Source organism: Geodermatophilus sp. URMC 60, assembly GCF_053502585.1.
Window position 1 is genome coordinate 3,936,009 of the sequence record NZ_CP199958.1, and the last position, 56,775, is coordinate 3,992,783.

Annotated in this window: 50 protein-coding genes and 1 pseudogene (1 of these 51 cut by a window edge); 27 read left to right on the forward strand and 24 right to left on the reverse strand. The window is 74.7% G+C overall.

Features of this window, described 5'->3' with window-relative positions; genetic code table 11:
- Positions 1-22 precede the first annotated feature (22 nt).
- A complete protein-coding gene (locus tag ACWIX3_RS18580) occupies positions 23-1,219 on the reverse strand; it encodes a PucR family transcriptional regulator (protein ID WP_448608823.1) in 1,197 nt (398 codons plus the stop codon).
- Between the two features lie 106 nt (positions 1,220-1,325).
- On the opposite strand from ACWIX3_RS18580, the gene ACWIX3_RS18585 reads away from it, so the two are divergent.
- From ACWIX3_RS18585 to ACWIX3_RS18595, 3 genes are read left to right on the forward strand one after another with little or no spacing between them, the layout of a single operon-like run.
- Positions 1,326-2,822 carry a flavin-containing monooxygenase gene (locus ACWIX3_RS18585; protein WP_448608824.1) on the forward strand — a complete coding sequence of 499 codons (1,497 nt, stop codon included), beginning with the start codon at positions 1,326-1,328 and terminating at the stop codon, positions 2,820-2,822.
- A complete protein-coding gene (locus ACWIX3_RS18590) occupies positions 2,819-3,814 on the forward strand; it encodes an alpha/beta fold hydrolase (RefSeq protein WP_448608825.1) in 996 nt (331 codons plus the stop codon). The genes ACWIX3_RS18585 and ACWIX3_RS18590 overlap by 4 nt, the downstream gene beginning before the upstream one ends.
- Positions 3,811-4,659 (forward strand): SDR family NAD(P)-dependent oxidoreductase, encoded by an 849-nt coding sequence (locus tag ACWIX3_RS18595; RefSeq protein ID WP_448608826.1) that lies wholly within the window; start codon positions 3,811-3,813, stop codon positions 4,657-4,659. The genes ACWIX3_RS18590 and ACWIX3_RS18595 overlap by 4 nt, the downstream gene beginning before the upstream one ends.
- 94 nt (positions 4,660-4,753) lie before the next feature.
- On the opposite strand, the gene ACWIX3_RS18600 is transcribed toward ACWIX3_RS18595, so the two are convergent.
- The 5 genes and pseudogenes from ACWIX3_RS18600 to ACWIX3_RS18620 form a co-directional block, all read right to left on the reverse strand.
- Positions 4,754-5,425: a GntR family transcriptional regulator gene (locus tag ACWIX3_RS18600; protein ID WP_448608827.1), complete on the reverse strand. Its 672-nt coding sequence runs from the start codon at positions 5,423-5,425 to the stop codon at positions 4,754-4,756.
- A 76-nt stretch (positions 5,426-5,501) separates the two neighbouring features.
- Positions 5,502-6,341, reverse strand: coding sequence for a bifunctional allantoicase/(S)-ureidoglycine aminohydrolase (locus ACWIX3_RS18605; protein ID WP_448608828.1), 840 nt, complete (start codon positions 6,339-6,341; stop codon positions 5,502-5,504).
- A gap of 294 nt (positions 6,342-6,635) precedes the next feature.
- The gene (gcl, locus tag ACWIX3_RS18610; RefSeq protein ID WP_448608829.1) at positions 6,636-8,435 is read right to left on the reverse strand and encodes a glyoxylate carboligase; all 1,800 of its coding nucleotides are present in this window, start codon (positions 8,433-8,435) and stop codon (positions 6,636-6,638) included.
- A 69-nt stretch (positions 8,436-8,504) separates the two neighbouring features.
- Positions 8,505-9,410 (reverse strand): annotated as a pseudogene (locus tag ACWIX3_RS18615) (2-hydroxy-3-oxopropionate reductase); the annotation flags it as partial.
- Positions 9,411-9,432: 22 nt separating this feature from the next.
- On the reverse strand, positions 9,433-10,251 hold the full coding sequence (locus ACWIX3_RS18620; protein WP_448608830.1) for a hydroxypyruvate isomerase family protein: 819 nt from the start codon (positions 10,249-10,251) through the stop codon (positions 9,433-9,435).
- A 381-nt stretch (positions 10,252-10,632) separates the two neighbouring features.
- Between ACWIX3_RS18620 and ACWIX3_RS18625 the strand changes: the two genes are divergently transcribed.
- From ACWIX3_RS18625 to allB, 3 genes are all read left to right on the forward strand, one after another.
- The gene (locus tag ACWIX3_RS18625; protein ID WP_448608831.1) at positions 10,633-12,171 is read left to right on the forward strand and encodes an NCS1 family nucleobase:cation symporter-1; all 1,539 of its coding nucleotides are present in this window, start codon (positions 10,633-10,635) and stop codon (positions 12,169-12,171) included.
- 32 nt (positions 12,172-12,203) lie between these two features.
- Positions 12,204-12,932, forward strand: coding sequence for an aspartate/glutamate racemase family protein (locus ACWIX3_RS18630; RefSeq protein ID WP_448608832.1), 729 nt, complete (start codon positions 12,204-12,206; stop codon positions 12,930-12,932).
- Positions 12,933-13,133: 201 nt separating this feature from the next.
- Positions 13,134-14,606, forward strand: coding sequence for an allantoinase AllB (allB, locus tag ACWIX3_RS18635; protein ID WP_448608833.1), 1,473 nt, complete (start codon positions 13,134-13,136; stop codon positions 14,604-14,606).
- A 115-nt stretch (positions 14,607-14,721) separates the two neighbouring features.
- Here the strand turns inward: allB and ACWIX3_RS18640 are convergent, their stop codons facing one another.
- Positions 14,722-15,978, reverse strand: coding sequence for a DUF6986 family protein (locus ACWIX3_RS18640; protein ID WP_448608834.1), 1,257 nt, complete (start codon positions 15,976-15,978; stop codon positions 14,722-14,724).
- 350 nt (positions 15,979-16,328) lie between these two features.
- On the opposite strand from ACWIX3_RS18640, the gene ACWIX3_RS18645 reads away from it, so the two are divergent.
- The gene (locus ACWIX3_RS18645; protein WP_448608835.1) at positions 16,329-17,069 is read left to right on the forward strand and encodes an IclR family transcriptional regulator; all 741 of its coding nucleotides are present in this window, start codon (positions 16,329-16,331) and stop codon (positions 17,067-17,069) included.
- A gap of 35 nt (positions 17,070-17,104) precedes the next feature.
- Here ACWIX3_RS18645 and ACWIX3_RS18650 read toward each other — a convergent pair whose 3' ends face one another.
- Entirely contained in the window at positions 17,105-18,295 is a 1,191-nt protein-coding gene (locus ACWIX3_RS18650; RefSeq protein WP_448608836.1) for a site-2 protease family protein, read from the reverse strand.
- Positions 18,296-18,436: 141 nt separating this feature from the next.
- Here ACWIX3_RS18650 and ACWIX3_RS18655 point away from each other — a divergent pair, with 141 nt between their 5' ends.
- The 5 genes from ACWIX3_RS18655 (at position 18,437) to dhaM (ending at position 22,480) form a co-directional block, all read left to right on the forward strand.
- Complete coding sequence (locus ACWIX3_RS18655) at positions 18,437-19,216, forward strand: sporulation protein (RefSeq protein ID WP_448608837.1); 780 nt, start codon at positions 18,437-18,439, stop codon at positions 19,214-19,216.
- Between the two features lie 194 nt (positions 19,217-19,410).
- Positions 19,411-20,022 carry a hypothetical protein gene (locus ACWIX3_RS18660; RefSeq protein ID WP_448608838.1) on the forward strand — a complete coding sequence of 204 codons (612 nt, stop codon included), beginning with the start codon at positions 19,411-19,413 and terminating at the stop codon, positions 20,020-20,022.
- A 398-nt stretch (positions 20,023-20,420) separates the two neighbouring features.
- Positions 20,421-21,422, forward strand: a complete 1,002-nt coding sequence (gene dhaK, locus ACWIX3_RS18665; protein WP_448608839.1) for a dihydroxyacetone kinase subunit DhaK — start codon at positions 20,421-20,423, stop codon at positions 21,420-21,422.
- A complete protein-coding gene (gene dhaL / locus ACWIX3_RS18670) occupies positions 21,419-22,066 on the forward strand; it encodes a dihydroxyacetone kinase subunit DhaL (protein ID WP_448608840.1) in 648 nt (215 codons plus the stop codon). The genes dhaK and dhaL overlap by 4 nt, the downstream gene beginning before the upstream one ends.
- Positions 22,067-22,069: 3 nt before the next feature.
- The gene (gene dhaM / locus ACWIX3_RS18675; protein ID WP_448608841.1) at positions 22,070-22,480 is read left to right on the forward strand and encodes a dihydroxyacetone kinase phosphoryl donor subunit DhaM; all 411 of its coding nucleotides are present in this window, start codon (positions 22,070-22,072) and stop codon (positions 22,478-22,480) included.
- Between the two features lie 68 nt (positions 22,481-22,548).
- On the opposite strand, the gene betT is transcribed toward dhaM, so the two are convergent.
- Positions 22,549-24,627 carry a choline BCCT transporter BetT gene (gene betT / locus ACWIX3_RS18680; RefSeq protein ID WP_448608842.1) on the reverse strand — a complete coding sequence of 693 codons (2,079 nt, stop codon included), beginning with the start codon at positions 24,625-24,627 and terminating at the stop codon, positions 22,549-22,551.
- Between the two features lie 251 nt (positions 24,628-24,878).
- Between betT and ACWIX3_RS18685 the strand changes: the two genes are divergently transcribed.
- On the forward strand, positions 24,879-26,408 hold the full coding sequence (locus ACWIX3_RS18685; RefSeq protein ID WP_448608843.1) for an ATP-dependent DNA ligase: 1,530 nt from the start codon (positions 24,879-24,881) through the stop codon (positions 26,406-26,408).
- A 25-nt stretch (positions 26,409-26,433) separates the two neighbouring features.
- Here ACWIX3_RS18685 and ACWIX3_RS18690 read toward each other — a convergent pair whose 3' ends face one another.
- The 3 genes from ACWIX3_RS18690 to ACWIX3_RS18700 all read right to left on the reverse strand — a co-directional run bounded on the left by ACWIX3_RS18690 (position 26,434) and on the right by ACWIX3_RS18700 (position 29,725).
- On the reverse strand, positions 26,434-27,612 hold the full coding sequence (locus ACWIX3_RS18690) for an FAD-dependent oxidoreductase (protein ID WP_448608844.1): 1,179 nt from the start codon (positions 27,610-27,612) through the stop codon (positions 26,434-26,436).
- Positions 27,613-27,699: 87 nt separating this feature from the next.
- Positions 27,700-28,923, reverse strand: coding sequence for an MFS transporter (locus tag ACWIX3_RS18695; RefSeq protein ID WP_448608845.1), 1,224 nt, complete (start codon positions 28,921-28,923; stop codon positions 27,700-27,702).
- A 109-nt stretch (positions 28,924-29,032) separates the two neighbouring features.
- Positions 29,033-29,725, reverse strand: coding sequence for a hypothetical protein (locus tag ACWIX3_RS18700; protein WP_448608846.1), 693 nt, complete (start codon positions 29,723-29,725; stop codon positions 29,033-29,035).
- A 146-nt stretch (positions 29,726-29,871) separates the two neighbouring features.
- On the opposite strand from ACWIX3_RS18700, the gene ACWIX3_RS18705 reads away from it, so the two are divergent.
- A complete protein-coding gene (locus ACWIX3_RS18705) occupies positions 29,872-30,498 on the forward strand; it encodes a CG0192-related protein (protein ID WP_448608847.1) in 627 nt (208 codons plus the stop codon).
- A 105-nt stretch (positions 30,499-30,603) separates the two neighbouring features.
- Here ACWIX3_RS18705 and ACWIX3_RS18710 read toward each other — a convergent pair whose 3' ends face one another.
- The gene (locus ACWIX3_RS18710) at positions 30,604-31,632 is read right to left on the reverse strand and encodes an Atu2307/SP_0267 family LLM class monooxygenase (protein WP_448608848.1); all 1,029 of its coding nucleotides are present in this window, start codon (positions 31,630-31,632) and stop codon (positions 30,604-30,606) included.
- Between the two features lie 47 nt (positions 31,633-31,679).
- Positions 31,680-31,886 (reverse strand): hypothetical protein, encoded by a 207-nt coding sequence (locus ACWIX3_RS18715; RefSeq protein ID WP_448608849.1) that lies wholly within the window; start codon positions 31,884-31,886, stop codon positions 31,680-31,682.
- 172 nt (positions 31,887-32,058) lie between these two features.
- Between ACWIX3_RS18715 and ACWIX3_RS18720 the strand changes: the two genes are divergently transcribed.
- Complete coding sequence (locus ACWIX3_RS18720) at positions 32,059-32,991, forward strand: alpha/beta hydrolase (RefSeq protein ID WP_448608850.1); 933 nt, start codon at positions 32,059-32,061, stop codon at positions 32,989-32,991.
- A 54-nt stretch (positions 32,992-33,045) separates the two neighbouring features.
- On the opposite strand, the gene ACWIX3_RS18725 is transcribed toward ACWIX3_RS18720, so the two are convergent.
- The 3 genes from ACWIX3_RS18725 to ACWIX3_RS18735 all read right to left on the reverse strand — a co-directional run bounded on the left by ACWIX3_RS18725 (position 33,046) and on the right by ACWIX3_RS18735 (position 34,904).
- Positions 33,046-33,606 carry a dihydrofolate reductase family protein gene (locus tag ACWIX3_RS18725; RefSeq protein WP_448608851.1) on the reverse strand — a complete coding sequence of 187 codons (561 nt, stop codon included), beginning with the start codon at positions 33,604-33,606 and terminating at the stop codon, positions 33,046-33,048.
- A 65-nt stretch (positions 33,607-33,671) separates the two neighbouring features.
- Positions 33,672-34,067: a DUF6221 family protein gene (locus ACWIX3_RS18730; RefSeq protein WP_448608852.1), complete on the reverse strand. Its 396-nt coding sequence runs from the start codon at positions 34,065-34,067 to the stop codon at positions 33,672-33,674.
- 39 nt (positions 34,068-34,106) lie between these two features.
- Positions 34,107-34,904, reverse strand: a complete 798-nt coding sequence (locus tag ACWIX3_RS18735) for an alpha/beta fold hydrolase (protein ID WP_448608853.1) — start codon at positions 34,902-34,904, stop codon at positions 34,107-34,109.
- 114 nt (positions 34,905-35,018) lie between these two features.
- Here ACWIX3_RS18735 and ACWIX3_RS18740 point away from each other — a divergent pair, with 114 nt between their 5' ends.
- Together ACWIX3_RS18740 and ACWIX3_RS18745 are read left to right on the forward strand one after the other, a co-directional pair.
- Positions 35,019-35,717, forward strand: a complete 699-nt coding sequence (locus tag ACWIX3_RS18740; RefSeq protein WP_448608854.1) for an ABC transporter ATP-binding protein — start codon at positions 35,019-35,021, stop codon at positions 35,715-35,717.
- Positions 35,718-35,720: 3 nt separating this feature from the next.
- On the forward strand, positions 35,721-37,277 hold the full coding sequence (locus ACWIX3_RS18745) for a DUF6297 family protein (protein WP_448608855.1): 1,557 nt from the start codon (positions 35,721-35,723) through the stop codon (positions 37,275-37,277).
- 8 nt (positions 37,278-37,285) lie between these two features.
- Here ACWIX3_RS18745 and ggt read toward each other — a convergent pair whose 3' ends face one another.
- Complete coding sequence (ggt, locus tag ACWIX3_RS18750; protein ID WP_448608856.1) at positions 37,286-39,097, reverse strand: gamma-glutamyltransferase; 1,812 nt, start codon at positions 39,095-39,097, stop codon at positions 37,286-37,288.
- Between the two features lie 117 nt (positions 39,098-39,214).
- Here ggt and ACWIX3_RS18755 point away from each other — a divergent pair, with 117 nt between their 5' ends.
- Genes ACWIX3_RS18755 through nthA form a run of 3 tightly spaced genes read left to right on the forward strand, consistent with a single transcriptional unit; the run spans position 39,215 to position 40,390 of the window.
- Complete coding sequence (locus tag ACWIX3_RS18755; RefSeq protein WP_448608857.1) at positions 39,215-39,517, forward strand: hypothetical protein; 303 nt, start codon at positions 39,215-39,217, stop codon at positions 39,515-39,517.
- Positions 39,510-39,800, forward strand: a complete 291-nt coding sequence (locus tag ACWIX3_RS18760; protein ID WP_448608858.1) for an SH3-like domain-containing protein — start codon at positions 39,510-39,512, stop codon at positions 39,798-39,800. The genes ACWIX3_RS18755 and ACWIX3_RS18760 overlap by 8 nt, the downstream gene beginning before the upstream one ends.
- On the forward strand, positions 39,797-40,390 hold the full coding sequence (gene nthA / locus ACWIX3_RS18765) for a nitrile hydratase subunit alpha (RefSeq protein ID WP_448608859.1): 594 nt from the start codon (positions 39,797-39,799) through the stop codon (positions 40,388-40,390). Before ACWIX3_RS18760 ends, nthA begins: the two co-directional genes overlap by 4 nt.
- 16 nt (positions 40,391-40,406) lie before the next feature.
- Here nthA and ACWIX3_RS18770 read toward each other — a convergent pair whose 3' ends face one another.
- Entirely contained in the window at positions 40,407-41,972 is a 1,566-nt protein-coding gene (locus tag ACWIX3_RS18770) for an acyl--CoA ligase family protein (protein ID WP_448608860.1), read from the reverse strand.
- 190 nt (positions 41,973-42,162) lie between these two features.
- Positions 42,163-43,560, reverse strand: coding sequence for a ferredoxin reductase family protein (locus tag ACWIX3_RS18775; RefSeq protein WP_448608861.1), 1,398 nt, complete (start codon positions 43,558-43,560; stop codon positions 42,163-42,165).
- Positions 43,561-43,967: 407 nt separating this feature from the next.
- Here ACWIX3_RS18775 and ACWIX3_RS18780 point away from each other — a divergent pair, with 407 nt between their 5' ends.
- From ACWIX3_RS18780 to ACWIX3_RS18790, 3 genes are read left to right on the forward strand one after another with little or no spacing between them, the layout of a single operon-like run.
- Complete coding sequence (locus ACWIX3_RS18780; RefSeq protein ID WP_448608862.1) at positions 43,968-44,930, forward strand: asparaginase; 963 nt, start codon at positions 43,968-43,970, stop codon at positions 44,928-44,930.
- A 28-nt stretch (positions 44,931-44,958) separates the two neighbouring features.
- Positions 44,959-45,855, forward strand: a complete 897-nt coding sequence (locus ACWIX3_RS18785) for a polysaccharide deacetylase family protein (RefSeq protein ID WP_448608863.1) — start codon at positions 44,959-44,961, stop codon at positions 45,853-45,855.
- 4 nt (positions 45,856-45,859) lie between these two features.
- On the forward strand, positions 45,860-46,405 hold the full coding sequence (locus tag ACWIX3_RS18790) for a hypothetical protein (RefSeq protein ID WP_448608864.1): 546 nt from the start codon (positions 45,860-45,862) through the stop codon (positions 46,403-46,405).
- A 652-nt stretch (positions 46,406-47,057) separates the two neighbouring features.
- Here the strand turns inward: ACWIX3_RS18790 and ACWIX3_RS18795 are convergent.
- A complete protein-coding gene (locus tag ACWIX3_RS18795; protein ID WP_448608865.1) occupies positions 47,058-47,759 on the reverse strand; it encodes an ANTAR domain-containing protein in 702 nt (233 codons plus the stop codon).
- A gap of 341 nt (positions 47,760-48,100) precedes the next feature.
- Here ACWIX3_RS18795 and ACWIX3_RS18800 point away from each other — a divergent pair, with 341 nt between their 5' ends.
- Positions 48,101-49,114, forward strand: a complete 1,014-nt coding sequence (locus ACWIX3_RS18800) for an LLM class flavin-dependent oxidoreductase (protein WP_448608866.1) — start codon at positions 48,101-48,103, stop codon at positions 49,112-49,114.
- Between the two features lie 99 nt (positions 49,115-49,213).
- On the opposite strand, the gene ACWIX3_RS18805 is transcribed toward ACWIX3_RS18800, so the two are convergent.
- Positions 49,214-49,837, reverse strand: a complete 624-nt coding sequence (locus ACWIX3_RS18805) for an antibiotic biosynthesis monooxygenase (RefSeq protein ID WP_448608867.1) — start codon at positions 49,835-49,837, stop codon at positions 49,214-49,216.
- Positions 49,838-50,025: 188 nt separating this feature from the next.
- A complete protein-coding gene (locus ACWIX3_RS18810; RefSeq protein WP_448608868.1) occupies positions 50,026-50,526 on the reverse strand; it encodes a copper chaperone PCu(A)C in 501 nt (166 codons plus the stop codon).
- A 168-nt stretch (positions 50,527-50,694) separates the two neighbouring features.
- Between ACWIX3_RS18810 and lysS the strand changes: the two genes are divergently transcribed.
- The 3 genes from lysS (at position 50,695) to ACWIX3_RS18825 (ending at position 56,186) form a co-directional block, all read left to right on the forward strand.
- Complete coding sequence (gene lysS, locus ACWIX3_RS18815; protein ID WP_448608869.1) at positions 50,695-54,096, forward strand: lysine--tRNA ligase; 3,402 nt, start codon at positions 50,695-50,697, stop codon at positions 54,094-54,096.
- A gap of 16 nt (positions 54,097-54,112) precedes the next feature.
- Entirely contained in the window at positions 54,113-55,534 is a 1,422-nt protein-coding gene (locus ACWIX3_RS18820; RefSeq protein ID WP_448608870.1) for an APC family permease, read from the forward strand.
- A 142-nt stretch (positions 55,535-55,676) separates the two neighbouring features.
- The gene (locus ACWIX3_RS18825) at positions 55,677-56,186 is read left to right on the forward strand and encodes an inorganic diphosphatase (protein ID WP_448608871.1); all 510 of its coding nucleotides are present in this window, start codon (positions 55,677-55,679) and stop codon (positions 56,184-56,186) included.
- Between the two features lie 10 nt (positions 56,187-56,196).
- On the opposite strand, the gene ACWIX3_RS18830 is transcribed toward ACWIX3_RS18825, so the two are convergent.
- On the reverse strand, positions 56,197-56,775 hold the 3' portion of the coding sequence (locus tag ACWIX3_RS18830) for a LysR family transcriptional regulator ArgP (protein WP_448608872.1). It continues 321 nt past the right edge of the window; only the last 579 of its 900 coding nucleotides appear in the window; its start codon lies off the right edge, out of view — the gene reads right to left on this strand; its stop codon occupies positions 56,197-56,199.

Consider the following 56,775-nt stretch of genomic DNA (forward strand, 5'->3'; position numbering starts at 1 on the left):
GGAGGGTGACCGGACCGCCGGTTCAGGTTGCCGTGCCCCGCCAGCGCAGCACCTCCAGCGCCGCGGCGACGCTGACGACGTTCTCCGCGAGCGGGCGCGGCAGCAGCTCGTCGGCGCGGGTGAGCCGGCGCAGCACCGTGTTGCGGTGCGTGTACAGCCGCTCGGCGGTGCGCGAGGTGCTGCCCAGCTCGCGGACGTAGGTCAGCACCGCCTGCCGCGTGTCGGGGTCGGCGTGCAGCAGGTCGCCCAGGGTGTCGGCGAGGAACTCGTCGGCCTGCGTCGGCTCGGCGGTGAGCACCGCGACCAGCTGTACGTCCTCGTAGCGGGCGACCTGCTGCGGGGACGTCAGCCGGGCGACCATGCGCTGGGTGGTGGCGGCGTCGAGGTGGCTGCGGCGGAAGCCGTCGACGTCCCGGCCCGGACGGCCCACGGCCACGCGGACGTCGGGGTGCACGGCCAGCGCGGTGGCCAGCTGCCCGGCGTGCGGCGCCCTCGCCACCGGCAGCCAGACCCAGAGCGCGGCGGCGCTGGCGACGACGGTCAGCCGGTGCGCGGCCCCGCTGGCCCGGACGACCGCCTCCGCCGCGGCCTCCAGCTGCTCGGAGGCCACCCCCGACCCGCTCCAGACGACGGCGGCGGTGTGCGGGCCGGCCAGGCCGTAGCCGAGCTGGGCCTCGGCGCGGGCCCGGCCGATCGGCGCCCCCTCGAGCAGCAGGGTGACCGCGGCCCGGCGCTCGGCGTGTGCGCCGCGGGTGAGCTCGTCGCGCTCCGCCCGCATCCGCTCGGAGGTGGCCGCGACGGTGTCCTCGATGAAGGTGGCGATCGACAGCGCCGAGACGTCGAGCAGCTCGCGCAGCTCCGCGGGATCGGAGGTCAGCCGGAAACAGATGTCCATCCACCGGCGCCAGGCCACGCCCTGGGCGGCGCGGTAGGCGTCCAGGGCCGACTCGTCCAGGCCGCGCCGCACCATGTCACGCGCGGCCTCCAGCGACTCCGGCCCGGTGTTGGCCGGGACCCGCCGTCCCGGGTGCTGCACGTTGGCCGCCGCCCAGTGCAGCAGGTTGGCCAGGTTGGCCCGTCGGGTCGCCGCGGCGAGCACCGGGTCCTCGGCGACCGGCCGCATCCGCGGCCCGCCCAGAGAGGCGGCGTGCAGCTCCTCGACCCACGCGTCGTCGGGGTCGAGCGCGACCTCCGCGCCGCGCCGGAAGAGTTCCCGCACCCGCGGGGAGACATCCGGCCACCGCGCAGCACCGTGCACCACGCGACGAGCATCATGGTGCACGGTGCAGTGGCGCAAGCGGCGGACACCACGGAGAGTCGGAGGGGTGACCACTCCGCAGACGCCGGTCGAGCACCTCGACGTCCTCGTCGTCGGGGCCGGGATCTCCGGCATCGGGGCCGGGCGTTACCTGAGGACCGAGCTGCCGGCCAGGAGCTTCGCGATCCTGGAGGCCCGCGCGGCCTCCGGCGGCACCTGGGACCTGTTCCACTACCCCGGCATCCGCTCGGACTCCGACCTGCACACCTTCGGCTACGAGTTCAAGCCGTGGCGGGACGAGCAGTCGATCGCCGACGCGCCGCGGATCCTCGCCTACCTCCGCGAGACCGTGACCGAGAACGGCCTGGACGCCTCCATCCGCTACCACCACCGGGTGCTGGCGGCGGCGTGGTCCACCGCCGACGCGCGCTGGCTGGTCGACGTGGAGCGCACCGACACCGGCGAGCGCCTGCAGATCTCGGCGGGCTGGCTGTTCTGCGCCGGCGGCTACTACCGCTACGACGAGGGCTACACGCCGGTCTTCCCCGGCCGGGAGCGCTTCGGCGGCCCGATCGTGCACCCCCAGGCCTGGCCCGAGGACCTCGACTACGCCGGCAAGCGCGTGCTGGTCATCGGCAGCGGCGCCACCGCGGTCACCCTGGTCCCCGCGATGGCGGAGACCGCCGGGCACGTGACGATGCTGCAGCGCACGCCGTCCTACGTCATGCCCGTCCCGCGCAACGACGCGCTGGCCGACCGGCTGCGCGCACTGCTCGGCGAGGAGCGCGCCTTCGCGCTGACCCGGCGCAAGAACATCGCCCGCGGCATCGGCATCTGGAAGTTCTGCCAGAAGCACCCGAAGGCGGCGCGCCGGCTGATCCGCTGGGTCAACACGAAGCAGCTGCCCGAGGGCTTCGACGTCGACACCCACTTCAACCCGCCGTACGACCCGTGGGACCAGCGGCTGTGCGCCGTCCCCGACGGCGACCTGTTCCGCGCGATCCGCAACGGGACGGCGGACGTCGTCACCGACCGGATCGAGACCTTCACCGGGAACGGCGTGCTGCTGGCATCCGGCCGGGAGCTCGAGGCCGACGTCATCGTCACCGCGACCGGGCTGAACGTGCAGGCCATCGGGGGCATCTCGCTGATCGTCGACGGGGAGCCGGTGCACCTGCCCGACACGGTCACCTACAAGGGGATGATGCTCTCCGGCGTCCCCAACTTCGTGCTCGCCATCGGCTACACGAACTCGTCCTGGACGCTGAAGATCGGCCTGCTCTGCGAGCACTTCTGCCGGCTGCTGGCGCACATGGACGCGCACGGCCTCGACGTCGCCCGTCCCGAGCCGAGCGACCCGGACATGCCGACCCGCCCCTTCCTCGACTTCGCCGCCGGCTACATCCAGCGCGCGGTCGACCAGCTCCCCCGCCAGGGCGACCGGATGCCGTGGCTGACGTCGATGAGCTACTCCAGCGACGTGAAGCTGCTGCGCGCCGACAGCGTGACCGACCCCGAGCTGCACCTGTCCCGCTCCGCCGACCGCGCGGCGGTGACCGCGTGACCGAGCTCGCGAGGTCACGCAGGGAGCACAGCACGGCGACGGCGCAGGACACCGACCGCTTCGTCGAGCTCCCGGCCGGCCCGCGCCTGTGCCACCGGGTCGACGGGCCGGACGACGGGACGCCGCTGCTGCTCGTCGCGGGCCTGGGCCTGGACCTCACCTCGTGGCCGCAGCGGATGGTCGACGGCTTCGTCGCGCGCGGGTTCCGCGTGGTCCGCCTGGACAACCGTGACGCCGGCCGCTCCTCGCGGAGCGAGCACCCGCCGCCCGGCCGGGCGCGGCAGCTGCTGGCCCGGCCGCGGCCGGAGGCCTACGACCTCGCCGACATGGCCGCCGACACGGTCGGTCTGCTCGACGCCCTGGGCATCGAGCGGGTGCACCTGGTCGGCATGTCGATGGGCGGGATGATCGCCCAGACCGTCGCGGCGAGGCACCCGGCGCGCGTGCTCAGCCTGACGTCGATCTTCTCCACCACCGGGCGCCGCCGGGTCGGCCAGCCGGCCCGCTCGACGCTGCTGCGGCTGGCGAAGGCCCCGGCCCGCACCGTCGAGGAGTCCGTCGAGCGGCACCTGGCGATGCTCGGGCACATCGGCTCGACGACCTTCCCGCCGGACGAGGAGCTCGAGCGGGCCTGGGCGGCCGCGGTGTGGGACCGCTGCGGCGGCCCCCGCGCCGGTGCACCGGTGGCGCGGCAGATCGGCGCCATCCAGGCCTCCGGCGACCGGACGGCGGAGCTGGCCCGCATCACCGCGCCGACGCTGGTCGTCCACGGCGACCGCGACCTGATGGTGCACCCGACCGGCGGGCGGGCCACCGCCGACGCGATCCCCGGAGCGCGCCACGTCGAGGTCGCCGGCATGGGCCACCACCTGGCTCCCGGCGTCGTCGACCGGCTCGTCGAGCTCACCACCGACCTCGCCCGCGCGGCGGGCACGACCGACCTGGTCCGCTCCGCCGGTGCGCCGGCCCCCACGACAGGAGACCCCCGATGAGCGGCGTGCGTGGCAAGGTCGCCGTCGTCACCGGCGCCGGCTCCGGCATCGGCCGGCAGCTCGCGTTCGAGCTGGCCCGGCGCGGCGCGCGGCTGGCGCTGTCCGACGTCGACGAGCTGGGCCTGGGCGAGACCGCCGACCGGGCGAAGGCGCTGGGCGCCGCGGCGCACACCGCCCGGCTCGACGTGAGCGACCGCGCGGCCGTCGAGGCGTACGCCACCGCGGTGGCCGGGCACTTCGGCGTCGTCCACCAGGTCTACAACAACGCCGGCGTGGCCGGCGGCGGCACCGTGCTCGACAGCACCTGGGCCGACTACGACCGGGTCCTGTCGATCAACCTGTTCGGCGTCATCCACGGCACCAAGGCGTTCCTGCCCCACCTGGTCGCCTCCGGCGACGGCCACGTCGTCAACGTCTCCAGCCTCAACGGGATCATGGGCCAGGGCGGCATGACGGCCTACTGCGCCAGCAAGTTCGGCGTCCGCGGCTTCACCGAGAGCCTGCGCAGCGAGCTGCTCGCCGCCGGGCACCCGGTGCAGGTCAGCGTGGTCCACCCGGGCGGGGTGCGGACGAACATCGCGAACGCGGCGTTCGAGCACGCGAGGGCCCAGGGCGCGGAGGTCACGCCGGCCGACGAGGCCCGCCGCCGCGCCTACAACGAGAAGCTGCTGAGGATGCCGCCGGAGCAGGCCGCGCGGATCGTCGTCGACGGGGTGGAGGCCGGCCGGCCCCGCATCCTCGTCGGCAACGACGCCAAGGTCGTCGACCTGCTCGTCCGGGTGGCGCCGCGGCTGTACCCGGTGCTGGTCGCCCGCGCGGAGCGCCGCTTCACCGGCGGCGCCTGACCTGCTCCCGGACGGCGGGGCGGGGCCGGCGAGCCCGACTGCGGCGTCGCGTCCGCCGACCCGGTCCCGCACCGGTGCGCCGCCGGGCCCGGGATCAGTCCGGCATGCCGTCGAGGACCATGTGCCGGCTGGCGCGCACGTGCGCCAGGGCGACCGCCGCGGCCAGTTCGGCGTCCCCCATCGCCAGCGCCGCATACAGCTGCTCGTGCTCGGCCTGGACCCGGTCATGGTCGCTCGTCTGGCGGAACAACCAGCGCAGGCGCCCCGTCAGCGGCTCGAGCACCGCGCGCAGCGAGTCGTTGCGCGACAGCTGCAGCAGCGTCTCGTGGAAGGCGGTGTTGGCCGTGCCGGACCAGGAGTGGTCGCCCGCCTCGACCGCTCGCCGCCCGTCCTCCACGACCGCCGCCAGCCGAGCCAGCCCGTCCTCGTCGATCCGCTCGGCGACGAGCCGGGCCGCGAGCGTCTCGAGGACCTGCCGGATGTCGAAGAGGTCGGCGACGACGGCTCTGGTCAACTCCCGGACGACCGCGCCGCGCCTGGGCAGCAGCTCCACGAAGCCCTCGCTCTCCAGAGCCCGGAGCGCCTCGCGGACCGGCACGCGCGAGACCGCGAACTCCTCGGCGAGGTCGCGCTCCACGAGCCGGGCTCCCGGACCCCACCGTCCCTCGGCGATCCCGGCGCGAATCTTCTCCCGGAGGACGTCCCGCAGGGGCTGGTCACCGAGGATCGTCACGGGCACCGACGTCGACTCGGCTGGCGCGTTCACACGCTGATCGTCCCTCGTCTCCCCCGTTCGGGGGCGGCCGGTACCCGACGAGCCGACCCCGACGGGGTGCTAGCGGTCAGACGAACTGCCGGCTCAGCTGCACGTGCCGGTTGACGTCCTTGTACAGCAGGTACCGGAAGCGGCCGGGACCGCCGGCGTAGCAGGCCTGCGGGCAGAAGGCGCGCAGCCACATGAAGTCCCCGGCCTCGACCTCGACCCAGTCCTGGTTGAGCAGGTACACGGCCTTGCCCTCGAGCACGTACAGCCCGTGCTCCATCACGTGCGTCTCGGGGAAGGGGATCACGCCGCCGGGCTCGAAGTTGACGATGTTGACGTGCATGTCGTGCCGCACGTCGGTCTGGTCGACGAAACGCGTGGTGGTCCACGTGCCGTGGGTGTCGGGCATCGGCACGGGCTCGACGTCGCGCTCGTTGGTCACGAACGCCTCCGGCACGTCGACGCCGTCGACGCGCTGGTATGCCTTGCGGATCCAGTGGAAGCGGGCCGGCTCGTCCTGCTCGTTCTGCAGCGTCCACGTCGCACCCGGCGGCAGGAACGCGTAGCCGCCCGGCTCGAGCCGGTGGTCAGCCCCGCCGATGGTGAGGTGGAGCGTCCCCTCCACGACGAAGAGCACCGCCTCGGCGGCCGGATCGTTCTCCGGCCGGTCGCTGCCCCCGCCGGGAGACACCTCCACGATGTACTGGGAGAAGGTCTCGGCGAAGCCGGACAGCGGCCGGGCGATCACCCACAACCGCGTCCTGTCCCAGAAGGGCAGGTTGCTGGTGACGATGTCGGTCATCGTCCCTCTCGGCAGCACCGCGTACGCCTCGGTGAACATGGCCCGGTTCGTGGTGAGCTCGGTCTGCCCGGGCAGCCCTCCGCGCGGTGCGTAGTACGGGCTCCTGGTCGTCGTCACGCTGACCCTCCTCGTCGTGGGGACCGCTCGGCGGCCCGGTGCTGGTGTCGGTGCGATGGTCCACGCCGCTCCCCGGAACGGGGAGCGGGAGCGGGGCGGCCCGCGGCCCTCGGCGTCGAGCAGCCGAGCCCACCAGCAGGCCGGGACGGGCTCGGTGGGACCGCCCGCCACGTGCGCGACGACCTCGGCGGCCGCCAGGCTGCGCCCCGACGCGTCGGGTGGGACGACGACGCGCACGGTCACTCCCCTGGGGCGCGGCCTGGGCGCGCCGGCCCGACCGGTCCGGCGGGGCCATCAGTCCAGGTACTGCATCTGGTCGAGATCGAGCGCACTGACCGCGGTCGGGGCGAGTTCGCGCTGATCGGCGAGCTCCTCGAACTCGACGATGCCGTCGATCTCGGTGCCCATCGAGACGTTGGTGACCCGTTCGAGGATGATCTCCACGACCACCGGCACCCGGTGCTGCGCCATGAGCTTCTTCGCCTCGTCGAAGGCGTGCTGGATGTCCTCGGGGTCGTGCACCCGGATGGCCTTGCAGCCCATGCCCTCGGCGACCTTGACGTGGTCGACGCCGTAGCCCTGCACCTCGGGCGAGTTCTGGTTGTCGAAGCCGAGCTGCACGCAGTAGTCCATGTCGAAGGCCCGCTGCGCCTGGCGGATCAGCCCCAGGTAGGAGTTGTTCACCAGCACGTGGATGTAGGGCAGCTGGAACTGCGCGCCGACGGCCAGCTCCTCGATCATGAACTGGAAGTCGTAGTCGCCCGACAGCGCCACGACGGTGGCGTCCGGGTCGGCGACACAGACGCCCAGCGCCGCCGGCAGGGTCCAGCCGAGCGGGCCGGCCTGGCCGCAGTTGATCCAGTGCCGAGGGCGGTAGACGTGCAGGAACTGGCCGCCGGCGATCTGGGAGAGGCCGATCGTGCTGACGTAGCGGGTGTCCCTGCCGAAGGCCTTGTTCATCTCCTCGTACACCCGCTGCGGCTTGATCGGCGTGGTCTCGAAGTGCGTCCGGCGCAGCATGTCGTGCTTGCGCTGCTGGCACGCCCGGACCCAGCCGCCACGGTCGGGCAGCCGCCCGGCGGCCTGACGCTCCCGGGCCACCTCGACGAAGTGCCGGAGCGCGGCGCCCGCGTCGGACACGATGCCGAGGTCGGGCGCGAAGACCCGCCCGATCTGAGTCGGCTCGATGTCGACGTGGACGAAGGTGCGGGCCCCCCGGTAGACGTCGAGTCCGCCCGTGTGACGGTTGGCCCACCGGTTGCCCACCCCGAGCACGAAGTCCGACTCCAGCATCGTCGCGTTGCCGTACCGGTGCGCGGTCTGCAGACCGACCATCCCGGCCATCAGGGGGTGGTCGTCGGGGATGCTGCCCCAGCCCATGAGGGTCGGGACGACCGGGACGCCGACCAGTTCGGCGAACTCGACGAGCAGCTGCGCAGCGTCGGCGTTGATGATGCCGCCGCCGGCCACGATGAGCGGGCGCTCGGCAGCTTCGAGCATGTCCAGCGCCTTCTCCACCTGCCCGCGGCTGGCCCGGGGCCGGTAGACCGGCAGCGGCTCGTAGGCCTCGATGTCGAACTCGATCTCGGTCATCTGGACGTCGAACGGCAGGTCGAGCAGCACCGGACCGGGCCGCCCCGACCGCATGAGGTGGAAGGCCTGCTGGAAGGCGCCGGGCACCTGGGCCGGCTCGAGCACGGTCATCGCCATCTTCGTCACGGGCCTGGCGATGGCGGCGATGTCGACCGCCTGGAAGTCCTCCTTGTGCAGCCGGGCGACCGGCGCCTGCCCGGTGATGCACAGGATCGGAATGGAGTCACCGGAGGCTGAGTACAGCCCGGTGATCATGTCCGTGCCGGCCGGCCCGGACGTGCCGACGCAGACCCCGATGTTGCCGGCTTCGGCCCTGGTGTAGCCCTCGGCCATGTGCGAGGCGCCCTCGACGTGCCGGGCGAGCACGTGCTGGATGGCACCGCTGGCCCGCAGGGCGCCGTAGAAGGGGTTGATGGCCGCGCCGGGAACGCCGAAGACGTGCGTGACGCCCTCCCGCTCCAGGATCTGCACGGCCGCTTCGATGGCACGCATGCGAGGCATGGGTGTCTCCTGTCTGGCGTGGCCCCGTGGCGGGGCATTCGGGTGGAGGCTCTCGGGGAGCCGGAGGCGTCAGCCGCTGCGGCGGCCGGACAGCTGCTCGACGAGCAGCAGCAGGGCGGAGTGGTCCAGCGATCCGTGGCCCTCCGCGCGCAGCGCACCCATGAGCTGGGCCACCAGGGCACCGACGGGGATCGCCACGCCGGCCTCTCGCGCGGCGCCGGTGACGATGCCGAGGTCCTTGTGGTGCAGGTCGACCCGGAATCCGGGCGTGAACTGGCGGGCGATCATGCCGGCCGCCTTGCGGTCGAGGATGCGGTTGCCGGCCAGGCCGCCGGCGAGGACCTGCACCGCGGCCCCGGTGTCGACGCCGTGGGCCTCGAGGAAGACCAGGGCCTCGGCGACGAGCTCGATGGTGCCGGCCACGATGAGCTGGTTGGCGGCCTTGACGGTCTGGCCGGATCCGGCCGGACCCACGTGGACGACGGTCGAGCCGACGGCTTCCAGGACCGGGCGGGCGGCGGCGACGTCGGCGTCCTCACCTCCGACCATGATGGAGAGGCTGCCCTCGATGGCGCCGGCCTCGCCGCCGGACACCGGCGCGTCGACGGCCCGGAGGCCCCGGGCCCGCGCGGCCTCGGCCAGCCGGACGGACACGTCGGGGCGGATGGTGCTGGCGTCGACCAGCAGCGTGCCGGGCTTGGCGGAGTCCAGGACGCCGCCCTCCCCGAGGACGACGCCTTCGACGTCGGGGGAGTCCGGCAGCACGGTGAGGACGACGTCGACGTCCCGGACGGCCTCGGCGACGTCGCCGGCCGCGCGCCCGCCCTGCGCGACCAACTGGTCGACCTTGTCGCGACTGCGGTTGTAGCCGACGACGTCGAAGCCGGCCTTGAGCAGGTTGGCGGCCATCGGGCCGCCCATGATGCCGAGTCCGATCACCGCGACGATGGTCATGGCAGCTCCTTGTCCAGGGTGGGTACGCGGGCGACAGCGGTGTTCAGCGGGCCGACCGGCTGGCCTCGGGCAGCCAGTCCAGGCCCTCGACGGTGCCGGCCCGCGGCTTGTACTCCAGCGCGACCCAACCGTCGTATCCGGAGGCGGCCAGCTGGTCCAGGTAGCCCTCCAGGTCCAGTCGGCCGGTACCGGGCTCGTTCCGGCCGGGAGCGTCGGCGATCTGGACGTGCGCGATCCGATCGGCGTGGCGTGGGATGACCGCGTCGAGGTCGTCGCCGTTGACCGCCAGGTGGTACAGATCGCAGAGGAAGCCGAGATCCGCCACGCCGGTCTCCCGCTGGACGCGGTCGATGACGGCGACCACGTCGTCGGCCGTGAGCAGTGGGTAGCGCGGCGCGCCGCTGACCGCCTCGACCAGGACCGTGCCACCGATCCGCGCCGCCGCGCGACCGGCCAGGGCGAGGTTCTCGACGGCGAGTTCGTCCTGCTCCTCGGGGGTCGCCTGGTCGACGCGGTTGCCGTAGAGCGCGTTGAAGGCCCGGCAGCCCAGCCGCTCGCCGATGCCCACGGTGACCTCGACGCTGTCCCTGAACTCCGCCGAGCGGGCCGGCCAGGACACCAGGCCGCGGTCGCCGCTGGGCATGTCGCCGGCGAAGAAGTTCAGCCCGATCAGGGAGACGCCGGCGTCCTCGATCGATCGCACGAAGGCATCGACGGCACCGTCGGCAGGAACGGCCTCGGTGAACGGCCACCAGAACTCGACGGCGTCGAAGCCGGCCTCGCGAGCCGCTCCAGGCCGATCGAGGAGGGGGAGCTCGGAGAAGAGCATCGACAGGTTGGCCGCGTACCGACGAGGCGTCATCATCCGCACCTTTCCGTCTGGCGGAAGTTATGTTCCTTAAGATGAAACATAGCTTTTGGTATACGTGACGTCAACCACAGGCTCCGCCAGCCCCTGGAGCCGGACACCTCCCAGTGCATCGGGAACCCGGTTCACTGGCCTCCTCATGGGGTGCCTTCCGGGTCACGGGGAGAGCTCGGTCATCGTTGGGGCGGTCGCGACAGTCATCCGTTCGCGGCCGATCCGCTGGACCCAAAGATGAAGGTGCTGGTTGACGCAACGTCTGTTCCGCAGCCTGGAGTTGATCTTTCGCATCGCGAAACCGGGCCTTGACAGCGCGGCTTGATGTGATGCAGGTTACGCGGCGAGACCCAGTTTTCGTATACGAAACGGAGTCACCCGATGAGCGGAGCATCCCCCTCCGGCGGCCCGGCGAAGAGCGACACCATCGTGGGACCGTCTGCGGTCCTGCACGGCCCTGCCGGGACGGTGCCCGCCGGGGTCGACCCCGGCCTCTACAACGAGGACCTGGCACCCACCAGGCGGGAGGGCCGGACCTGGAGCTCCTACAACATCTTCGCGTTGTGGGCCAACGACGTGCACAGCCTCGGCAACTACGCGTTCGCCATCGGGCTCTTCGCCCTCGGCCTGGGCACCTGGCAGATCCTCACCGCCATCGGTGTCGGCGCCGCCCTGCTGTTCCTGCTCCTGACGCTGTCGGGCTACATGGGCGTCAAGACCGGCGTGCCGTTCCCCGTCATGAGCCGGATCAGCTTCGGCGTCCGCGGCGCGCAGATCCCGGCCCTCCTCCGTGGGGGCGTGGCGATCGTCTGGTTCGGCATCCAGACCTACCTCGCGGCGCTCGTCGGCAACGTGCTGCTGATCGCACTGTTCCCCTCGCTGGAGTCCCTGACCGCGAGCAGCACCCTGGGGCTGTCGCACCTGTCGTGGATCTGCTTCAGCATCCTGTGGGCGGTACAGGTCCTGATCGCCTGCTACGGCATGGAGATGATCCGCAGGTACGAAGCGTTCGCCGGACCGGTCATCCTGGCCACGTTCGTGGCGCTGGCCCTGTACGTGTTCATCCAGGCGGGGGGCTCGATCGCCTGGTCCCCGCCCGACGAGCTGCGCGGGACCGAGATGTGGATCCAGATCCTGGGCGGCGGCGCCCTCTGGGTCGCCATCTACGCGACGTTCGTCCTCAACTTCTGCGACTTCACCCGCGGCGCCAAGTCCAAGAGGTCCGTGGTCCTGGGCAACCTCTGGGGGATCCCGGTCAACATGCTGTTCTTCGGTCTGGTGGTCGTCGTCCTCACCGGCGGCCGCCTGGCCATCGACGGGCGCGTGATCACCAGCCCGACCGACGTCGTGGAGTCGATCGGCAGCACCCCGCTGCTGGTCCTCGCCTGCCTGGCGCTGCTGACGCTGACGATCGCGGTCAACCTGATGGCGAACTTCGTCGCACCCTCGTTCGCCCTCGCCGCGCTGATGCCGCGCAGGCTGGACTTCCGTCGCGCGGCGATCGTGTCCGGGGTCATCGGCTTCGTCATCCTGCCCTGGAACCTCTACAACAGCCCGGCGGTCATCCTCTACTTCCTCGGCGGCCTGGGCGCCTTCCTCGGCCCGCTGTTCGGCATCGTGATGGCTGACTACTGGCTGCTGCGCCGGCAGCAGGTCAACGTCCCGGAGCTGTACACCTACGCGGCCTCCGGCGAGTACTGGTACCGCAACGGCGTGAACACGCGGGCCATCGTCGCACTCATCCCCTCAGCGGCCATCGCGCTGCTGTTCGCCTTCGTCGAGGGCCTGGGCACGTTCGCCGCCTTCTCCTGGTTCATCGCGGCCGGCCTCGCTGCCCTCATCTACTACGTCATCGCCGACCGCACACGCACCTTCACCGACGTCGACGGTGAGTCCATCGCCGTCGCCGTGCGCCACTGAGCCAGCCGACACCGCCCGAAGGGACAGGAACGATGCGGATTCTCGTGGTCAACGTCAACACCACCGAGTCCATGACCGAGGGCATCGCGGAGCAGGCCCGCCGCGTGGCACTGCCCGGAACGGAGATAGTCGGGCTCACCCCGGCCTTCGGGGCGGAATCGGTGGAGGGGAACCTGGAGAGCTACCTGGCCGCGGTCGCCGTCATGGACCGCGTCCTCGCCTACGACGGACCGTTCGACGCCGTCATCCAGGCCGGCTACGGGGAGCACGGCCGGGAGGGGCTGCAGGAGCTGCTCGACGTCCCGGTCGTGGACATCACCGAGGCCGCGGCCTCGACGGCGATGTACCTGGGGCACCGATACTCCGTCGTCACGACCCTGGACCGGGCGGTGCCCCTCATCGAGGACCGGCTGCTCCTCGCCGGCCTGGACCGCCGCTGCGCCTCGGTCCGGGCCAGCGGCCTGGCGGTCCTCGAGCTCGAGGCCGACCCCGAGCGCGCGGTCGAGGCCATCGTGGAGCAGTCCGCCGCAGCGGTGCGCGACGACCACGCCGAGGTCATCTGCCTCGGCTGCGGCGGGATGGCCGAGCTCGAGTCGGCAGTGCGAGCGCGCACCGGGGTGCCCGTCGTCGACGGGGTCGCGGCGGCGGTCACCGTGGCCGAGTCGCTGGTGCGGATGCAGCTGAGCACCTCGAAGGTGCGCACCTACGCGCCGGCTCGGACGAAGAAGATGACCGGGTGGCCCGTGACCGGGGGTCGGTGAGGGATGTCCGGGCCCCCCGACCCAGACCCCACAGAGGAACAGCACCACCTGGCGGGTCCTGACCAGGCCCCCCGCTCCACGGCGCTCGACCGGGACCCCGAGCCCACCACGGTGGACGCCGGGCTGCTCCTCGAGCAGTCGAGCGCGCAGACCGGCTGCCCGCAGCCGAGCTCTCCTCACCACCCGACCCAGGAGCGACCGATGCCCGATGGTGAACCCCTCCAGCAGTTGGCGGCCGTCAACGACCCCGCGACGATCCTCGAGCAGCTCGCCCGGTTGCGCGCCGAACGAGGAGAGGACGTCGCCGCCGACCCCACGCTGGGCGTCAGCGCGCGGTCCGAGGGCTTCGACCTGGTCGTCCGGGGCGCCCGGATCCTGACGACCGCGGGGATCGTCGCCCGGGAGATCGGCGTGACCGACGGCCGGATCACCGCCCTGGAGCCCCTCGGCTCGGGCCTGCAGGGGGACGCGGTCGTCACCCTCGCCGACGACGAGACCCTCATCCCCGGCCTGGTGGACGCGCACGTGCACGTGAACGAGCCCGGCCGCACCGACTGGGAGGGCTTCACCACCGCCACGAAGGCCGCCGCGGCCGGCGGCGTCACGACCATCCTGGACATGCCGCTGAACTCGATCCCGTCGACGGTCAACCGCCCGGCGTTGCAGCTCAAGCAGTTCATCGCGGCACCACAGGCCTTCGTCGACGTCGGCTTCTGGGGCGGGGCCGTGCCGGGCAACAAGGAGTACCTCCGCGAGCTGCACGACGACGGCGTGTTCGGGTTCAAGTGCTTCCTGCTCCACTCGGGGGTCGATGAGTTCCCCCCGCTGGGGCCGGACGACCTCGAGGAGTACCTGGAGGTCTTGCACAGCTACGACGCGCTGATGATCGTGCACGCCGAGGACTCGCGCTCCATCGACCGCGCCCCGGATCCCCAGGGCGACGTCTACGAGCGCTTCCTGGCCTCACGACCCCGCGGTGCGGAGAACCTGGCGATCGCCGAGGTCATCGAGCGGACCCGCTGGACCGGCGCCCGCACCCACATCCTCCACCTGTCGTCGTCCGACGCCCTGCCCATGCTGCGCACCGCCAAGGCCGACGGGCTGGACCTGACGGTCGAGACGTGCCCGCACTACCTGACCCTGGTGTCCGAGGCCGTGCCGAACGGCGGCACCGCGTACAAGTGCTGCCCACCGATCCGTGAGACGAGCAACCGCGAGTTGCTCTGGGAGGGGCTGCTCGAGGGCACCATCGACTACATCGCCTCCGACCACTCCCCCTCCACCCTGGACCTGAAGGACCTGCAGAACGGGGACTTCGGCGTCGCCTGGGGAGGGATCGCCTCGGTCCAGCTGGGCCTGGCGGTGGTCTGGACCGAGGCGCGGCTGCGGGGCCTGGGCCTCGAGCAGGTCGTCGAGTGGATGGCCGCCCGGCCCGCCGACCGGCTCCGGCTCCGGTCCAAGGGACGGATCGCACTGGGATACGACGCCGACCTGGCGGTCTTCGCGCCCGACCAGGCCTTCGTGGTCGACGCCGGCAAGCTCCACCACCGGAATCCGCTGACCCCGTACCACCAGAAGACCTTGTCCGGCGTCGTCCGCCGCACGTTCGTCCGGGGCACCGAGGTGGACTACCAGACCCCCCACGGGCGGCTCATCCGTCGGGGGATCGACTGACGCAGGGGGATCCGCCGGCCGGGTCGTCGGTGGTCGTCCGCCCGGGGCCGGTGGTCGAGGGCGACGTCTTCGCCGACCCGGCGGCCCGACCGGGCCACGCGGGTCCTGCGACCCGTCACGCGCGCGCCCGACCGGCGAGCACCTCGAGCTCTGCTCGCTCCACGCCGGTGCCGGCGACCGCCTCGTCCACCGTCACGGCTCCGCAGTCGAGGCCACGCAGGATCGCACCGGCGAGCGCCCTCGCGGTGGCGGGCTCGTCCATGACGTCGCTCTGGGTCTGCTCGAGGTAGGCCCGGATCCGGGCGGACGCCGCGGGCAGAGCGCCGCGGAAGAAGGCATAGGTCGCGAGATAGCGGGTGGGCAGGTGCCCGGGGTGCATGTCCCACCCCTGGTAGTACCCCCGCTCCAGCGAGCGGGTCACGAGCCGGGCGTGCAGTCGCCACGCGGTCCTGACCGCATCCGGCCCGCCGACGGGCACCACGTTGGTCGAACCGTCCGAGAGCCGCACACCCGTTCCCGCCGCGGCGACCTGCATGACCGCCTTCGCGTGGTCGGCGGCCGGGTGCTCGAGGCTCTGGTGCGCCGCCGCGATGCCCAACGCAGCGCTGTAGTCGTACGTGCCGTAGTGCAGGCCCACGCAGCGACCGGCGGACGCGCCGATCATGCGCGCCACCGTGACGGTGCCGTCCGCGGCCACCACGGCCTGCGGGGTCTCCACCTGGATCTCGAAACGGAGGCGGCCGGGCGGCAGACCACAGGCGGACTCCAGCCGGTGGCAGACCTCCACCATCGCCGCCACCTGGTCCACCGAGGTGACCTTGGGCAGGGTGAGCAGGAACCCCTCTGGGACGCCCCCGTCGTCGACGAGCCCGGTGAGCACCAGTTCGAGCGTCCGCAGACCGCGACGCCGGGTCGACTCCTCGAAGCTCTTGAAGCGGATGCCCACGAACGCCGGCCCACCCTCGGCCCGCGCCGTCGCCGCCAGCGCCGTGGCGGCGGCGGCCGCCGCCCGATCCTCCTCGTCGTCGGCGCGGGTGCCGTAGCCGTCCTCGAAGTCCACACGCAGGTCCTCGACCGGTTCCCGGCCCAGCTTCGCCCTCACGCGGTCGTACACGTCCTCCACCGAGGCCACCGGCATGCCGGTGGCCTCGGCCAGCGCCGACGCCGTGGGGGCGTGCGCATCGAGCAGGTCCAGGGCCGCCCGACCCCAGTTACGGGGGACCTCGGCGGTGAACTGGTCGGCGGGCACGTAGACGGTGTGCACCGGCTGGCGGCTGCCCGTCTCACCGGGATAGCAGCGGCGCAGCCGCTCGTCGGCGTCGGCGAGGCGCTCGTCCAGCAGGTCGGCCAGTCCATCGCTGGGTCGGGTCATGGCTGTGCTGCTCCTTGTCCAGAGGCTGAGGGGACGGTCGGCCGCGGCCGGGCCCGAGGGGTCGACTCCGCTGGGACCACCGCGCTCACCGTGGCCGAACGTGGGTCGTGGCGCTCACGGTGGTGCGCTCGACGGTCCGTCGTGGCCGTCGCCGAGGTCCTCCGCGATGGCGGTTCGGACGCGGGCGACGTCCATGGCTCCTCCTCGCGAGACGCAGAGTCCCGCCATGCGGACGGGTGATATCGCGTGACGGAAAGCGAGCATTCAGGTTTTATCGCATGCTGTAAAGTTCTTTCCGTCATGTGGACATGGGTGGTGAAGCCGTGAGTTCCGGTGCACCGTCCACCGGGGTGCAGTCCGTCAGCCGCGTCCTCGACGTCCTGGAGGCGGTCGCCGCTGCCGGCGGCGAGTCGTCGATCAGCGAGATCGCAGCGGCGTGCGCGCTGCCGGTGCCCACGATCCACCGGCTCGCCCGCACCCTCGTGGACCGGGGCTACATGCGCCAGTTGCCCAACCGCCGGTACGTGCTGGGCGCGCGGCTGGTACCCCTCGGCGAGGCGGCGGGGGCGAGGCTGGGAGCCTGGGCCCGCCCCGTGCTCGAGTCGGTGGTCGCCGAGCTGGGCGAGTCGGCCAACGTCGCCACCCTCGACCGGGACCGGGTCATGTACGTCGAGCAGGTGGCATCCCACCACTCGATGCGCATCTTCACCGAGGTCGGCAGGCGCGTGTACCCGCACAGCACCGGTGTCGGCAAGGCCGTGCTGTCCCTCCTCCCCGACGAGCAGGTACGGGCCATCCTGCTCCGCACCGGGATGCCGGCACAGACGGCACACACCATCACCGACCCCGATGCGCTGATCACGGCTCTGCACGAGATCCGCCGTGTCGGCTACGCGATCGACGAGGGTGAGCAGGAGGACGGCGTCCGATGCGTGGCCGTCCCGGTCCACGCTGCCACGGTGAGCATGGCCGTGTCGGCGTCCGGGCCCGCTGCCCGGATGACCCCGGACCTCGTCGCTCGCGCCATCCCGGTGCTCACCGCGGCCAGCCGCGACCTGGCCGCCGAGCTCTCCGAGCGCTCGACGGCCTGACCTGACCGGTCCGGCCTGGCGCCCGGCCGGACCGGTCAGGGCCGGCCGGGGTCCGGCACGCGGGCGACGTCGGCCCCGCCCCCCGCCGACGGATACCGGTCGAAGGCGGCGAGGTCGGCCAGCTGGAGGGTGCGGGCGACGTCGCTCGGTGAGACGACGCCGACGACCCCGCTGCCGTCGAGGACGACCGCGCGGCCGTCGGTGCACCCCTCCAAGCGCGGCAGCAGCTCGGTCAGTGGCTCGTCGGGCCGGGCGACCGGGATCTCCGGCGGGGGGCAGGCGACGTCCCGGAGCCGGGTCGTGGCCCGGGCCGCGGGCGGCACCGAGCGCAGCCGGTTGAGCGTCACGAGGCCGACCAGTGCGCCGGAGCGGTCGACGAGCGGATAGGTGCTGTAGCGCCGCACCATGGCCACCTCGTGCAGGAACCGCTCGACGGTCAGGTCGGGGTCGGCGACCAGCGCGGGGCTGCTCATGACCGCACCGACGGTCAGCCCGCCCAGCCGGCCGGACACCTGCGCGTGCTGCTCCTCGGCGGTCGCCGCGTTCACCACGAACAGCCCCACGAGGGCCAGCCACAGCCCGCCGAACCCCCGGCCGGTGACCAGCTGCAGGAAGCCCAGCGCGATCAGGGCGAAGCCGAAGACCCGGCCCGCCCGTGCCGCGGTCACCGCCGAGGACCACGCATCGCCGCGGAGGCGCCACAGGAGCGCGCGCAGCAGCCGCCCGCCGTCGAGAGGGGCGGCCGGGACGAGGTTGAAGACGGCGAGCACCACGTTGATGCCGGCGAGGTACTCGAGGACGGCCACCGGCAGACCGTCGGCCCCCGCGAGCCGCGCCAGCATGGCGCCGGCGCCGAGGAGGAGGCCGAGGACGAGGCTGGTGAGGGGGCCGACGCCGGCGATGCGGAATTCCGCCCCGGGCGTGCGGGCCCCTCCCCTCAGCCGGGCCACACCCCCCAGCAGCCACAGGGTGATGCCCTCGACCTCGACCCCGTTGCGGCGAGCCACCAGGGCGTGGGCCAGCTCGTGCGCCAGCAGCGAGGCCAGGAAGGCGACGGCGGCCGCCAACGCGGCGACGACGTACGCGGGGGCGCCGCGACCGGGCAGCACCAGGGGGAACCGGCCGAACGCCAGGCCCCCGGCGATGATCAGGACGATCACGAGGACACTGGCGTTCACGCCGACGCGGATGCCGGCGATCCGGCCCAGGCTGAAGGTCTCGCTCACGTCGCCCTCCTCGGGAACGGTGTCGGCGGGAGGTCCATGCGGACCCCGGTGCCCTCGCCACGAGCGGTGACACCCGGACGAGCCCCGTGACAGGCTCCGGTCGACATGGTCCAGCCCCACCCCTGCGAACCAGGAGGACCGATGGCCTTCCGCGGCATGATGGCGCGCCTGGGCTCCGGCGGCGCCGGCGTCGAGACCGTGCTCGACCAGCCGGAGACGACGCCGGGCGGCACCGTCACCGGCACGGTGCACGTCACCGGGGGCACCGTCGCCCAGGACGTCACCGAGGTCCGCGTCGCGCTCCAGGCCACCGTGGAGGTGGAGAGCGGCGACTCCTCCTGGCGCGAGGAGGTCACCTTCGGCACCGCCGTGATCGCGGGCGCAGCGCGGATCGAGCCGGGTGAACGGCGCAGCGTGCCGTTCCGCCTGCCGGTCCCCTGGCAGTGCCCGGTCACCGCGATCGACGGCTGGCAGCTGCGCGGCATGCGCGTCGGCCTGCGCACCCGGCTCGACATCGCCGGCGCGGTCGACCCCGGCGACCTCGATCCGGTGACCGTCCTGCCGCTGCCGGTGCAGCGCACCGTGCTGCACGCCCTGGACGGCCTGGGCTTCGCCTTCCGCGGCGCCGATGTGGAGAAGGGCCGCATCCGCGGCAGCGAGCTGCCCTTCTACCAGGAGGTCGAGTTCACCCCACCCCGCGGGTTGCGCGGCCGGGTCAACGAGCTGGAGGTCACCTTCCTCGCCGACCCGCAGGGTGTGGACGTGGTGTTGGAGGTCGACCGGCGCGGCGGGCTGCTCACCGAGGGGCGCGACGTCGGCGCCCGGCTGCGGCTGGGCCACTCCGACACCGACGTCCGCTCCGTGGCCGCACACCTGGACGCCGCCATCCGGCAGCTCGGCGGCCGCCGCGGCTGGTTCTGAGGCCGGGCCGCGCGGCGCCGAGGACCGCACCCGCTGGGCGTCGACGGGCGGTCCATCACGATGCGGTGACGAGAGCGGTCGGACGTGCGCATCGCCCCGCGGGCCGGGCAGGAGGAGTGCGTTCGCAGGGGGTCCGCCGTGCCGGCCGCAGTGGCCCGCACGGGTCCCCCGACCTCCCGGAGGAGGCCGCTCCGATGACCGCCCGACCGTCACTGCCGTCCCCCCGCACCCGCCTGGTGGCCGCTTCCGCCGTCGTGCTGCTCGCGCCGACCGCGTGCGGCGGCGCCGAGGAGCAGGGGCCGCTCTCCGACGATCCCGCCGAGGTCGAGGGCGGTGCGGTCGGCCCCGACGTGCGGCTCGGCGACGACGTGGAGCTGCAGCAGGTGCAGCTCGAGTGGCCGCTGGACGGGGTGTACGAGCCCGGCGAGGACGCTCGGCTGTTCATGGCGCTCACCAACACCGGCGGCGAGCCGGTGACGCTCACCGGGATCAGCGGACCGGACTTCGGCGGGGTCCGGGTCGAGACCACCGAGGGCCAGCCGCTGCCGCTCATCGTGGACGCCGACGACACCCTGTACGTGGGTGCGGAGGGGCCGCCCGACGTGATCCTGCTCGACCTGGGGCGGGAGCTGCGCTCGTCGCAGTCGATCCCCGTCACGTTCACCTTCGGTGCGGCCGGTGAGGTGACGATCGACGTGCCGGTGTCGGCCGAGGGCCAGGCCCCGACCCCGCCGTTCGACTTCCCGGACGAGGACCCCGACCAGGACCCGACGGAGGACGCTCCCACGCCGTTGCCGACGAACTGAGCTGTCCGGACCGCACCGTCGCCGGCGAGTTCCACGACGCGGTCACCGGGTCGGGGCCCCGCCGCGTCCTCTCCGACCCCGCAGGTCAGCGATGTGGCGCGGCGAGGTCGGCCGGTCGGGCCAGGACGAGGACGTCGGGACGCGGTGCGCGGAGAGCAGGTCCAGGCGGCCGGGCCGGCACGGGGACGTCGGGACACGGTGAGCGGAGGCCGCGGCCGGGCCGGGCGGCGAACGCCGGACCGGGGGCGACCGGAGAGCACGGACCGGGCGGCGAGCGACTCGGCGCGGAGGGCACCGGGCGGCGGCGGCCCGGCCTCGCTTGTGCCCGTCGGGTGCACCCTCCTAGCCTCCTGCCCCGTGACCCGCGTCACCGGGCACGCCGAGGTCAGGAGGCTGCGATGAAGAAGCTCATCAACGACCCCGCCGACGTCGTCCCCGAGGCGTTGCGCGGCCTGGCCGCGGCGCACCCGGAGCTGCGCGTCGACCACGAGAACCGCGTCGTGTTCCGCGGCGACGCCCCGGTGCGGGGCAAGGTCGGCCTGGTCTCCGGCGGCGGCTCGGGGCACGAGCCGATGCACGCCGGCTTCGTCGGCGCCGGGATGCTCGACGCGGCGTGCGCCGGGGAGGTGTTCACCTCGCCGGTCCCCGACCAGGTGGTGGCGGCGACCCGCGGCGTCGACGGCGGCGCCGGGGTCCTGCACATCGTGAAGAACTACACCGGCGACGTCATGAACTTCGAGATGGCGGCGGAGCTGGTGGCCGCCGAGTCCGACACCGAGGTCGTCGCGGTGGTCACCGACGACGACGTCGCCGTCCAGGACAGCCTCTACACCGCCGGCCGGCGGGGCGTCGGGGTCACGGTCCTGCTCGAGAAGTTGGCCGGCGCCGCGGCCGAGGAGGGCCGGCCGCTGGCCGAGGTCGCCGACGTCGCCAAGCGGGTCAACGCCAACGGCCGCAGCATGGGCATGGCGCTCACCTCCTGCACCGTCCCCGCCGCCGGCCGACCGACCTTCGACCTGCCGGACGACGAGATGGAGATCGGCATCGGCATCCACGGCGAGCCCGGCCGCCGCCGCGTCCCGCTGGCGCCGGCACGGGAGGTCGCCGAGATGCTGCTCGAGCCCGTCCTCGCCGACCTGGACATGACCGGCGGCGACGGGGTGATCGCCTTCGTCAACGGCATGGGCGGCACGCCGCTGCTCGAGCTCTACCTCATGTACGCCGAGGTGGTCGCCGTGCTGGAGAAGGCGGGGGTCGGCGTCGCCCGCAACCTCGTCGGCTCGTACATGACCAGCCTCGACATGGCCGGCTGCTCGGTGACCCTGCTCAAGGCCGACGACGAGCTGCTGCGGCTCTGGGACGCCCCCGCGCGCACCCCGTCCCTGCGCTGGGGCGCATGAGCGCCGTCGACGCCGCCGCGCTCACCGCCTGGGTCCGGGAGTTCGCCCGGCTGGCGCACGAGCAGCGCGACGCGCTCACCCAGCTCGACGCGGCCATCGGGGACGCCGACCACGGCGCCAACCTCGACCGCGGCCTGACCGCGGCCGTCGCCGCCCTCGAGGCCCAGCCCGCCGACGACCCCGCCGCCGTCCTCAAGACGGTCGCGACGACGCTGATCAAGACGGTGGGCGGCGCCAGCGGCCCGCTCTACGGCACCTTCTTCCTCCGCGCCGCGGGCGCCCTCGACGTCGGCACCGACCCCACCCACCACGGCCGCGCGCTCGCCACCGCGGTGCGCGCCGGGTACGACGGCGTCGTCGCGCGGGGCAAGGCCGAGCGCGGGGACAAGACGATGCTCGACGCGCTCGGCCCGGCGTGCGACGCGCTCGACGAGGCACTGGCCGCGGGCGGGTCCCTGGACGAGGCCCTGGACGCAGCCGCGGAGGCCGCTGCGGCCGGACGCGACGCGACCGAACCGCTGGTCGCCCGCAAGGGTCGGGCCAGCTACCTCGGCGAGCGCAGCGCCGGACACGTGGACCCCGGCGCGGCCTCGGCGACGCTGCTGGTGCAGGCCGCCGCCACCGCGCTCAACGGCGAGGGCTGAGCGGTGCCGGTCGGGCTGGTGGTCGTGTCGCACAGCCGCGCCCTCGCCGACGCCGCGGTCGAGCTCGCCCGCGGGATGCTGCCCGGCCGGGAGCTGGCCGTCGGGGTGGCGGCCGGGGACGTCGACGGCGGCCTCGGCACCGACGCGACGGCGATCGCCGACGCCGTCGCCGCGGTCGACAGCGGGGACGGCGTCGTCGTCCTCATGGACCTCGGCAGCGCCGTCCTCTCCGCCGAGACCGCGCTGGAGCTGCTGGACGACGACGTCCGCGAGCGGGTCGTCCTCTCCCCCGGACCGCTGGTCGAGGGCCTCGTCGGCGCGGCGGTCACCGCCGCTGCGGGTGCCGACCGGGACCGCGTGGCGGCCGAGGCGCTGCGCGGCCTGGCCCCGAAGCAGGCCCACCTGTCCGGTTGACAGAGGACCCCCTTGCCCCCCGGCACTCGCGAGCTCGCGACGGGCCCCTGCACGGGGGCCGGGGTCCTTCAGTCGCGGATCGGCTGCTCGGCGCTCGGCCGGCGGGGAGCGAGGATCGGCTCCTGGAGACGGAGGAGCTCGAGGTACCGCTCGTACTGGTCCAGGACGTCGTCGATGAGCTGCGAGTGGGTGTAGCCCAGGACGTCGTGGCCCAGCGCTCCCTCCCCCGCCTGGGCCTGCAGCCGCGGGTACGTGTCCCCGTCCGCCCGGGCCCGTCGTCCGTGGCCGAGGACCGGTAGCGCCCGGAGGCGGAGCCGGTAGTGGAACGGGTGCTCGCCACCGAGGTCCGCGGTGAGCTCGGTCCACGACTCGTCCAGGGCGCCCGACCGCCGCACCTGGACGTCGATGCCCTGGCCACGCAGCTCCGCGGCCACCTCCCGGAGCGCCGGCACCGCCACCTTCTCGAGGTAGTCCTCGGCGGAGCTCTCACCGGCGAAGGCCATGGCCCGCCCCCGCCGCACCCGCCACCCGGACGGTTCGCGCCCGTCCGCAGGCGCGCTGAGCAGCCGGCCCGACAGGCCGGCGAGGACGGGCCGGCGGCCGGCCGCCCGGAGGGACTCCAGCCGCAGCGCCCGGTAGAGGCCGACCATGACCAGCACCATCACGAACGCGAACGGCAGCCCCATGATGATCGTGGCGTTCTGCAGTGCAGGAACACCGCCCACGATGAGCATCGCGGCAGTGAGCAGCCCGGTCGCGACGGCCCAGAAGATGCGCAGGCCCGCCCCGGCGTCGTCCTTCGGTCTGCGCAGGTGGGCGGACAGGTTGGCCATCACCAGGGCGCCGGAGTCGGCCGAGGTGACGTAGAAGAGCAGGCCGACGAAGGTCGCGACCGCGCCGACGAACGGGAAGGCCGGGTAGTCCATGAGGAGGGTGTAGAAGCCCTGTTCGGGCGTGTTCATGGCCAGCTCCCCGAAGGCCGCGTCCCCGCCGCGCACCCGGTCGATGGCACTGTTCCCGAAGATCGAGATCCACATGACGACGTAGCTGAACGGGATGATCATCGTCCCGGCCACGAACTGGCGGATGGTGCGCCCCCGGGAGATGCGGGCGAGGAACAGGCCGACGAACGCCGCCCACGCGGTCCACCAGGCCCAGAAGAACAACGTCCAGGCGTTCAGCCACTCGGCCGGGCGGTCGAAGGCGAAGGTCTGCATCGTCAGGCTCGGGAAGCTGCTGACGAAGTCCCCGATGTTGAGGACCAGCCCGTTGAGCAGGAAGGTCGTCCTCCCCGCGAGGAGGACGAAGACGGCCAGGCCGATGGCCAGCAGGACGTTCAGCTGCGAGAGCCGCTTGATCCCCCTGTCGATCCCGCTCACCGCCGACACCGTGGCCGCCGCGACAGCGAGGACGATGAGCCCGATCTGCGCCGCACGCCCCTCCGGGATGCCGAAGAGCACCCGCAGGCCGAAGTTGAGCTGCACGACGCCGATGCCCAGCGACGTGGCCACCCCGAAGATCGTCCCCAGGATTGCGGCCAGGTCGACGCCGTGCCCCAGGGCGCCGTGGATCCGCTTGCCGAAGAGGGGGTAGAGCGCGGAGCGGATCGCCAACGGCAGGTTCCGGCGGTAGGCGGCGTAGGCCAGCGCCATCCCCATCAGCGCGTACATCCCCCATCCGGTGATGCCGTAGTGGAAGAGCGTCCACACGGTCGCCTCGCGCGCCGCTGCCACGGTCTCCCCCTCGCCGACCGGCGGGGCGAGGTACTGCGTCACCGGCTCGGCGACCGCGAAGAACATCAGGTCGGTGCCGATGCCGGCGGCGAAGAGCATGGAGGCCCAGGCGAAGGTGCTGTACTGCGGCGTCGAGTGCTCGGGCCCCAGCTTGGTGCTCCCGTAGCGGGAGATGCCCAGGAACAGCACGAAGACCAGGACAGCGGTCGCGAACAGGATGTAGAACCAGCCGAACCACTCCGACGTCCAGCCCACCAGCGCGCCGATGGCGTCCGCGGCCGCGGCCGGGGCGACCATCGCCCAGAGGGCGATCAGCACGACACCGGTCGCCGCGCCGTAGAAGACCGGGCCCTTGAGCCTGGTCGGCGGCTCGGGGTCGGTGGTGGCCCCCGGGGAGGCCGCTCGTTCACTCATCAAGGAACTCCAGGGCGGGTCGTACTGCACGGGCGGATGGAGCGGCGGGCCGTCGGCGGACGGCGGGTGGACGTCGAGGACGTGAGCTGCTCGCTCCCGAGGACCGGACGGCATCTTCTCCCGACGAACGGCACCAGGGCCAACAGGAGGACGTCGGACCCGCTCTCCGGCGACCGCTCCGGAGCAGCCGGGACGACCGCTGCGTCCCCGTTCCGCCGCAGCCCGTCGGACCCGGCTGCCACCATGTCGCCGTGCTGTTCGCCGACGTCGTCGCCGCCTCCGCCGCGGTCGCGGCCACCCGGTCGCGCACGGCGAAGGCCGCGGCCATCGCCGACCTGCTGCGCCGGGCGGACGGCGACGAGGTGCGGGCGGGGACGGCGTGGCTGGCCGGCGACACGCTGCAGGGCCGGCTCGGGGTCGGCTGGCGGACCCTCACCCGTCTCGAGCACGACCCGGCCCGGCATCCGCAGCTCACCGTCGCCGATGTCGACCGTGCCCTCGCCGGGCTGGCGGGCACCACCGGCGCCGGCTCGGCGGGCAGGAGGGAGGCGCTGCTCGAGCGGCTGCTCACCGCCGCCACCGCCGACGAGCAGCGCTTCCTCGTCCGGTTGCTGACCGGTGAGCTGCGGCAGGGCGCGCTCGAGGGCGTCGTCCTCGACGCGATCGCCACGGCGGCCGACGTCCCGGCCGCGGCGGTGCGGCGGGCGTTCATGCTGTCGGGCAGCCTCCCGGAGACCGCCGCCACCGCCCTGGCCGGCGGCACGGGCGCGCTCGGGGCCGTGCAGCTGCGGGTGGGCCGCCCGGTCCGGCCGATGCTGGCCGCCCCCGGCTCCTCGCTGGACGCGGCGCTGGCCGACCTCGGCGACGAGGTCACGGTCGAACACAAGCTGGACGGCGCGCGCATCCAGGTGCACCGCGACGGCGACGTCGTCCGCGTCTGGACCCGCACGCTCCGCGAGGTGACCGACGGGGTCCCCGAGCTGGTCGCGCAGGTCCGGTCGCTGCCGTGCCGCTCCGCCGTGCTCGACGGCGAGACCCTCGCGCTGGACGACGACGGCCGGCCGCGCGCCTTCCAGGACACGATGAGCCGCTTCGGCAGCGCCGCCGACGAGACGGTGCTGCTCAGCCCGTTCTTCTTCGACCTGCTGCACCTCGACGGGCGTGACCTGCTCGACGAGCCGCTGGCCGTCCGCCTCGACGCGCTGGCGGAGCTGGTGGCCGGCGAGGAGCACGCCCCGCTGCGGATGCCCGGCGTCCGCCGGCCCACCCCCGAGCAGGCCGCCGAGGTTCTCGACGGCGCGCTGAGCGCCGGGCACGAGGGGGTGGTCGTCAAGGCGCTCGACGCGCCCTACGCCGCGGGCCGTCGCGGGAAGGCGTGGCAGAAGGTCAAGCCGGTGCACACCCTCGACCTGGTGGTGCTCGGCGCGGAGTGGGGGTACGGCCGGCGCTCCGGGAAGCTGTCGAACATCCACCTCGGCGCCCGCGACCCCGACGGCGGCGAGCCGGTCATGGTCGGCAAGACCTTCAAGGGGATGACCGACGAGCTGCTGGACTGGCAGACGCAGACCTTCCCCGAGCTGGCCCGCGAGCAGCCCGGGTGGGGCCTCCTCATGAAGCCGGAACTGGTCGTCGAGATCGCCCTGGACGGCGCCCAGCGCAGCCCCCGCTACCCCGGCGGCGTCGCGCTGCGCTTCGCCCGCGTGGTCCGCTACCGGCCGGACAAGTCCCCCGCCGATGCGGACACCCTCGACGCCGTGCGCGCGCTGCTCGGCGGCGGCTGAGCACCGGCGCGGCGGGAGGAGCGCCTCAGGCGGGGACCGCGGGGGCGTCCCAGTCGACGGAGTGCGCCCGCATCCACGCCTGCGGGTCCCGGCGCCGCAGCACGAACGGCATGAGCAGGTCGCGGGCGACCCGGCCGACGGCCGGGGGCGACTTGGCGCTGCTCGTGCGGAAGCCCTGGGCGACGACCCGCTCCGCCCGCGCCCGGCGCAGTCCCTCGAACGTCCGGAGCGCCGTGGGGAGCGGCAGGTCGCGCAGGCAGCGGGCCAGCACGACGGCGTCCTCGACGGCGAGCGAGGAGCCCTGGCCCGCCGCCGGCGAGGTCGCGTGGGCGGCGTCCCCGATCAGCACCACGCGCCCGGCGGACCACCGGCGCACGGTCGGGACGTCGTACGTCGTCCACCCGCGCAGCGGGCCCGGCGTGGCCTCGACCAGGGCGAGGACCGGCGACCGGTCGCCGCGGTGCAGGTCGGACAGCCGCGCGCGCCACTCCGCGTCCGAGGTACCCGCCACCTCGCCGGCCGGCGGCTCGCGGGTCAACGGCGGGTTGGCGAACCACCAGGTGCCCCCGGACGGCGCCACGAGGTACCCGGCGAACGCACGCCGGCCGAACACCATCGTCAGCCGGCCCACTTCGGCACCGGGCGGGACGTGGTCGGAGTACCCCGCGGTGTTGAGCACCGGGACGAAGCGGGGCGCCGCAGCACGGGGGTCGACCAGGGCCCGGACGGTCGAGTGGACGCCGTCGGCCCCGATCAGGAGGTCCGCCGACTCCGCCGTGCCGTCGGTGAAGACGGCCGTCACGGCGGAGCCGGTGCAGCGGACGTCGGCCAGGCGGGAGCCGTAGCGCACCTCGACGCCGCGGCGCAGCGCCTCGGCGTGGATCGCCCGGTAGAGGTCCGCCCGCCGCATCGACAACCCGGAGCCCCCGCCGGGGCCGGCCGTGGGGAGGGCGCCCAGCACCTTGCCGGTCCAGCTGCGGAACTCGATGACCGGCGTCGGGAAGCCCACGTCGGCGACCGCCTGCTCCGCACCGATCGCCCGCAGCGCGTCGAGTCCGTTGGCCTGCAGGCCGAGCCACGCGCCGACGTCGCCGGCCGGGCCCGCGTGCGCCTCGTGGACGGTGGCCTCGATGCCGGCCCGCTGGAGTGCCATCGCCGCCACGGGGCCGGCCACCCCGCCGCCGACGACGATCGCTCGGGTCATCTCGGCACCTCCTGCCGTCGCGTCCCGGTGGAGGGCATCTCCTCACACGACGGCGCCGGGTGCCACCCCTCCGCGCCCGCACGCCCGCTACCGGCCGGGGAGGTCACCGGGCGCGGCGGGCGCCGTGCGCGTGCTGCGCGCCGGTGACCGCGCACCGGCGCGGCGCGGCCAGGCGGCCAGCCCCGCGCCCGCACCGAGGACGGCGACCGCGCACAGCAACCCCACGCACGCCGTCCACCCGCCCGCCACGAACAGCGGCGCGGGCGCGACCGCGCCGACGCCCCCGCCCGCGTAGTAGCAGGTCAGGTACAGCCCGACCGCACTGGACCGGGCCGCACCCCCGCTGGCCGCGGCCTGTGCGGTGGCGCACGCCTGGGCGGCGAACACGCCGGTGCACGCCCCCGCCAGCCCGGCCACGACCGCGGCGGTCGCCGGCACCAGGGTCAACCCCAGCCCGGCGAGCACGACCGCGGTGGCCAGCACGAGGACCACCCGACGACCTCTCCACGACACCAGCCGCCCGGTCAGCGGGGTGACGACGACGGCGACGAGGAACACCGCGAACACCGCCCCGACCTGCGCCGTACCCAGTCCGAACGGCGGCCCCGAGAGGTGCAGCCCGGCGTAGGTGAAGGCGCCGACCTGCACGAACAGGACGGCCGCTCCCAGGGCGCAGGTACCGAGCAGCCGCCCGTTCCGCAGGTGGCCGCCGATGCCCCGCAGGGCGCCGAGCAGGCCGGCGGCCGGCGTGAACCGCCGCTCCCGCGGCAGCCAGGCCGCGACCCCGCCGAGCACGGCCAGCAGCACCACCACCAGCGCTCCGAACGCCGCCCGCCAGCCGAACGCGTCCGCGACCACCCCGGACAGGAACCGGCCGAGGAAACCGCCGAACGCCGTTCCGGAGACGTAGAGGCCGGTGACGGCGGCCGCCCGGGTGCCGGGCACCTCCTCGGCGACGTAGGCGACCGCGACCGCGAACACGAAGGGGACGGCCAGCCCCTGCGCGGCCCGCGCGGCCAGCAGCAGGGCGAAGCCGGGTGCTACGGCGCAGGCCGCCGTCGCCACCGCGAGCGCGGCGATCGCCGCCAGCATCACCCGCTTGCGGCCCAGCCGGTCCGACACCACCCCGGCGACCGGCGCCGCGGCCGCGACACCGAGGGCCGTGGCGCTCACCGTCCAGGCGGCCGCCGTGGCGGAGACGCCCAGGTCGGCGCCGAGCGCCGGCAGCAACGGCTGGGTGGCGTAGACGGTCAGCAGCGCCGACAGGCCGAGCAGGAAGACCGCCGTGCTGGTCCCTCCCGGCGTCCGCATCCCGCCCACCGCACCACACGGGGGGCGGGTGCGGACGCCGGGGATCCGCGCGCGCCGGGTGCTGGGCGCCGACCGCTGTCGCGAGAGTGCCGGAGCAGGGGACCGGTGGTCAGGACCCCGACGCGGACGCGGCCGGGATGCCGTCCGGGGAGGCCGCGGCCGTGTCCGCGGGCGGCGTCGGTAGCGGCGGCCTCCTCACGAGTCCGAGCTGCGCCAACGCCTGCTCGTAGCACTCGTGGAGCAGGACCAGCCGGTCGGCCAACCGGTCCACGTACGCGGCCGAGGTGCTGACCGGGGTGGGCTCCAGCATCACGGACCAGAACAGCCGGTCGACGTCCCGGCCGCAGGCGTGGTCGCGCCACTCCACCGGGGACGGGCGGTGGCCGAGGGCGGCCGTGAAGCGCCGCGAGACCGACTCCCGGAGCTTGCCGACGGCCGCGGCGTGGGCGGCGAGGGCGTGCGCGCCCTCGCCGTCGGCCCGGCGCGCGGCGCGGCGCCGTCGACGGGGCGCCGCCGGCCCCGGGACCACCAGTCCGATCGCGCGACCGAGCAGGGGCGTCAGCCGGAACCGGTCGCCGTCCGACAGCCGGTCGTTCGCGTGCCGCAGGACCGCAGCCAGTTCGCCGTCCACGCAGTCCGGGGTGTCGGTGAACGGCTCGCCGGCCAGGAGTGCGGTGTACTCCATGAAGCACGCCCCGCGCACCGGGCTGCGGTGGCTGCCCCGGCCGAGCACCGGCATGGACGCCGGACCCCGGGCGATCGCCCCAGCCTCCTGCACCTGCCGTGCCGGCGTACGTGTCACGGGTGCGCTCCGACCGGTCGCACGAGCGGAGCCCCGACGTCCGCTCTGGGTCGTAGGAGCGTACGGCGGACGGGCGATCCGCGGCAGCCACCGGGGGCGGCACCGCGGACGAGTGGCCGGTGGCACCGGCCCGTACGGTCGCCCTCATGGCACTCATCCACCGGGCCACCCTGCGACCGTCGAAGCTCGAGCTCGTGGCGAGCTGGGTGCCTACCCGGCCGTGGGGCGCCGCGGGCGCGGAACTGGAGCAGGTCGCCGCCTACCGCTTCGACGACCCGGCCGGCGAGGTCGGCACCGAGACCTTCGTCCTGCGCGCCGGCGACACGCTGCTGCACGTGCCGCTGACCTACCGCGGCGCTCCCGTCCCCGAGCTCGAGGGGCACCTGGTGGGGACGACGGAGCACTCGGTGCTCGGCCGGCGCTGGTGCTACGACGCCTGCGCCGACCCGGTCTACGTCGCCGCGTTGGCCGCCGTGGTCCTCACCGGCGCTCCGCAGGCCGAGGAGTACGTCGCGGTCGACGGCGGGGAGGAGCGCCGCGAGCCCACCGCGCACGTCACCGGCAGCGGGACGGAGGCCGACGTCGGGACCCTCGGCGCGCCCACCGCGACCGACGCCGCCGACGCGACGACGGTCCGCGCCGGGGGCCTCGAGCTGGTCGTGCGCCGCGTGCTGACGCCGGGCGTGCCCGCCGACGGCGCCGCGACGCTCACCGGCACCTGGGCCGGCCGGACCGACCCGGTCCTGCTCGCCACCGCGCGCCGCCTCGGCTGAGGCCCGGCCCCGTCCCGCTGGCCTCCCTGCAGGGTCCCGCTGCGAGCTTGCGAGTGGCGGAGGCAGGGAGGTCCTTCTCCGAAGGGCGGGGAGGACGGGGTCCTCTCAGACCCCGGCGACCCGGGGCGCGACCTCCGTGCCCAGCAGCTCGATGCCGCGCAGCAGGTCGGCGTGCGCCAGCCGCGGGTTGGTCATCTGGATCGCGACGCGGTCGACCCCGCCCAGCTGGCCGGAGATCCGCAGCAGCTTGTCCGCCACGGTGTGCGGGTCGCCCATGAAGAAGGCGCCGTTCGGACCGCTCGTCGCGTCGAACTGGGCCCGCGTCGGCTGGGCGAAGCCACGCTCGCGGGAGACCTTGGTGAACATCTCGTGCCAGCCCGGGTAGATCGTGTCTGCGGCGGCCTGCGTGCTCTCCGCGACGTAGCCGAAGACGTGCAGCCCCACCTGCAGGCGCTCGGGCGGGTGCCCGGCCTGCGCGCCGGCCCGGCGGTAGAGGTCGACCAGGGGCCCGAACTGCCGCGGCTCGCCGCCGATGATCGCCACCATCAGCGGCAGGCCGAGCAGCCCGGCCCGGACGAAGGACTCCGGCGTCCCGCCGACACCGACCCAGATCGGCAGCGGGTCCTGCAGCGGCCGCGGGTAGACGCCCTGCCCGGTGAGCGCGGGACGGTGCCGGCCCGACCAGGTGACCTCCTCGGAGTCGCGCAGCCGCAGCAGCAGGTCGAGCTTCTCCTCGAACAGCTCGTCGTAGTCCGACAGCGACAGCCCGAACAGCGGGAACGCCTCGATGAACGAGCCGCGGCCCACGACCAGGTCGACGCGGCCGCGGGAGATGAGGTCCAGCGTGGCGAACTGCTGGAAGACGCGGACCGGGTCGGCGGCGCTGAGCACGGTGACCGCGCTGCCCAGCCGGATCCGGGAGGTGCGCGCGGCGGCGGCGCCCAGGATCACCGGCGGCGCGGAGTCGTAGTACTCCGGGCGGTGGTGCTCACCGATGCCGAACGAGTACAGGCCGACCTCGTCGGCGAGGGCGATCTCCTCCAGCAGGTGCGCCATCCGCTCCTCGGGACCGACGAAGTGCCCGGTCGAGGGGTCGGTCACCGCTGCGACGAAGCTGTCGACGCCGACGTGCACGGCTGTCCTCCTCGGGGTCGGGGCCGCCACCGGCGACGGTCCAGCGTTCAACCAGTGAACCAGGTGGCGCTCCCGGCCCCGAGGTCAGCGGCGGGTCGCCCGGGTCGCCAGCAGCCCAACGCCCCGACGCCGGTGCCGACCACGGCGCACCGGGCACCGCGCTGCGCAGCGCGGCGGGCGGTGGACAGGCCGATGCCGCAGGAGGCACCGGTGAGGACGACGACCTGCTGGTCGAGCGCACGGAGACGGACCACGACGAGCCCCCGGAGCCGGCGCGCCGGGTCGTACCCGGCGACGGGCAGGGCGCCCGGGGCTCGACGCCGTCGTCACTTCCGACCGGAAGCGGTGCGGACACCCGAGTGCCGGAACCGTCGCCGGGCGCGGATAGGTTGCCGTGACCCAGCACACGCACGCACAGGAGGTCCGGTGCCGGTCGACCCGCACATCGCCGCTCTGCTCACCATGCTCGCGGAGACCGGCCTGCCGCCCATGCACGAGGGGACGGCGGAGGCCGCCCGGACCCAGTACCTGACGCTGAGCGCCGCGCGCTCCCCGGACCTGGTCGTGCCGGTCGGAGCGGTCGAGGACACCACCGTGCCCGGCGCCGAGGGCGACCTGCGTGCCCGCGTGTACCGGCCCGAGGGCGAGGGCCCCTTCCCCACCGTCGCCTTCTTCCACGGTGGCGGCTGGGTGATCGGCGACCTCGACACCCACGACCGGTCGGTGCGGGAGATCTGCCGCGGCAGTCGCGCGGTCGTCGTCGCCGTCGACTACCGGCTCGCCCCCGAGCACCCCTTCCCCGCCGCGGCCGAGGACGCCGTCGCCGCCGCCCGCTGGATCGCCGCGCACCGAGGCGAGCTGGGCGGGGACGACCGGCTGGCCGTGGCCGGCGACAGCGCCGGCGGCAACCTCGCCGCCGTCGTCGCCCAGCAGCTGACCGCCGAGGGCACCCCGCTGGTCGCGCAGCTGCTCGTCTACCCGGCGGTCGACGCGCTCGGCGACTACCCCTCGCGCACGGAGAACGCCCGCGGCTACTTCCTCGAGCAGCCGACCATGGACTGGTTCTACGGCCACTACGCCGGCGCCTGGGACGACGCCAAGGACCCGCGGCTGTCCCCGCTGCACGCCGCCGACCTCTCCGGGCTGCCGCCGGCGGTCGTCGTCACCGCGGAGTACGACCCGCTGCGCGACGAGGGCGAGGCCTACGGCGAGGCGCTGCGCGCGGCGGGGGTGGAGGCCCGGGTCCGCCGGTACGACGGGCTGATCCACGGCTTCTTCGCCATGGGCGCGGTGTCCCCGGCGGCGCAGGCCGCCGTCGACGAGTCCTGCGCGGCCTTCGGGGAGCTGCTGCACCGCTGAGCCGCGGTCCCTCGGAACGGCGGGGAGCCGTCCCGGGAGAACGCCGCCCGGGGCTCAGCCGGTGGCGTACCGGGTGTAGGTGATGCCGCTGCGGAAGCCCCGGCACTCGACCAGCTCGAGCCGCCCCTCCGCGGCGCCGTCGGGGAACAACCGGCGGCCGCGGCCCTGGACGACCGGGTAGGTGAACAGCCGGTACTCGTCGACGAGCCCGGCGCCGATCAGCGTGTGGCAGAGGGTGATGCTGCCGGTGAGGACGATGTCGGCGCCCGGCTGCTCCTTGAGGGCGCGCACCTGCTCGACCGGGTCGCCGGCCAGGACGGTGGTGTGCTGCCAGCCGGGCTCGGTGAGGGTCGAGGAGACGACGTACTTCTGCACCCGGTCCAGGTAGGCGCTGATGCCGGTCGGGTCGTCGGTCCGCCCCGGCCAGTAGCTGCGGAAGCTCTCGAACGTCCGCCGGCCGACGAGGAGGGCGTCGGCCCGCTCGTCCTGGCGGTGGATCTCCTCGACCAGGTCGGAGCTGTCCACCCCCGCTTGCCCCTGCGGGTCGAACCACTCGCCGAGCATCTCCACCGCGCCGTCGACGGTCGTGTTCTGGGTGATCGCGAGCGTGCGCACCGTGCCTCCCGGGGATCGGTCTCTCCGCAGTACCGACCCCGGGGGGACGCCGGACTCATCGGCGGTCAGGGGCGCCAGGCCGGCCGGTAGTCGGGGTGGGCGGCGTAGGGCAGCGCGAGCAGCGCCAGGGTGAGCGCGGCCAGCTGGTGCAGATCGGTCGGCGGGAGCGGGAAGTCCAGGCCCTCCGGGCGGGCGCCGAGCAGCCGCAGGTCGGGCCGGGCGTCGCGGCAGGCCAGCACGAGCCGCCGCTTGGCGGCGCTCTCGGCGAGCACCCGTGCCGGGTCGTGGTGGGCGACGTGGTCGGCAGCGCCCTGCGGCGCGGTCACGCCGCCGTCCCACGACTCGAGGCCGGTCGCCCGGGCGGCGAGGGCCGCCAGCCGCTGGTCCTCGGCGATCCGCGCCAGGAGGAAGCCGTCGAGGTCGGGTTCGAGGTCCGGTTCGAGACCCGGGTCGGCGTCCATGCCGCAGTCTCCCGCCGCCGACCGTCGTCCGGAGAGCGTTCAGTCCCGGCGGTAGAAGTCCGCGAGGGCGGGCGCGAGGACCTCGACCGGCACCTCGTGGAAGCCACCCGCCAGGCGGGCGTGCTTACCGGCGGGCAGCGCGGCCGCCAGTTCCTCGGTGGCCCGTCCCATCCAGGGCAGCGTGGTGCCCGTGCTCGTCACCGCCAGCACCGGCACGTCGACGCGCGCCAGCAGGTCGACCGGCAGGGACTGGTCGTCGCCGCCCATGGCCAGGCCGTCGTAGCGCAGCGTGGGTGCCATCTCCTCCAGGGTGTGCCACATCGGCGTCCCCCGGAACTGGTCCACCACCTCGGCCGGGAGCCCGACGACCCTGGTCTGGAAGTACTCGACCAGGCCGGACCGGTCGCCGGCGTCGACGAAGCCCTGCAGCGTCTCCATGTAGCGCTCCGGGGCCGGGGGCGCGCCCTCCACCCGGTAGGGCGGCTCGAGCACCGACAGCCGCGCCACCGGCACCCCGGCGGCCACGGCACGGAGCAGCAGCGCGCCGCCCGACGAGACGCCGTGGGCGTACGCCCTCCGGTCCCGCCCCGCCGCGTCGATCACCGCGGCGAGGTCCTCGATCTCGCGCTCCAGCGCGTACGGCTGGGTGTCCCCGCTGCCCCCGCGGCCCCGGCGGTCGTAGGACACCGCGCGGAACCCCCGGTCGGCCAGCGCCCGAGCCAGCGGCGCCCACGTACCCCGGTCGTTGAACGCGCCCCCGACCACCACGACCAGGGGCCCGTCGCCCCAGGCCTCGTAGGCGATCGTCGTGCCGTCCGCGGACGTCGTCCCGGCCATGCCGTCCTCCCGTCGCTCCTGCCGCTCTGCGTTGTACCGACCCCTGGGCCCGTGGGGAGTCATCGCCGCGTCGCCGACCTGCGGCGTCGCCGGCTGCACCTAGGTTGGTCGCCGATGGACCGCGCCATGCGTCAGCCCGACCTGCTCGCCGCCGATGATCTCTCCGTGGGGCACGGAGCCGTCCCCGTGTGCGCTCCGGTGGACCTCCGCCTGGCCGCCGGGCGCGCCCTGGCCGTCGTCGGCCCCAACGGCTCGGGCAAGTCCACGCTGCTGCGCACGCTCGTCGGCCTGCTCGAGCCGCTCGCCGGCACCGTCGCCTTCGCCGGCGCGCCGGTCGACGAGCGGTCGGCGGCCTTCCGGCGCGACGTCGCCGCCGTCCTGGACGACGACTCGTTCTTCGTCTCGCTCACCGGCCGCGAGCACCTGCTGCTCACCGCGCGCGGGCACGGTGTGGCCGCGGCCGAGGAGGTGGTGGGCGCCGAGGTCGAGGCGTTCGGCCTCGGAGAGCGCGCCGACGCGCTGCCCTCGGCGCTCTCCTCCGGGCAGCGGCGGCGGCTGGCGCTGGCGGCCGCGTTCGTCCGCCCGGCCCGGCTCCTGGTGCTCGACGAGCCCGAGCGCCGGCTGGACGCCGGCATGCGGACCCGGCTGGCCGCGCGGCTCGTCGCGCTGCGCGACGCCGGCACCGCCGTGCTGTTCGCCAGCCACGACGCCGACCTGGTCGCGACGGTCGCCGACGAGGTCCTCGTGGTGGACGACGACGCCTGCCGGCTGCTGGCGCCCGCCGAGGCCGCCGGCCGCCTCGCGGAGCTCTGACCGGTGACCGCCCACGCGACCGTGGCGCCGCTGGACGGTGCGGCGGTGCGCCGCTGGACCCGCCGCGCCACGGCCGCCCGGGCGCGCACCACCCTGTCCGAGCGGCTCTCCGAAGCCTGGGGCGGGCTCGTGTCGGCCGGGATCGGCGTGGCGGTCGCCGGCGGCAGCCTCGCGTCGCTGCGCGAGCGGATCGCCCTGGCCGGCGCGCCGGTCACCGGGACGACGCTGCCCGCCTCCCTCACCTCCGCCGCGCTGGCGCTGCTCGCACTGGCCGGCGTGGTCGTCGTCCTGGCCCGGCTCGGGCCGGTCAGCGCCACGCCGGCGGCCGCGGCGTGGTGGCTGCCGCTGCCCGCCGACCGCCGCGGCCTGCTCCGCGGCGAGCTGGTGCGGCTGGCCGCCGCCGTCGGGGTCCTGGCCGTGCTGCTGGCGCTGCCGCTGGTGTTCGGGGCCGCCGCCGCGCCGACGACGGCCTCCGTGCTGGGCGGCCTGGGCTGGGCGGTCACGCCGGCCGTCGGCGTGGTCGGCGGGACGGCGCTGCTGCAGACCCACCGTCGCGGCCGCGGGGTGGCGGCGGCCGCCGGAGCGGTCGCGGGGGCCGCCGCCGTCGTCCCCGCGGTCGTCGGCACCCTCGCCGCGGTGGGTGGCACGCGGGTCGGCGTACCGGCCGTCGGCACCCCGCCGGGCTGGGCCCTCGCGGTCGCCGCGGTCGCCGCGGCGACGCTGCTCGTGCACGCCGACCGGGGCCTGGGCCGGCTGGACGCCGGCCGGCTGCTCGCGGGCGGGGTGACGGCGAGCTCCGCCGGCGGCTCGCTGCTCTCGCTGGACACCCGGCAGCTGGGCCGCGCGCTGGCCGGCCGGGACCGGCCGCCCCGCCGCAGCCGCCGCTTCGCCGCGGTGCGCCGCCCCTGGCAGGCGGTCGTGGCCGCCGACCTCGCCGTGCTCGTCCGCGGCCGGTGGCAGCTCGGCCAGCTCGCCGTCGCGGCGGCCGTGCCGGTCGTCGTCGCCCGCACCGAGGGGCTGGGCGCGCTGCCGCCGCTGGTCTGGGTCGGTTGCCTGGTCGGCTGGGGGCTGGCCGCCACGGCGGCCGGCCGGGCCGCCCGGGAGGCTCACGGCGCACCGGAGCTCGACCGGCTCTTCGCGCTGTCGGCCGCGGGGGTGGTGCGCAGCCGCGCCGTCGTCCCCCTGGTCGTCACCGCGCTGGTCTGCACCCTCAGCGGGCTGCTGCTGGGCGTCGGCACGGGTCAGGTGGGCACCTGGGCGCTGCTGGGCCTGGCCGTGGCCCCGGCGTGGGCGGCGGCCGCCCTGCGCGGGGCGACGCGCCCGGACCCGGACTGGTCCGGCCCCGTCGTCTCCACCCCGATGGGCGTGCTGCCGGCCGGGGTCGGCGCCACGCTCGTGCAGGGGGTGGACGTCGGCGTCGTCGGCAGCCTGCCGCTGCTCGTCGCGCTGACGACCGGCGGGCCGACCCTCCTGCTCGCCGCGGTCCAGGCGGGATGGTCGCTGCTGCTGGCCGGCGCGGTGCTGGCCCACCGCGCGCGACGGCGGTCGCGGGAGAGCTGACCCCGGGATCAGCCGTCGCCGGGGTGCACCACCCCGGCGCTGCCGCCACCGCGCCGCACGGTCTCGGCGGCCGCCAGCAGCCGGCCGTCGGGCAGGAACTCGACGCCGGTGGCGGCCCCGATCTCGTCGACCGGCGCGAAGGCGTGCCCGCGGGCGGTCAGCTCGGCGCCGTACGCGTCGAGGAAGGCGGGCTCGGCGTCGGCCGTCGCGGCGTTGCGCTGGCTGGCCCGCGGGGCCGCGATCGCGTCGGCCAGGTCGGCGCCGCGGTCCAGCCGGTCCACCAGCGTCTGCAGCACGGTGGTGATGATCGTGGCGCCGCCGGGCGAGCCGAGGGCCAGCAGCGGCTCGCCGTCCTGCAGCACGATCGTCGGCGCCATGCTGCTGCGCGGCCGCTTGCCCGGAGCGGGCAGGTTCGGCTCGGGTCGGGTCGGGTCGGCGGGCGCGAAGGTGAAGTCGGTCAGCTCGTTGTTCAGCAGGAACCCGCGGTCTGGGACGGTGATCCCGCTGCCGCCGGTCTGCTCGATGGTCAGCGTGTAGGCGGCCACGTTCCCCTCGGCGTCGGCCACGGTGAGGTGCGTGGTGGACGGCCCTTCCCGGCCGCCGTCGCCGGTAGAGGCGGCCGGGGCCGGGCACGGGCCGTACTCGCCGTCCGGGACGCCCGCCGGCACCGGCTTGGGCGCCGCCCGGTCCGGGTCGACCAGACAGGCCCGTTCGGCGGCGGAGGCGTCGGAGAGCAGCTCGGCCAGCGGCACCTGGGTGTGAGCCGGGTCGCCGACGTAGGCGTTGCGGTCGGCGAAGGCCAGCGCGCTCGCCTCCAGGTAGGCGTGCAGGACGTCGGCCTCGGGCAGCGCGGCCAGGTCGGTGCCCTCCAGCACGTTCAGGGCCTCGCCGACGGTCGAGCCACCGCTGGACGGCGGCGCCATCCCGTAGACCTCCAGGCCCCGGTACCCGACGCGCGTCGGCTCGCGCAGCGGCGCCTCGTACGCGGCGAGGTCGGACTCCGCCAGCAGGCCGGCCCGCACCGGGTCGGCGCCGTCCGCCACCGGGGGCTCCTGCGCCGTCCGCACGACCTCCTCGCCCAGGTCCCCGGTGTAGAGGACCTCGACGCCCTTCGCGGCCAGCAGCTCGTAGGTGCCCGCCAGGTCGGGGTTGCGGAAGACCGAGCCCACCTCGGGCAGCGCGCCGCCGGGCAGGAACAGCTCGGCGGACGGCGTGAAGCGGCGGAACCTCTCCTCGTTGTCGGCGGTCTGCTGGCGGAACGTCTCGTCGACGACGAAGCCCTCCTCGGCCAGCTCGGTGCCGCCCTGCAGCACCTCGGCCAGCGACAGCGAGCCGAACTCGTCGAGCGCCCGCTGCCACGTCAGCGGGGTCCCCGGCGTGCCGACCGACAGGCCGCTCGTCACCGCCTCCTCGAAGGGCAGCGGCTCGCCGTCCTCCCCGAGGAAGGCGTCGGCCCCCATCGCCTGCGGCGCGGTCTCCCGGCCGTCGACCGTGGTCACCTCCCCGGTCGCGGCGTCGAAGTACACGAAGAAGCCGCCGCCCCCGACGCCTGCCGAGTAGGGCTCGGTGACGCCGAGCGCGGCGGCCGCGGCCACCGCCGCGTCGGCGGCGTTGCCGCCCGCGACCAGGACCTCCAGGCCCACCCGGGTGGCGTCCGGGTCCACCGTCGCGACCGCGCCTCCCGTCCCGACCGCACGGGGCACCTTCTCCGGCGGCGGGACGGCGGCGCCCCCGGGCGCGGCGGCCGCGGTGCCGGCCGGGGCGATCCCGGCCAGGACGGCGGCGGTCAGGGCGGTCACGGCGGTGCGTCGACGCGGCACGGGGACTCCTCGGGCGTCGGGACGGTCGAGGTCCAGGAGCCCAGCCTGCTCCTGGCCTCCCCGGCCCGCTCGTCGGCGCACTGGACCGGGCCCCGTGCGACGGCGTAGGAACACGGGGTGAGCCGCATCAACGACGTCGGCGGCATGGTGGGCTTCCCCGCCATCGCCGAGGAGCCCGACGAGCCGGCCTTCCACGCCGACTGGGAAGCCCACGTCCTCGCCCTCAACGCCGCGCTCATCCGGCGGGGTGTCTACAACCTCGACGAGTTCCGCGACGCCATCGAGCGGATGCCGCCGGACGCCTACCTCTCGAGCTCCTACTACGAGAAGTGGTTCACGGCCATCACCACGCTGCTGGTGGAGAAGGGTGTGGCGACGCCGGAGGAGCTCGCCGCGCCCGGGGACGCGCACGGTGCCTGACCGCTTCGCCCCCGGGGACGCGGTGCGGACCAGCACCGCCGACCCGGCCTGGCACACCCGGCTGCCGCGGTACGCCCGCGGCGCCGTCGGCCGGGTGGTCGAGCTCGCCGGGCACCACCCCCTGGCCGACGACCGGGCCCGCGGCCGGCCGGGGGCGACGCAGGCCGTCTACCACGTGCGGTTCTCGGCGGCGGACCTGTTCGGCGAGGGCGACCACGCCGTGACCGTGGAGCTCTGGGAGGACTACCTGGAGCCCGCCGACCCCCGAGGAGGGACACGATGAGCGGGGACCACCACGGCAGCTCGGCGATCTCCGAGCGGGTACGGCACGTCGAGGCGCTGCTGGAGGCGCGCGGCCTGGTCGACGAGGGCGAGATCGACCGCCGCATCGACGAGTTCCTGGCCGGCGGCTCCCCGGCCAACGGAGCCCGGATCACCGCGCGCGCCTGGGTCGACCCGGGCTTCCGGGACCGGCTGCTCGCCGACGCCAACGCGGCGATCAGGGAGGTCGGGCTGTCGATGTCCGGCGGCCTGCAGGAGCAGCGGCTGAAGGTCGTGGCGAACACCCCGGAGGAGCACAACGTGGTGGTCTGCACCCTGTGCTCCTGCTACCCGATCGCGCTGCTGGGCCCCTCCCCGTCCTGGTACAAGAGCGAGGCCTACCGGTCGCGGGTCGTGCGGGACCCGCGCGGCGTGCTGGCGGAGTTCGGGCTCGACCTGCCGGCGACGACGCGCATCAGCGTGTGGGACGCCAGTGCGGAGTCGCGCTACATGGTGGTCCCGCGCCGGCCCGAGGGAACCGACGGGATGTCGGAGGACGAGCTCGCCGGCCTGGTCACCCGCAAGGGCCTGATCGGGACCGCCGCCGTCTGACGCGCCGCCCGGCGGGTCAGCCGGAGGAGCGCTCACGCAGCAGGTTCTTCTGCACCTTGCCGGTGGAGGTCTTCGGCAGGTCCCCGTAGAGGAACCGCTTGGGCACCTTGAACCCCGCCAGGCGCGACCGCACGAAGGCCGCGAGCTCCTCGTCGGTGACCTCGCTGCCGGCCCGCAGCGTCACGTGCGCGACCGGGACCTCCCCCCACTTCTCGTGGGGCTCGGCGACCACGGCGGACTCCAGGACGGCGGGGTGGGCGTCCAGGGCCCGCTCGACCTCCACCGAGGAGATGTTCTCGCCGCCGGAGATGATGATGTCCTTGCTGCGGTCCCGGATCTCGAGGTAGCCGTCGGGGTGGACGACCGCGAGGTCGCCGGTGCGGAACCAACCGGGTCCGCCGTCGGGCCCCGGCAGCGTCGCCTTCGCCGTCGCCTCTTCGTCCTGGTAGTAGCCGAGCATGACGTCGTTCCCGCGGGCGACGATCTCCCCGATCGTCTCCCCGTCGCGGGGCACGTCGGCGCCGTCCTCCCCCACCACGCGCAGCGGCTCGGCGACCACGTTCGAGACACCCTGCCGGGCCTTGAGCTCGGCCTGCCGCTGCTCCGGGAGGTCGTCCCACTCGGGGTGCCACTGGTTGACCGCCACCGGCCCGTAGGTCTCGGTGAGCCCGTACAGGTGGGTGACGTCCATGTCCAGCGCGGACATCCGGGCCAGCAGGGTCGGGGTGGGCGGCGCGCCGCCGGTCTGCACGGCGACCCGCGGGGAGACCGGGCCGGCCTCCGCCTCCTCGGCGTTGGCGATCATGGTCAGCACGGTCGGTGCCGCACTGAAGTGCGTGATGCCCTCGGTGCGCAGCAGCTGCCAGATGCGGGCGGGCTCGACCCGCGGCAGGCACACGTGGGTCGCACCCCCGGCCGACACCGCCCAGGGGAAGCACCAGCCGTCGCAGTGGAACATCGGCAGCGTCCACAGGTACTGGCTGCCCGGGGCCAGCCCGGTGTGCAGCGCCATCGCCATCGCCTGCAGGTAGGCCCCCCGGTGGCTGTACATGACGCCCTTGGGCCGGCCGGTCGTGCCGGAGGTGTAGTTGAGCGCCAGCAGGCTCCACTCGTCCTCGCACGGCCGCGCCAGGGGCTCGGCCGCGGCCAGCAGCTGCTCGTACTCGTCGGCCTCGCCGCCGGCCACCACGACCGGGATACCCGCCGCGGCGCCGACCTCGGTGGCGGCCGCGGCGAACGCGGCGTCGGCGATGAGGACCGCGGCGCCGGAGTGCCGCAGGATGTACTCCAGCTCGCCCGTCCTCAGCCGCGTGTTGAGCGGGACCAGGACGGCTCCCGCCCACGGCACGCCGTTGTGCAGCTCGAGCATCGCCGAGCTGTTCGTGCACAGTGCGGCCACCCGGTCACCGGGCGCGACGCCGCGGGCCGCGAGGGCCCCGGCGAGCCGGCGCGAGCGGTCCGCGAACTCCCGGTAGGTGAAGCGCCGGTCGCCGTCGACCACCGCCGTGCGCTCGGGGAAGACCCGCGCGGAGCGCGCGAGGAAGGCGGTCGGGGTCAGCTGGGCGGAACTGAAGGTCGCCACCTGGTCTCCTGAGGGCGCGGTGCGGACGGTCTCGGTGGGTGGATTGCCGGAAGGGTCCCCGGACAACCGTCCACCGACGTCCCGCCCGGCGCGCGCCGGTCAGGTCTGCAGCAGGGCCCAGAGCACGCAGAGGGCCAGCAGCACGCCGCTGACCACCCAGGCCGCCGAGGCCGGTCCGTCGGCGCGCACGTCAGACCATCCCGAACTGCTCGCTGTGCACCCGGTCCGCGGGCACGCCCAGCTCACCGAGGGAAGCGCGGACCGCCCGCACCGTCTCCTCGCGCGAGCAGACGAAGTACTGCAGGGAGCGCGCGTGCGGCGGCAGGTGGCGGGCCAGCAGCGCGGCGTCGATCCGGCCGCGCTCGCCCGGCCAGTTCTCGGACGCGCGGCTGATCACGTGCACCACCCGCAGGTCCAGCCGTCCTCGGAGCCGCTCGAGCTGGCGGATGCCGGTGATCTGGTCCTCCCTGCGGTTGCCGAGGAACAGCCACACCGGGCGCCGGTCACCCTGATCGGCCAGCGTGGCCAACATGCTGAGGAACGGCGTGACGCCGACGCCCGTGGCCAGGAGGACGTAGCCCATGCCGGGGTGCCGGTCGAGGGTGAACGAGCCGTGCGGGCCGTCGACGTAGACGGTGTCCCCCACCCGCAGCCGGCGGATCGATCGGGTGAAATCGCCGACCTGCTTGATCGTGAACTCCAGGCGGGGTCGCAGCGCGCTCGAAGAGATGGAGAACGGGTGGTAGGTCGGGGTGAAGGGCACCCGGCCGGGGAGGATCCAGGCGAACTGCCCGGCCGTGAACCCCCAGGGCCGACCGCCGTGCCGGTGCGCGGGCTCGAGACCCACGGTCACGGCGCCGCCGGGCTCGGGCCACAGCTCCACCACCCGCCAGGGACGGCGCCACAGCCGCAGCGGCTTCACCAGCCGGACCCACACCGCCAGCCACAGGAACGCCGCGGCGTAGAGCAGCCAGCCCGCACGCACCCACGGCGCGCTCATCCAGTTGCCGACGAGGAAGGCGTGCACGAGGCCGGCCAGCACGATGGTGACGCCGAGGAGCGAGTGCAGCACGTGCCAGACCTGGTACGGGATCCGCAGCCCCCGCCGCCAGATCGAGGTCGCCATCAGCAGCCCGAGCGCCAGCACCGACAGCCAGGCGAACTGGGCCCGCAGCGGCGCGTCGACGACGTCGAGCAGCACCAGGTACCGCTCGTCAGCGAGGAACAGCAGCGCCGGGTGCCCGAACGCCGCGAGGACGGACAGCGCCGAGAACTGCTTATGGTAGCGCAGGACGGCGTCGATGCCGAACGGGGCCGTGGCGCGGGTGAACCGCGCGGCCAGGGCGAACTGCAGCCCCATCACCGAGAGGGCCAGGAAGCCCAGCGCCACGGACAGGTCGACGAGGAAGCCGTGCCCGGGCCGGACGGCGGTGAGGCAGAGGGCCAGCGGGGCGGCGGCGAGGAGGGCGTGCAGCGCCGTCCAGGCCACCGCCTGCGCCCGGCTGGACGGAGCGGCCCGGCGGGTGGCCGGTAGCGGGTCCTCGCCGGTGAGGTCCGAGACGCGCGGGCGGTCGAGGGCCGCCGTCACCGACGGGCCCCCGCGGTCGTGCGACGCCGGCGGGCAGGGTGGTGCATGCGGCCTTCTCCAGTGCGTGCGGGCGTCAGGCGCCCGGGGTCCGAGCAGCCGGGCGGCGGTCGTCCGGGCGACGGGGCGCTCCGGCGGGCCACCCCCCGCACCGCACGACGCGGGAGCCCCGTGGCCCTCGCGGTGTGCGACCCCCCATGACGGGTGGTGTCCGGTCGAGGACTCTAGGTGAGCACCGCGAAGAGCCGTCAAGCCCCGTGAAGAACCGGTCCGGCTGCTGCGCAGGTCAGCGCCGGGGGTGGGTCCGCTCACACCCCGTTCCCGAGGTGCTCCGTCGACGTGCGCCGCCCGGCGCGTCGTGGTCACCTGGGGCCGCTGCGAGAGGTCGGGTGCGAGGACGGGAGGGTGCCGTGGCACGGGTCCACCTGCTGGCGACCGGCGGCACGATCGCCAGCCGCCGCACCGACGGCGGCCTGTCGGCCACCACGCCGGCCGCCGAGCTGCTGGCCACCGCCGGGCCGCTCCCGGACCTCGAGGTGACCGTCAGCGACCTGACCACGGTGCCGAGCTTCGCGCTCACCGGCGCCGACGTCCGCGGGCTGCTCCGCGAGGTGCGCCGGCAGCTGGCCGACGGCGTCGACGGCGTCGTCGTCACGCACGGCACGGACACCATGGAGGAGTCGGCGTTCCTCGCCGACCTGGTGCACGACGACCCCCGCCCCGTCGTGTTCACCGGCGCGCAGCGGCCGTTCGACGCCCCGGCGCCCGACGGTCCGGCGAACCTCGCCGATGCGCTCCGGATCGCCGCCGACCCCGCGGCGCGGGACCTGGGGGTGCTGCTCGCCTTCGACGGCCTGGTCTTCGCCGCCCGCGGGGTGCGCAAGGTCGAGACGCTGCGCAGCGCGGCCTTCGGCGCCCCCGGGCGCGGCCCGGTGCTGCGCGTGGCCGCCGGCGCCGTCCTCCCCCTGGTCCGGTCGCCGCGGCTTCCCGCCCTGCCGCTGGACCTCGACGCCGAGCTGCCGCGCGTCGACGTCGTCGCGTGCGCCCAGGGGTCGGACGACGCCCTGCTGCGCGCCGCGGTCGCCGCCGGCGCTGCCGGCGTCGTGCTCGAGGCGTTCGGCGCGGGCAACGTGCCGCCGCCGGTCGCCGCGGCCGCGGCCGAGCTGGTCACGGCAGGCGTCCCCGTCCTGGTGTGCTCGCGGGTGCCGTCGGGTCCGGTCGCGCCGCTCTACGCCGCGGGCGGGGCGAGCCTGGCGCGCGACGGCGCCCTGCTCGGCGGCGACCTGAGCCCCTGGCAGGGGCGGCTGCTGCTCGCCGCCGCCCTGGCGCTGGACCCGCAGGACCCGGGGCGGGTCCTGGCCGGCCGGTTGTGAGCACCGACGGATCGAGAGGGGAACGGGCATGACCAGCACATCGGGGAGCAAGGAGATCTTCGTGTCCTTCGGCGTCGACATCGACGCCGTGGCCGGGTGGCTGGGGTCCTACGGCGGGGAGGACTCCCCCGACGACATCTCGCGCGGGCTGTTCGCCGGCGAGGTCGGCGTGCCGCGCATCGTCGAGCTGTTCCGCCGAGAGGGGTTGACCCAGACGTTCTTCTGGCCGGGGCACTCCATCGAGACCTTCCCGGAGCAGTTCGACGCGTGCGTGGCGGCCGGCCACGAGATCGGCGTGCACGGCTACAGCCACGAGAACCCGATCGCGATGACCCGCGAGCAGGAGTCGGCGGTGCTCGACCGCTGCATCGACCTCATCGAGAAGCGGGCCGGGCGCCGTCCCACCGGCTACGTCGCGCCGTGGTGGGAGTTCTCCCCCGTCACCAACGAGCTGCTGCTGGAGCGGGGCATCACCTACGACCACTCGCTCATGCACCGCGACTTCGAGCCCTACTACGTCCGCGTCGGCGACAGCTGGACGAAGATCGACTACTCGCAGCCGGCCGAGACGTGGATGGAGCCGCTGGTCCGCGGGCGGGAGACCGAGCTGGTGGAGATCCCGGCGAACTGGTACCTCGACGACCTGCCACCGATGATGTTCGTCAAGGCCAGCCCGAACAGCCACGGGTTCGTCAACCCGCGCGACATCGAGCAGATGTGGACCGACCAGTTCGACTGGGTCTACCGCGAGCAGGACTACGCGGCGTTCACCATGACCATCCACCCCGACGTCTCCGGGCGACCCCAGGTCCTGATGGCGCTGGAGCGGATCATCGCGCACATCAACGGGCACGAGGGCGTGCGCTGGGTGACGTTCGACGAGATCGCGCAGGACTTCCTGCGCCGTTCGCCCCGCCCGGCCTGACCCGGTGTGCGGCGCCTGCGGCACCGGCCGGGCCGCCGCGCCGTGGGAGGACGTGCTGGCCGGGGCCGGCCCCGCGGAGCGGGCCGCCCGGGCGGGTGCCGCCGGTCGATTGCTGATCGGCCGGCGGCTGCGGGTCACGCCCTGGCGCGGCGGTTACCTGCTGGCCACGGCGACCGGCGCCACGCGCCCCGCGGCCTCGCTCGACGAGCTGTGGGCGGCCGCCGGGCAGGACGGTGCACCTCGGGGAGAGCAGCGCTGGGCACGGACGCCGCTCCCGGCCGGCTTCGACCCGCAGGCGGCCACGGTCTGGGTCTCGGCCGCCGCCCGGGCCGGCAGGCTCGCCGCGGCGGCGCTACCCGGCGGCGTGGTGGAGTTCCGGGACGGCGGTCCGGCGCACGTCACCCCGTCCACCGGGCCGGGCGTCGGCGTCCTCGGACCGGAGCCGGAGGCCGCCCTCGCCGACCTCCTCGACTTCGCGGCTCGGGCCGAGCCTGACGGCGGCGTGCCGGATGCACGTGCGCACGGGCCGACCCCGAGGGCGCGCTGCTGATCAGAAGGGCGGGGACTCGTCGTCGGGCGTCGCGTGCGGCGGTCGGCTGTCGACCTCCGGTGGGTCGGGTGCCGGTGAGTGCCTGTCGGGCGGTGCAGGTGACGCCGGACGGAGTGGTGACGTGCAGGGTGCCGTCGGGGTCCATGGCGAAGCGCCAGCCGCGGGCGTGGGCCTTGAGCCGGTGGCTGCGGCACGGGCAGCACAGGTTGGCGCAGTCGGTCGCGCCGCCGTGGGCGTGCGGGAGGACGTGGTCGCGGTCGGCCCGGCCGACGCGTCCGCAGTCGGGGAAGCGGCAGGCCCTGCCGCGGGTGGTGACGAACGCGTCCTGGCCGCGGTGGGGAGTAGGCGCCGGTTGGCCGGCCCGCCCAGCGCCGGGCAGCCGCAGTCCTGCTCACGGTGGGTGGCGCAACTGCGGCGAGCCAGCGTCGCCAGCTGGTCCGGGGTGGCGGTGGCCGGCAGGCCGCCCTCGGCGTCGGTGAGCGCGCAGGTCAGCGACCCGCTCCCGGGTGCCTGCAAGGCAGGGGCACCGCGCCGGGCCAGCAGCTCGCGCACGTGGCCGGCGGTGACCTCCTGGCCGAGCCGTCATCGAGGTGCCGCTCAGACGCAGACCATCGAGAGCCCCAGCCCCGGACCGACCGGGTGCTACGCGCCGTCATCCACGACCGAGGATCTCCCCGGTCCGCACCAGGTGGTCGGCCACGTCGCGGAGCTTGACGTTGTTCCGTTGAGATGCGTGCCCCAGCACCGTGAACGCCGCATCGGCGGTGATCTTGTACCGCTCCATGAGGACGCCCTTGGCCTGCTCGATGGTCGCCCGGGAGTCCATGGCGCGGCGCATGTTCTCGGCGTCCTCGGCCGACCGGGCGCTGTGCTGCGCGTTCGCCACGGCGACCGCGATGAAGCCGGCCATCTCCTGACCCCGGTCCACGTCGTCGGCGTCGAAGGCGGCCGGCCGGCTGGCGTAGTGGTTCAGCGCCCCGATGGTGGCCCCCAGGAAGGGAAGCGGCACCGACAGGGAGCTCCGGACACCACGTTCGACCACCCGCGCGGCGTAGTCGGGCCACCGCTGCTCGGTCCGCATGTCCGAGACGACGAAGACCAAGCCGGCGCGGCCGGCGTCCATGCACGGGCCGTAACCCAGTTCGTACTGGATCTCCTCGGAGTCCATCGCCATCTGACCGCGGAACGCCGGGGTGCTCGCCTTCCCGCCCTCGATGAGGGTGACCGAGGCAGCTTCCGAGCCGGGGATCGCGCGACGGCCGATCTCGGTGATCTCGCCGAGCACGTCGGCCAGATCCCGGTCGACCAGCACGACGCGGGCGAGGTCCTTGTGGAGGGCGGTCAGGTCAGACATCGAGGCTCACCCTGCTCTGCGACGGGACGCCCGTCCACCACGGCGCGGCCGGGCGCACGACGAGGCGACGCGCGTGCACCGGTCCGCCCGGTGCTGATACCGAGCCCGTGCGGGCCGGCCAGCGTCCGTGGCACCGCGTGGGCCGCCCCGGGGACACCGGCATCAGCGGCGGCGCGCCTGAACCGGGAGGCAGCCCTGCACGCCCTCGGCTCCGTCTCCACGACGGACCTGCGGCACCACGGGGTCCACCCACGCCTCTCCGCCGGAGGCGGCCGCAGGAGCACGTCACCGCCGCCTGACCGAGGATGGCCCGACGACCCCCCGCACCGAGGAGCCGCCCCATGCCCGCGCCCGGGACCCCGCTGGACCAGCTCGGCTTCCTGACCATCGGCACCTTCGACCCGGCCGACCCCGGCCCCGGGCACGAGGCGACCCTGGCGGTGATCGAGCTCGGCGAGCAGCTGGGGTTCGACAGCGCGTGGCTGCGCCACCGGCACCTGCAGCCGGGGATCTCCTCGCCGGTCGCCGTCCTCGCCGCCGCCACCCAGCGCACCCGCCGCATCGGTCTCGGGACCGCCGTCACGCCGCTGGGCTGGGAGAACCCGCTGCGGCTGGCCGAGGACCTCGCCACCGTCGACGTCCTCTCCGGGGGCCGGCTCAACCCGGGCGTCAGCGTCGGCCCGCCGATGCACTGGGACGACGTGCGGGATGCCCTCTACCCGGACACCGCCGACCGCGAGGACTTCGGCTACGCGCGGGTCGAGCGGCTGCTGCGGTTCCTCCGCGGCGAGCGGGCGTCGACCTTCGTCGGCAGGGAGGGCGTCGTCGAGGAGTGGTCCGACCGCGTGCAGCCGCACTCCCCCGGCCTCGCCGGCCGCACGTGGTACGGCGGGGGCAGCCTGCGCTCGGCATCGTGGGCCGGCGAGCACGGCATGCACCTCCTGACGTCCAGCGTGGTCAAGGCCGAGGAGTCCGAGGACTTCGCCGAGGTCCAGGCCTCGCACGCGCAGGCCTTCCGCGCCGCGAACCCCACCGGCCGGGTCTCCCAGGGGCTGGTGGTCATCCCCACCGACACCGCGACCGCTGAGCAGCGAGCGCGGTACGCCGCCTACGTCGCGGCCCGCACCCCGCGGACGACGGCGCCGCAGGGCCCGGCCCGGATGCTCTTCGCCCGGGACCTGCTGGGCAGCTCCGAGGAGATCGCCGAGGTCCTGTACGCGCACGCCGGCTTCCGCGGGGTCAGCGAGGTCGTCTTCGCGCTGCCGTTCGACTTCGCGCCCGCCGACTACGAGCAGATCCTCACCGACGTCGCCACGCGCCTCGGCCCCGCGTTGGGCTGGCGCCCCGGCGGCTGAGCACACCGGTCCTCGCGCACCGGTGGCCCGTTCAGGGGGACCGGAACGGGCCGTGGGCGCGCGGTGCTGCAGGGGCGCCGCCTCAGCGGCGCGACCAGCTCACGCCATCTCGGGGACGTGCAGGTGGGCCATCGCGAGCTCGAACTCGGCGACCTCGGTGATGCTCGCGCCCATCGCCCGGCTGTACTCCTCACGGAGCGCGGCGCCCTGCTCGCGGGCCCGCTCCATGGCGGCCCGGTCCTCGTAGGTCACGGCGGCCACGCCGCGGTGACCGGGCCGGTCGACGAGCAGGCTGGCGCTGCAGAAGCCGGGGAGGTCCTCGAGCCTCGGCAGCAGGCTCATCCGGAAGGTGTCGACCATCTCGTCGACGTGGCCGGCCGGGACCTCGAGCCAGGTACCCCGGACGCACGCCGCGTCCCCCGCCGGCCGGGACCGGTGCAGGACGGCGATCTCCCACTCGGCGATGTCGACGGCATCGGCGCGGAGCACCTCGGCCGCCTGCCGACGCGACTCCTCGACCCCGGTGGCGCTGGCCCTCATCGCGTCCTCGCTCGCCCACGCGGAGGTGACGACGCACCGCCCCGCCCCGCGGTCGGCCAGCATCGACATCCCGATGCAGCCGTCCATCCGCTGGACCATCGGCCAGACGTCGTTCCGGATGAAGGCGATCCCGTCGTCGACCGCGCGCGGGTCGCCGCGGACGGTGGTGGTCCTGGCGTACATGACCCATCTCCTCCCTGGCGGCGCCGGGCGGCACCGCACAGAGGGGAATGTCCTCGCTCGCGGCGGGGTGGGCGGCGCCCGTGGCGTCCCGTCGGGCCGGTCGGCACCGGGCGCGGCGCGTGCGGACCGTGCGCACGCCGCCGGGCACGCATCCAGCCGGATCCCGCCGACCGGGTGCCGGCGGGGCCCTAGTCCACGGGACCCGGGCCAGGGGCGACCGGCACGTCGAGGGCCACCTCGCCGGCCCTCGCGAAGGTGAAGGTGACCGAGACGGTGTCGGTGGGGGCGATGGGGGCGGCCACCCCCTCCAGCTGCATCCGCACGGCGCCGCTGACCGCCTCCACCTGGCCGCCGGCCGGCAGCTCGACGCCGTCGGCGCTCGGCGCACCGTTCTCGTCGAGCAGCGCGACCGACTCCGCCGCCGGTGTGCTGACGCCGACGAGCCGGTCGGCCTGCTCGGCGTCGTTGGTCAACACGCCCCGCAGCGGGACGGAGGCACCTGCCTCCACGGTGTCCTCGGCGTCGAGGAAGACGTCGTCGAGCGACACCTCGCCCACCGTGCCGTCCACGCCTGCGACGTCCGGGGTCTCCTGCGCGGTCTCGGCCTCCTGCCCGGCGCCGCAGGCGCCGAGGGGCAGCAAGACGGCGAGGACGGCGGCCGCCGGGCGGGCGGATCGAGGCTGTCGCACGGGAGCGCACCCTCCCGCTGCCGGCCACCCGGCACCAGGGCCGGGAGGCCCTGCCCGGAGGCACGCGCAGCGATGGCCGCCCGCGCCGAGCGCAGCGACCCACCGGACCCGGGCGACCGGCGTCGCCGAGGGGCTCGCACCGCCCGGGGTCCTCTCCATCATGGCCCGGTGGTCAGCGGAACCGACGTGGCCGGGCGCAGCGCCGGACAGCGCGCGCACCGGCTGGCCAAGCTGGAGGCCCTGCGCGCCCGGGGCACCGCCGGCTACCCCTACCGCTGGCCCCCGGACGCCACCGCCGCCGGGATCCGCGCGGCCCACCCGGACCTGGCCCCCGACGTCCGGACGACCGACCGCGTGCGGGTCGCCGGCCGGGTCGAGCTGATCCGCCGGCAGGGATGGCTCACGTTCGCCACGCTGCGCGACCGCACCGGTGCCATCCAGCTCTACGTCGACAGTTCGGTCCTGGGCGGGGACCGGCACGCCGAGTTCGACGACGTCGACCGCGGCGACTGGGTCGGCGCCGAGGGCACCGTCATGACCACGCGGACCGGCGAGCTGTCGGTGTGCGTCGAGGACTTCGCCGTCCTCGGCAAGGCGCTGCACGCGCCGCCGCCCGAGCATGCGGGCCTCACCGACGTCGAGACCCGGTACCGGCAGCGGTACGTGGACCTCGAGGTCAACGAGCGCACCCGGCAGGTCTTCCGCATCCGGCACGCTGCGGTGCGGGCGATCCGCCGGCACCTGGAGGACCTCGACTTCACCGAGGTCGAGGGGCCCGTGCTGCAGACCATCCAGGGCGGGGCCAGCGCGCGGCCGTTCGTCACCCACTCCAACGCCCTGGACCTCGACCTCTACCTGAGGATCGCCCTCGAGCTGCACCTCAAGCGGCTGATCGTCGGCGGCCTGGAGCGGGTCTTCGAGATCGGCCGGGTCTTCCGCAACGAGGGCGTCGACACCCGCCACAACCCCGAGTTCACGCTGCTGGAGGCCTACCAGGCCTTCGGCGACATCACCGACATGATGGAGCTGACCGAAGGGCTCATCACCGCCGCGGCACGAGCGGCCCTCGGCGACGACCTCACGGTCCACTACGCCGGCCACGCCATCGACCTGGCCGCGACGCCGTGGCCGCGCAAGCGGTTCGCCGACATGATCGCCGAGGTCACCGGCGCCACCATGCACCCGGCCATGCCGATCGACGACGCCCGCGCGGTGCTCGACCGGCTCGGCATCCCCTACGAGGCGTCGTGGGGCGCGGGGCGGCTGATGAAGGAGGTCTACGACGAGAAGGTGCAGCACTCGGTCGTCGGGCCGGTCTTCTGCGTCGACTACCCGCGCGAGGTCTCGCCGCTGGCGCGGGTGCACCGCGACGACCCCGCCTACGTCGAGCGCTTCGAGCTGATCGTCGCCGGCTTCGAGCTGTGCAACGCCTACTCCGAGCAGAACGACCCGGTCGAGCAGCTGGCCGCCTTCGAGGCCGAGGCCCGCGCCAAGTCGCACGGCGACCCGGAGGCCGGGGACGTCGACCTCGACTACGTCCGCGCGCTGGAGTGCGGGATGCCCTGCACCGGCGGTCTGGGCATCGGCATCGACCGGCTGGTGATGCTGCTGGCCGGCGTCGACTCCATCCGCGAGGTCATCCTCTTCCCGACGCTGCGGCCCGAGGTCCCGGGCACCGGCCCGGACGGTGCGGTGCGCCCGCTGGTCGCTCCCACCCCGGTCCCGGCCGGCAGCACGGCCGGCCCGGACGGCGCGGGGACGGCGGGGGGCTCGGTCGTCGCGCTGCCGTCCCTGGCGCCCTCGTCCGGGCCCGTCCCCCCGCTCCCGGGGACGACGGCGCGCACGCACCCGACGGCCGTGCAGGTGCTCGCCGGGCTGACCGCGCTGTCCGGCGTCCTCCAGCTGCTCACCGCCCTCCCCGTGGTGCACGAGCGGCTCGCCGGCCGCGGAACGGCGTTCGGCCCGCTGTGGGTGCCGGTGAGCGGCGCGGTCGCGTCGGTGGTGGTGGGGCTGCTGCTCCTGCTGCTGTCCGACCAGCTGTCCCGCCGCAAGGTGCTGGCCTGGCGGCTGGCGGTGCTGCTGTTCGCCGTCGGGGGCGTGGCGCACGTGGTGAAGGGGCCGCACCCGGTGGCCGTGGCGCTGTGCCTGGCGCTGCTCGCCGGGCTGGTGCGGTACCGGTCGGCGTTCCGGGCGCCCGCCGATCCGCCGTCCCTGCTGCGCGTGCTGCGGTTCGTCCCGCTGTACCTGGCGGGCGTGCTGCTGTTCGGCCTGGCCGCGCTGTGGGCCGAGCGGGGCCGGGTCGAGCCGCCGCTCACCCTCGCCGGGGCGCTGGGGACCGTGTTCGGCGGGCTGGTCGGCATCGACGGCCCCTACACCTACGGCTCCCGGTTCTTCGCGGCGTTCTACCCGGCGGCCCTGCTCGCGCTGGGGGTGGTCGGCCTGGCCGTCCTGGCCGTGCTGCTGTTCCGCCCGCTGGCCGCCGCCGGCCGTCCGCACACCGAGGACGACTGGGCGCACGCCGAGCGGCTGGTGCACACCTACGGCTGGGACACCCTGGCCTACTTCGCCCTGCGCGACGACAAGACGTTCTTCTTCTCCCGGGACGGGGAGGCGTTCCTGGCCTACACCTACCTGGGCGGCTACGCGCTCGTCTCGGGGGACCCCATCGGGTCCCGCGAGTCCGTGCCGCGCGTGCTCGACGAGTTCCTGGCGATGTGCGACGAGCGGGCCTGGACACCGGCCCTGCTGGCCGCGCGCGAGGCGAGCATGCCGCTGTACTCCTCGCGCGGGTTCAGCGCGTTCTACCTGGGCGACGAGGCGGTCATCGACTGCCGCCGGTTCACCCTCGAGGGCCCCGGCCGCAAGGGCCTGCGGGCCGCCGTCCGGCGGGTCGGGCGGACCCACCGCTTCCGGCTGATCGCCGAGACCGACGCCCCGCCGGCGCTGGTCGACCAGCTCAACGCGATCAGCGCCCGCTGGCGCGGCAAGCACCCCGAGCGGGGCTTCACGATGTCGCTGTCCCAGGACGTCCGCGGCGCCGGCGCCGACCCAGGGTTCCTGCTGTGCGTCGCGGAGGACGCCGAGGGCAGGCCCGGCGGCTTCCTCCGGCTGGTGCCCGCCTACGGGCCGTCGTTCGGCTACACCCTCGACCTGATGCGCCACGACCCCGATGCGCCGAACGGGATGACCGAGTTCCTCATCGCGTCCACCGCGACCGCCCTGGGCGCCCGCGGCGTGGCCCGGCTGTCGATGAACTTCGCGATGTGGGGGCGGCTGTTCGCCGACGACGTCCCGTTCACCCCGGCCCAGCGCGCGGCCCGGTGGGCGGTCGGTGCCCTGAACCCGTTCTTCCAGATCAAGTCCCTGCACGACTTCAACGCCAGGTTCGACCCGGAGTGGCTGCCCCGCGTGCTGGCCTACCGGCACCGCGCCGACCTGCCGCGGGTGGGCCTGCGCTACGCCGGCGCGGAGGGCTTCCTGGCCCTGCCCGGGCTCGGTGAGCTGCTCGTCCCGAGGGCGGTCGGCGGCGTGCCCTCGCCGTCGGCGCCGGAGCGGCGCTCCGCGGCGTGAGCCGGGTGGACCCCGCGTGACCCGGCCGGGCGGCACGGTCCGCCTCGGCGTGCTGTCCCTGGCCATGGTGAACGTCGCCTCGATCGTCAGCGCCCGGAACCTGCCGGTCATGGCCGAGTACGGCTGGTCGATGCTCGCGCTGTTCGCGCTGTCGATCGGCGTCTTCCTCGTCCCGATCTCGATGGCCGCCGCCGAGCTGGGCACCGCCTGGCCGAAGGAGGGCGGCGTCTACGCCTGGGTCAAGGAGGCCTTCGGCGGCCGGACGGGCGCGCTCGCGGTGTGGTGCGACTACGCCGAGAACGTCGCCTGGTTCCCCACCGTGCTGTCGTTCATCGCCGCCTCGCTGGCCTACGCGTTCGACCCGGCGCTGGCCGACGACCGGTTCTTCCTCGTCGCGGTCATGCTCGTCGTCTTCTGGGGCACCACGGCCGCCGCGCTGGGCGGGGTCCGGACGTCGTCGGTGATCGGGGCGGTCGGCACGGTCGCGGGCTCGATCCTGCCGGCCGTCCTCGTCGTCGCGCTCGGAGCGGCGTTCCTGCTGCGCGGCAACGCCTCGGAGATCCCGTTCTCCGCCGGCGCCCTGGTGCCCGACGTCTCGCTCGGGAACGTGGCGTTCCTCGGCGGGGTCATCCTGCTGTTCACGGGCATGGAGATGGCCGGCTTCCACGCCCGGGAGACGGCCGACCCCGGCCGCACCGTGCCGCGGGCGATCGCGCTGGCCGTCGCCGTCACCGTCGCCTTCTCCGTCCTGGGCTCCCTGTTCATGGCGTTGGTCGTCCCGCAGCGGGAGATCAGCCTGGTCTCCGGGACGATGGAGCTGTTCGCGAGCGTGCTCGAGCGGCTCTCGATCGGGTGGCTGCTCGCGCCGCTGGCCGTCGTCGTCGCGCTCGGTGGCGTCGCGCACCTGACGCCGTGGGTGCTCGGGCCGGCGAAGGGCGTCGGCGCGGTCGCCCGGGAGGGCCTGGCGCCGGCGCGCCTGGGCCGGGTCAACCGCAACGACGTCCCGGTGGCCCTGCTGGTCGTGCAGGCGGTCGCCGGGTCGGTGTTCGCGCTGCTGTTCGCACTCGTGCCCAGCGTCAGCACCTCGTACTGGATGCTCTCGGCGGTCACCGCGCAGGTGGTCGTGACGATGTACGCCCTGGTGTTCGCCGCGGTGGTCCGCCTGCGGTACACGCAGCCCGACGTCCCCCGCCCCTACCGCATCCCCGGCGGCCTGCCCGGGGTGTGGCTCGTCGGAGGCGTGGGCCTGCTCGGCTGCGTCGTCTCCTTCCTGCTCGGCTTCGTCCCCCCGGACCAGCTGCAGACCGGCAACCCCGTCGTCTACGTGCTGCTGCTGGGGCTGGCCACGGTGGTGCTCTCGCTGCCGCCGTTCGTCTTCGCCCTCCTGCAGCGCCGCCGCGCCGGCCATGACGAGGCGCGGGCGCTCGAGCCGGGGTGAGGACCGCGGACACGCCGCCCCTCGGGGACGACACCCCGGGAACCGCCCGTGACCGGGTTGACGGACGACGGGCGCGGGGTCAGGGTCGCCTGGCGAGGGCGGACCGGCTCGGCTCCGGGGTCCCACCGAGGAGGGCGTGTCGATGGAAGTCGACGTGATCGTCGAGATCCCCAAGGGGTCCCGGAACAAGTACGAGTACGACCAGCGGATCGGCCGGATCCGGCTCGACCGGATGCTCTTCACCGCGACCGGCTATCCGGGCGACTACGGGTTCGTGCCCGAGACGGTGGCCGAGGACGGCGATCCCATCGACGCCCTCCTGCTCCTCGCCGAGCCCACCTTCCCCGGGTGCCTGGTCCGCGCCCGCGTCATCGCCGTGTTCTGGGTGCACGACAAGCGGGGCCCGGACGCCAAGCTGCTGTGCGTCCCCGCGACCGATCCGCGGCAGCTCCACCTGCAGGAGCTGGAGGACGTGCCGATGCACCAGATAGCCGAGATCTGGCACTTCTTCGAGATCTACGAGGCCCTGGCACCCGACAAGTCGGCCGAGACCCGCGGCTGGGAACGCCGCGAGAAGGCCATCGAAGCGCTGGAGGACGCCCGGCGCAGGTACGCCGAGCAGCTCACCACGGCCACCGGTACGGAGGGCTGAGCGAGGCCGGTCAGCGCCTGGTCCCGACGGGCTGGTCCAGTTCGCGGCCGGCGGCTGCCAGCACGACCTCGCGGACGCGGTCGAGCGTGGCCGAGCGCAGCCGCCACTGCTGCCAGTACAGGACGACGTCCACCGCGGCGGCCGGGTCGAGGGCGACCAGCTCCGCCCGCACTTCCCGCGCCTGGAGGTCGGGCACCATGCCCCACCCGAGGCCGAGGGTGACGGCGGCGACGTAGTCCGCCGACGCGGGTACGTGGTGCACCGGTGGGGCGACGTCGGGACCGGCCTGCGCGTGCAGATAACGGTGCTGCAGGTCGTCCTTGCGGTCGAAGACGACGACCGGTGCGCGGGTGAGCGCCTCGGCGGTGGGGCCGGCGGGGAACCAGCGCCGCGCGAAGCCGGGGGTGGCCATCGGCCGGTAGTGCATGCCGCCCAGCCGGGTGGAGGTGCAGCCGGGCACCGGCTCGGCGTCCGCGGTCACCGCCGCCATGACCGTGCCGGCGCGCAGCAGGGCGCTGGTGTGCTCCTGGTCCTCGCGGTACAGGTCGAAGCAGACGTCGCCGGCCAGCGGCGCCAGCGCGGGCAGCAC

Excerpts from the sequence above, each read along its gene's own strand:
- ACWIX3_RS18795 (WP_448608865.1), bottom strand. The coding sequence starts at position 47,759 with ATGTCTGACCTGACCGCCCTCCACAAGGACCTCGCCCGCGTCGTGCTG.
- nthA (WP_448608859.1), top strand. The coding sequence starts at position 39,797 with ATGAGCGGGGACCACCACGGCAGCTCGGCGATCTCCGAGCGGGTACGG.
- dhaL (WP_448608840.1), top strand. The coding sequence starts at position 21,419 with ATGAGCGCCGTCGACGCCGCCGCGCTCACCGCCTGGGTCCGGGAGTTC.
- ACWIX3_RS18785 (WP_448608863.1), top strand. The coding sequence starts at position 44,959 with ATGACCAGCACATCGGGGAGCAAGGAGATCTTCGTGTCCTTCGGCGTC.
- ACWIX3_RS18730 (WP_448608852.1), bottom strand. The coding sequence starts at position 34,067 with ATGGACGCCGACCCGGGTCTCGAACCGGACCTCGAACCCGACCTCGAC.
- ACWIX3_RS18825 (WP_448608871.1), top strand. The coding sequence starts at position 55,677 with ATGGAAGTCGACGTGATCGTCGAGATCCCCAAGGGGTCCCGGAACAAG.
- betT (WP_448608842.1), bottom strand. The coding sequence starts at position 24,627 with ATGAGTGAACGAGCGGCCTCCCCGGGGGCCACCACCGACCCCGAGCCG.
- ACWIX3_RS18660 (WP_448608838.1), top strand. The coding sequence starts at position 19,411 with ATGACCGCCCGACCGTCACTGCCGTCCCCCCGCACCCGCCTGGTGGCC.
- ACWIX3_RS18735 (WP_448608853.1), bottom strand. The coding sequence starts at position 34,904 with ATGGCCGGGACGACGTCCGCGGACGGCACGACGATCGCCTACGAGGCC.
- allB (WP_448608833.1), top strand. The coding sequence starts at position 13,134 with ATGCCCGATGGTGAACCCCTCCAGCAGTTGGCGGCCGTCAACGACCCC.
- ACWIX3_RS18630 (WP_448608832.1), top strand. The coding sequence starts at position 12,204 with ATGCGGATTCTCGTGGTCAACGTCAACACCACCGAGTCCATGACCGAG.
- ACWIX3_RS18805 (WP_448608867.1), bottom strand. The coding sequence starts at position 49,837 with ATGTACGCCAGGACCACCACCGTCCGCGGCGACCCGCGCGCGGTCGAC.
- ACWIX3_RS18740 (WP_448608854.1), top strand. The coding sequence starts at position 35,019 with ATGGACCGCGCCATGCGTCAGCCCGACCTGCTCGCCGCCGATGATCTC.
- ACWIX3_RS18640 (WP_448608834.1), bottom strand. The coding sequence starts at position 15,978 with ATGACCCGACCCAGCGATGGACTGGCCGACCTGCTGGACGAGCGCCTC.
- gcl (WP_448608829.1), bottom strand. The coding sequence starts at position 8,435 with ATGCCTCGCATGCGTGCCATCGAAGCGGCCGTGCAGATCCTGGAGCGG.
- ACWIX3_RS18690 (WP_448608844.1), bottom strand. The coding sequence starts at position 27,612 with ATGACCCGAGCGATCGTCGTCGGCGGCGGGGTGGCCGGCCCCGTGGCG.
- dhaK (WP_448608839.1), top strand. The coding sequence starts at position 20,421 with ATGAAGAAGCTCATCAACGACCCCGCCGACGTCGTCCCCGAGGCGTTG.
- ACWIX3_RS18625 (WP_448608831.1), top strand. The coding sequence starts at position 10,633 with ATGAGCGGAGCATCCCCCTCCGGCGGCCCGGCGAAGAGCGACACCATC.
- ACWIX3_RS18595 (WP_448608826.1), top strand. The coding sequence starts at position 3,811 with ATGAGCGGCGTGCGTGGCAAGGTCGCCGTCGTCACCGGCGCCGGCTCC.
- ACWIX3_RS18695 (WP_448608845.1), bottom strand. The coding sequence starts at position 28,923 with ATGCGGACGCCGGGAGGGACCAGCACGGCGGTCTTCCTGCTCGGCCTG.
- ACWIX3_RS18800 (WP_448608866.1), top strand. The coding sequence starts at position 48,101 with ATGCCCGCGCCCGGGACCCCGCTGGACCAGCTCGGCTTCCTGACCATC.
- ACWIX3_RS18705 (WP_448608847.1), top strand. The coding sequence starts at position 29,872 with ATGGCACTCATCCACCGGGCCACCCTGCGACCGTCGAAGCTCGAGCTC.
- ACWIX3_RS18655 (WP_448608837.1), top strand. The coding sequence starts at position 18,437 with ATGGCCTTCCGCGGCATGATGGCGCGCCTGGGCTCCGGCGGCGCCGGC.
- ACWIX3_RS18620 (WP_448608830.1), bottom strand. The coding sequence starts at position 10,251 with ATGACGCCTCGTCGGTACGCGGCCAACCTGTCGATGCTCTTCTCCGAG.